At 60.6% G+C, this 49,019-nt stretch carries 49 protein-coding genes; 16 read left to right on the top strand and 33 right to left on the bottom strand.

Translation table 11 applies throughout. From position 1 onward, the window contains the following. Nucleotides 1-232: 232 nt before the first annotated feature. On the bottom strand, nucleotides 233-592 hold the full coding sequence (locus MLC59_RS14675) for a rhodanese-like domain-containing protein (RefSeq protein WP_248235653.1): 360 nt from the start codon (nucleotides 590-592) through the stop codon (nucleotides 233-235). Between the two features lie 159 nt (nucleotides 593-751). On the opposite strand from MLC59_RS14675, the gene MLC59_RS14670 reads away from it, so the two are divergent. Further along, nucleotides 752-1,420, top strand: a complete 669-nt coding sequence (locus tag MLC59_RS14670) for a glutathione S-transferase (protein WP_248235645.1) — start codon at nucleotides 752-754, stop codon at nucleotides 1,418-1,420. A gap of 26 nt (nucleotides 1,421-1,446) precedes the next feature. On the opposite strand, the gene MLC59_RS14665 is transcribed toward MLC59_RS14670, so the two are convergent. Further along, nucleotides 1,447-1,902 (bottom strand): metallophosphoesterase family protein, encoded by a 456-nt coding sequence (locus tag MLC59_RS14665; protein WP_248235635.1) that lies wholly within the window; start codon nucleotides 1,900-1,902, stop codon nucleotides 1,447-1,449. 42 nt (nucleotides 1,903-1,944) lie between these two features. Further along, on the bottom strand, nucleotides 1,945-2,313 hold the full coding sequence (locus MLC59_RS14660) for an ankyrin repeat domain-containing protein (RefSeq protein WP_248235633.1): 369 nt from the start codon (nucleotides 2,311-2,313) through the stop codon (nucleotides 1,945-1,947). Here MLC59_RS14660 and MLC59_RS14655 point away from each other — a divergent pair. Continuing rightward, nucleotides 2,312-2,494, top strand: coding sequence for a hypothetical protein (locus MLC59_RS14655; RefSeq protein WP_248235631.1), 183 nt, complete (start codon nucleotides 2,312-2,314; stop codon nucleotides 2,492-2,494). The two genes, MLC59_RS14660 and MLC59_RS14655, sit on opposite strands and share 2 nt — an antisense overlap. Before the next feature lie 34 nt (nucleotides 2,495-2,528). Here MLC59_RS14655 and MLC59_RS14650 read toward each other — a convergent pair whose 3' ends face one another. Together MLC59_RS14650 and ssp4 are read right to left on the bottom strand one after the other, a co-directional pair. Then, entirely contained in the window at nucleotides 2,529-2,978 is a 450-nt protein-coding gene (locus MLC59_RS14650) for a hypothetical protein (protein WP_248235623.1), read from the bottom strand. A gap of 35 nt (nucleotides 2,979-3,013) precedes the next feature. Further along, nucleotides 3,014-3,922: an Ssp4 family T6SS effector gene (ssp4, locus tag MLC59_RS14645; protein ID WP_248235618.1), complete on the bottom strand. Its 909-nt coding sequence runs from the start codon at nucleotides 3,920-3,922 to the stop codon at nucleotides 3,014-3,016. Between the two features lie 662 nt (nucleotides 3,923-4,584). Between ssp4 and MLC59_RS14640 the strand changes: the two genes are divergently transcribed. Beyond that, nucleotides 4,585-5,784: a Fic family protein gene (locus MLC59_RS14640; RefSeq protein ID WP_248235616.1), complete on the top strand. Its 1,200-nt coding sequence runs from the start codon at nucleotides 4,585-4,587 to the stop codon at nucleotides 5,782-5,784. A 225-nt stretch (nucleotides 5,785-6,009) separates the two neighbouring features. On the opposite strand, the gene MLC59_RS14635 is transcribed toward MLC59_RS14640, so the two are convergent. The 13 genes from MLC59_RS14635 to urtA all read right to left on the bottom strand — a co-directional run bounded on the left by MLC59_RS14635 (nucleotide 6,010) and on the right by urtA (nucleotide 17,835). After that, nucleotides 6,010-6,591: a HupE/UreJ family protein gene (locus MLC59_RS14635; RefSeq protein WP_248235605.1), complete on the bottom strand. Its 582-nt coding sequence runs from the start codon at nucleotides 6,589-6,591 to the stop codon at nucleotides 6,010-6,012. Nucleotides 6,592-6,631: 40 nt separating this feature from the next. Next, nucleotides 6,632-7,270, bottom strand: a complete 639-nt coding sequence (gene ureG, locus MLC59_RS14630) for an urease accessory protein UreG (protein ID WP_248235603.1) — start codon at nucleotides 7,268-7,270, stop codon at nucleotides 6,632-6,634. Between the two features lie 181 nt (nucleotides 7,271-7,451). Then, complete coding sequence (locus MLC59_RS14625; protein WP_248235673.1) at nucleotides 7,452-8,141, bottom strand: urease accessory protein UreF; 690 nt, start codon at nucleotides 8,139-8,141, stop codon at nucleotides 7,452-7,454. Beyond that, complete coding sequence (ureE, locus tag MLC59_RS14620) at nucleotides 8,131-8,679, bottom strand: urease accessory protein UreE (protein WP_248235601.1); 549 nt, start codon at nucleotides 8,677-8,679, stop codon at nucleotides 8,131-8,133. The genes MLC59_RS14625 and ureE overlap by 11 nt, the downstream gene beginning before the upstream one ends. An 11-nt stretch (nucleotides 8,680-8,690) precedes the next feature. Beyond that, nucleotides 8,691-10,394 (bottom strand): urease subunit alpha, encoded by a 1,704-nt coding sequence (gene ureC, locus MLC59_RS14615; protein ID WP_248235589.1) that lies wholly within the window; start codon nucleotides 10,392-10,394, stop codon nucleotides 8,691-8,693. 246 nt (nucleotides 10,395-10,640) lie between these two features. Continuing rightward, complete coding sequence (locus MLC59_RS14610; RefSeq protein WP_248235587.1) at nucleotides 10,641-10,946, bottom strand: urease subunit beta; 306 nt, start codon at nucleotides 10,944-10,946, stop codon at nucleotides 10,641-10,643. Nucleotides 10,947-10,956: 10 nt separating this feature from the next. After that, nucleotides 10,957-11,259 carry an urease subunit gamma gene (gene ureA / locus MLC59_RS14605; RefSeq protein ID WP_248235580.1) on the bottom strand — a complete coding sequence of 101 codons (303 nt, stop codon included), beginning with the start codon at nucleotides 11,257-11,259 and terminating at the stop codon, nucleotides 10,957-10,959. A 27-nt stretch (nucleotides 11,260-11,286) separates the two neighbouring features. Beyond that, nucleotides 11,287-12,183 (bottom strand): urease accessory protein UreD, encoded by an 897-nt coding sequence (locus tag MLC59_RS14600; RefSeq protein WP_248235572.1) that lies wholly within the window; start codon nucleotides 12,181-12,183, stop codon nucleotides 11,287-11,289. Continuing rightward, nucleotides 12,180-12,878 carry an urea ABC transporter ATP-binding subunit UrtE gene (urtE, locus tag MLC59_RS14595; protein WP_248235563.1) on the bottom strand — a complete coding sequence of 233 codons (699 nt, stop codon included), beginning with the start codon at nucleotides 12,876-12,878 and terminating at the stop codon, nucleotides 12,180-12,182. The genes MLC59_RS14600 and urtE overlap by 4 nt, the downstream gene beginning before the upstream one ends. Further along, nucleotides 12,879-13,703 carry an urea ABC transporter ATP-binding protein UrtD gene (gene urtD, locus MLC59_RS14590; protein WP_248235556.1) on the bottom strand — a complete coding sequence of 275 codons (825 nt, stop codon included), beginning with the start codon at nucleotides 13,701-13,703 and terminating at the stop codon, nucleotides 12,879-12,881. Further along, nucleotides 13,700-14,827 carry an urea ABC transporter permease subunit UrtC gene (gene urtC / locus MLC59_RS14585; protein WP_427901735.1) on the bottom strand — a complete coding sequence of 376 codons (1,128 nt, stop codon included), beginning with the start codon at nucleotides 14,825-14,827 and terminating at the stop codon, nucleotides 13,700-13,702. The genes urtD and urtC overlap by 4 nt, the downstream gene beginning before the upstream one ends. A gap of 4 nt (nucleotides 14,828-14,831) precedes the next feature. Further along, entirely contained in the window at nucleotides 14,832-16,430 is a 1,599-nt protein-coding gene (urtB, locus tag MLC59_RS14580) for an urea ABC transporter permease subunit UrtB (protein ID WP_248235538.1), read from the bottom strand. A gap of 151 nt (nucleotides 16,431-16,581) precedes the next feature. Further along, nucleotides 16,582-17,835: an urea ABC transporter substrate-binding protein gene (gene urtA, locus MLC59_RS14575; RefSeq protein WP_248235667.1), complete on the bottom strand. Its 1,254-nt coding sequence runs from the start codon at nucleotides 17,833-17,835 to the stop codon at nucleotides 16,582-16,584. A 723-nt stretch (nucleotides 17,836-18,558) separates the two neighbouring features. Here urtA and MLC59_RS14570 point away from each other — a divergent pair. From MLC59_RS14570 to MLC59_RS14540, 7 genes are all read left to right on the top strand, one after another. Then, nucleotides 18,559-21,366, top strand: a complete 2,808-nt coding sequence (locus tag MLC59_RS14570) for a monovalent cation/H+ antiporter subunit A (RefSeq protein ID WP_248235531.1) — start codon at nucleotides 18,559-18,561, stop codon at nucleotides 21,364-21,366. Nucleotides 21,367-21,368: 2 nt separating this feature from the next. Then, nucleotides 21,369-21,749, top strand: a complete 381-nt coding sequence (locus tag MLC59_RS14565) for a Na+/H+ antiporter subunit C (RefSeq protein WP_248235529.1) — start codon at nucleotides 21,369-21,371, stop codon at nucleotides 21,747-21,749. Then, the gene (locus MLC59_RS14560) at nucleotides 21,746-23,263 is read left to right on the top strand and encodes a monovalent cation/H+ antiporter subunit D (RefSeq protein ID WP_248235527.1); all 1,518 of its coding nucleotides are present in this window, start codon (nucleotides 21,746-21,748) and stop codon (nucleotides 23,261-23,263) included. The genes MLC59_RS14565 and MLC59_RS14560 overlap by 4 nt, the downstream gene beginning before the upstream one ends. Further along, the gene (locus MLC59_RS14555; protein ID WP_248235524.1) at nucleotides 23,263-23,754 is read left to right on the top strand and encodes a Na+/H+ antiporter subunit E; all 492 of its coding nucleotides are present in this window, start codon (nucleotides 23,263-23,265) and stop codon (nucleotides 23,752-23,754) included. Before MLC59_RS14560 ends, MLC59_RS14555 begins: the two co-directional genes overlap by 1 nt. Beyond that, nucleotides 23,751-24,020: a K+/H+ antiporter subunit F gene (locus tag MLC59_RS14550; RefSeq protein WP_248235515.1), complete on the top strand. Its 270-nt coding sequence runs from the start codon at nucleotides 23,751-23,753 to the stop codon at nucleotides 24,018-24,020. Before MLC59_RS14555 ends, MLC59_RS14550 begins: the two co-directional genes overlap by 4 nt. Before the next feature lie 21 nt (nucleotides 24,021-24,041). Further along, on the top strand, nucleotides 24,042-24,374 hold the full coding sequence (locus tag MLC59_RS14545; RefSeq protein ID WP_248235655.1) for a Na+/H+ antiporter subunit G: 333 nt from the start codon (nucleotides 24,042-24,044) through the stop codon (nucleotides 24,372-24,374). Between the two features lie 138 nt (nucleotides 24,375-24,512). After that, nucleotides 24,513-26,159, top strand: coding sequence for a fatty acid--CoA ligase (locus tag MLC59_RS14540; protein ID WP_248235511.1), 1,647 nt, complete (start codon nucleotides 24,513-24,515; stop codon nucleotides 26,157-26,159). Between the two features lie 78 nt (nucleotides 26,160-26,237). Here MLC59_RS14540 and MLC59_RS14535 read toward each other — a convergent pair whose 3' ends face one another. After that, the gene (locus MLC59_RS14535; protein ID WP_248235508.1) at nucleotides 26,238-27,224 is read right to left on the bottom strand and encodes a glutathione S-transferase family protein; all 987 of its coding nucleotides are present in this window, start codon (nucleotides 27,222-27,224) and stop codon (nucleotides 26,238-26,240) included. Nucleotides 27,225-27,560: 336 nt separating this feature from the next. Here MLC59_RS14535 and MLC59_RS14530 point away from each other — a divergent pair, with 336 nt between their 5' ends. Further along, nucleotides 27,561-28,490 (top strand): LysR family transcriptional regulator, encoded by a 930-nt coding sequence (locus tag MLC59_RS14530; RefSeq protein ID WP_248235505.1) that lies wholly within the window; start codon nucleotides 27,561-27,563, stop codon nucleotides 28,488-28,490. On the opposite strand, the gene MLC59_RS14525 is transcribed toward MLC59_RS14530, so the two are convergent. Next, a complete protein-coding gene (locus MLC59_RS14525; RefSeq protein WP_248235502.1) occupies nucleotides 28,487-29,203 on the bottom strand; it encodes a DUF2057 family protein in 717 nt (238 codons plus the stop codon). The two genes, MLC59_RS14530 and MLC59_RS14525, sit on opposite strands and share 4 nt — an antisense overlap. A gap of 4 nt (nucleotides 29,204-29,207) precedes the next feature. Beyond that, entirely contained in the window at nucleotides 29,208-29,435 is a 228-nt protein-coding gene (locus MLC59_RS14520; RefSeq protein ID WP_143066595.1) for a hypothetical protein, read from the bottom strand. Between the two features lie 63 nt (nucleotides 29,436-29,498). Between MLC59_RS14520 and MLC59_RS14515 the strand changes: the two genes are divergently transcribed. After that, nucleotides 29,499-29,711: a DUF6316 family protein gene (locus MLC59_RS14515; protein ID WP_091851363.1), complete on the top strand. Its 213-nt coding sequence runs from the start codon at nucleotides 29,499-29,501 to the stop codon at nucleotides 29,709-29,711. A 55-nt stretch (nucleotides 29,712-29,766) separates the two neighbouring features. Here MLC59_RS14515 and MLC59_RS14510 read toward each other — a convergent pair whose 3' ends face one another. The 8 genes from MLC59_RS14510 to glyA form a co-directional block, all read right to left on the bottom strand. Next, nucleotides 29,767-30,291, bottom strand: coding sequence for a phosphatidylglycerophosphatase A family protein (locus MLC59_RS14510; RefSeq protein WP_091851360.1), 525 nt, complete (start codon nucleotides 30,289-30,291; stop codon nucleotides 29,767-29,769). A 12-nt stretch (nucleotides 30,292-30,303) separates the two neighbouring features. Then, the gene (gene thiL, locus MLC59_RS14505; protein ID WP_091851357.1) at nucleotides 30,304-31,251 is read right to left on the bottom strand and encodes a thiamine-phosphate kinase; all 948 of its coding nucleotides are present in this window, start codon (nucleotides 31,249-31,251) and stop codon (nucleotides 30,304-30,306) included. Between the two features lie 9 nt (nucleotides 31,252-31,260). Next, nucleotides 31,261-31,746 carry a transcription antitermination factor NusB gene (gene nusB / locus MLC59_RS14500; RefSeq protein WP_091851355.1) on the bottom strand — a complete coding sequence of 162 codons (486 nt, stop codon included), beginning with the start codon at nucleotides 31,744-31,746 and terminating at the stop codon, nucleotides 31,261-31,263. Further along, a complete protein-coding gene (ribH, locus tag MLC59_RS14495) occupies nucleotides 31,746-32,222 on the bottom strand; it encodes a 6,7-dimethyl-8-ribityllumazine synthase (protein ID WP_091851352.1) in 477 nt (158 codons plus the stop codon). The genes nusB and ribH overlap by 1 nt, the downstream gene beginning before the upstream one ends. Before the next feature lie 60 nt (nucleotides 32,223-32,282). After that, a complete protein-coding gene (ribBA, locus tag MLC59_RS14490; RefSeq protein ID WP_091851349.1) occupies nucleotides 32,283-33,401 on the bottom strand; it encodes a bifunctional 3,4-dihydroxy-2-butanone-4-phosphate synthase/GTP cyclohydrolase II in 1,119 nt (372 codons plus the stop codon). Between the two features lie 68 nt (nucleotides 33,402-33,469). Next, nucleotides 33,470-34,615, bottom strand: a complete 1,146-nt coding sequence (gene ribD / locus MLC59_RS14485; protein WP_248235500.1) for a bifunctional diaminohydroxyphosphoribosylaminopyrimidine deaminase/5-amino-6-(5-phosphoribosylamino)uracil reductase RibD — start codon at nucleotides 34,613-34,615, stop codon at nucleotides 33,470-33,472. Next, nucleotides 34,612-35,124, bottom strand: a complete 513-nt coding sequence (gene nrdR / locus MLC59_RS14480; RefSeq protein ID WP_091851343.1) for a transcriptional regulator NrdR — start codon at nucleotides 35,122-35,124, stop codon at nucleotides 34,612-34,614. The genes ribD and nrdR overlap by 4 nt, the downstream gene beginning before the upstream one ends. Before the next feature lie 66 nt (nucleotides 35,125-35,190). Beyond that, nucleotides 35,191-36,447, bottom strand: coding sequence for a serine hydroxymethyltransferase (glyA, locus tag MLC59_RS14475; protein WP_248235497.1), 1,257 nt, complete (start codon nucleotides 36,445-36,447; stop codon nucleotides 35,191-35,193). Here glyA and MLC59_RS14470 point away from each other — a divergent pair. The 4 genes from MLC59_RS14470 to MLC59_RS14455 all read left to right on the top strand — a co-directional run bounded on the left by MLC59_RS14470 (nucleotide 36,446) and on the right by MLC59_RS14455 (nucleotide 41,003). Beyond that, a complete protein-coding gene (locus tag MLC59_RS14470) occupies nucleotides 36,446-37,036 on the top strand; it encodes a hypothetical protein (protein WP_248235494.1) in 591 nt (196 codons plus the stop codon). The two genes, glyA and MLC59_RS14470, sit on opposite strands and share 2 nt — an antisense overlap. After that, nucleotides 37,012-38,673, top strand: a complete 1,662-nt coding sequence (gene ettA / locus MLC59_RS14465; protein WP_091851336.1) for an energy-dependent translational throttle protein EttA — start codon at nucleotides 37,012-37,014, stop codon at nucleotides 38,671-38,673. The genes MLC59_RS14470 and ettA overlap by 25 nt, the downstream gene beginning before the upstream one ends. 145 nt (nucleotides 38,674-38,818) lie before the next feature. After that, nucleotides 38,819-40,198 carry a DNA repair protein RadA gene (gene radA / locus MLC59_RS14460; protein WP_248235492.1) on the top strand — a complete coding sequence of 460 codons (1,380 nt, stop codon included), beginning with the start codon at nucleotides 38,819-38,821 and terminating at the stop codon, nucleotides 40,196-40,198. 436 nt (nucleotides 40,199-40,634) lie between these two features. Beyond that, nucleotides 40,635-41,003: a PilZ domain-containing protein gene (locus MLC59_RS14455; protein WP_091851330.1), complete on the top strand. Its 369-nt coding sequence runs from the start codon at nucleotides 40,635-40,637 to the stop codon at nucleotides 41,001-41,003. A gap of 288 nt (nucleotides 41,004-41,291) precedes the next feature. Here MLC59_RS14455 and hemE read toward each other — a convergent pair whose 3' ends face one another. From hemE to MLC59_RS14435, 4 genes are all read right to left on the bottom strand, one after another. After that, nucleotides 41,292-42,356 (bottom strand): uroporphyrinogen decarboxylase, encoded by a 1,065-nt coding sequence (hemE, locus tag MLC59_RS14450; protein WP_091851327.1) that lies wholly within the window; start codon nucleotides 42,354-42,356, stop codon nucleotides 41,292-41,294. Between the two features lie 165 nt (nucleotides 42,357-42,521). Further along, a complete protein-coding gene (locus MLC59_RS14445; protein ID WP_248235456.1) occupies nucleotides 42,522-43,940 on the bottom strand; it encodes an FAD-dependent oxidoreductase in 1,419 nt (472 codons plus the stop codon). 76 nt (nucleotides 43,941-44,016) lie between these two features. Beyond that, on the bottom strand, nucleotides 44,017-48,468 hold the full coding sequence (gltB, locus tag MLC59_RS14440) for a glutamate synthase large subunit (protein WP_248235451.1): 4,452 nt from the start codon (nucleotides 48,466-48,468) through the stop codon (nucleotides 44,017-44,019). A gap of 176 nt (nucleotides 48,469-48,644) precedes the next feature. After that, the coding region (locus MLC59_RS14435; protein WP_248235449.1) for an SPOR domain-containing protein at nucleotides 48,645-49,019 on the bottom strand (375 nt) is incomplete at its 5' end.

Raw genomic sequence — 49,019 nt, 5'->3', positions numbered from 1 at the left:
CACCTTCGGACTGGCGCCTTGGCCAGAGGCCCCAGCGTCACGCAGTAGGTCAGCGAATTAACCAAACGGGACACTAGTAGTGGTTGTTGCCATCCGGAGTAGGCTTTGCAGCTTCGGATGGCAGTTTCCAGGTGATACCCGCGCCGAGTAGAGCATCCAGGAGGCCGGGCCGTGGAAGAAGTCGACTGGGCGTCAACTCACTGCCCCCAAACAGGCGGCAAACCAATCCCCGCTATGCAGCGCCCAGTTGTGCGATCAGGTCGTCGCAGGAGCAGTCAATAATACTGACGTTGCGGAACCCCATGTTTTCCAGGGCCGCGGCAGCCAGGGCAGCGCGCCCGCCGGTCGCACAGTGCACCAGGATAGGCTGGTCAGGGTCCGTCGTATGCTCGGTGATCTTCATCTCCAGCACGCCCCGGGGAATATTGATGGTACCCGACGGGCGCTTCTCGCTAACCTCGTCGGGCTCACGCACATCGATCACCAGGGCATCACTGTTGTCGGCCATCAGCTCCCTCGCCGCCTGGGGTGTCAGGCAATGCACCGAGGCCTTGGTGGCCGCGACAATCTCCTGCAGGGTTTTCAGGCTCATGATCCTGTCCTCTGTATTGATGGATTGGTCCTCCAGAGTAACAGCACCAACACTGACCTCCTATAGTGCCGCAACACGCACCTTTCCCTGATGGCAGCCAGCCTTTGGCCAACCAGTCTGCTAACCTGTCCACTCCATTGACGCGAACGGAGCACCTGTATGATCACAGTCCACCACCTGAACAATTCCCGCTCACAACGGGTTCTCTGGATGCTGGAGGAACTGGGCGTGCCTTACGAGATCCGGTTCTACGAACGCGATCCCGAGACCATGCAGGCTCCGGAAAGCCTCAAGAAGGTACACCCGCTGGGTAAATCGCCGGTCATCACCGACGGCGACCTGGTGGTGGCGGAGTCCGGCCTGATCATCGACTACCTGGCCCGGACCTACGGCAAGGACACCATGCCCCCACCCGACAATGGCCAGGCGTGGCTGGACTACAACTACTGGCTGCACTACGCCGAAGGCTCACTGATGCCACCGCTACTGATGCGCCTGGTGTTCGAAAAGGTCAAAACCAGCCCGATGCCGTTCTTTATCAAGCCCGTGGCCAAGGGCATTGCCAACAAGACCAACCAGTCTTTCATCGGCCCGATGATCAACACTCACATGGACTTTGTGGAAGCGCACCTGGCAAAGAACACCTGGTTCCTGGGTGACAGCCTCAGTGCGGCGGATTTCCAGATGAGCTTCCCCCTGGAAGCCTCCATTGCCCGGGGCATCGTCGGCAACAACCGGCCCAACATCACCGCCTGGGTGGAACGGGTACATTCCCGGCCGGCTTATCAGCGGGGCCTTGAGAAGGGTGGGGAGTATGATTTTGCCTGAGGGTAAGGGGCCCAGGCCGAAACGCTTCAAACCGGGAGTTCAATGATTTCGCCCGATACGCCGTCTTCATTCACGTCCAGCCGACCTACGGTAATCGGCAACGTGAAACGCCGCGGCCCTGAACCACCCGGATTGAAGAAAAGCACGTCCCCGACCCACTCATTGCGGGGTTTGTGGGAATGGCCGGCAATAACCACCCGGTAGCGGCCTTGGGGTTCAATGTCGAGGGTCTTGACGTCGTGGAGCATGTAAAACCCGTGGCCGAGAAATTCCAGATCCCGCACATCAGGAAGATCCGCCGCGCGGCCTGTGTTGTCGATATTGCCGCGAATCGCCACCACTGGCGCAATGGCCTCCAGCGCGTCCAGCACCTCATCCCGACCGACGTCACCGGCGTGCAGGATCAGGTCTGAGCCTTGCAATGCGTCCAGGGCTTCGGGACGCATTTTGCTGTGGGTGTCTGCGATGACGCCGATTTGCATGCCTTAACCTTTTATCAATGCCTGCTGGTGAACAGGTGTCGACTACGTATTCTCGAGGGTCGCAATGATATCCGCAATTTCTGGCCCAGACTCCTTCTCCTGGAGAAGCCTGGCGAAATCCAGCGGAGTCCGACCCTGCTCACCCTCTATGGAAACACTCGCGCCGTGCTCCAACAGCAACTCGACGGCGAAGGGATTTCTCTCCAGTACTGCCGAATGTAACGCTGAAACACCGGACCCGGTAGCCGTATCGATAGCGTTCACATCAACGCCCTTCTCCAGAAAATCCTCCTGGACAATAGATCTGTCCCGGTTTTCCGTCCCGGTTTTCGACTCATTCGCTGGTGTTGACGAGTCTTTCGAGCATTGCCTGAACACAAGAGACACCATCGTTCGGGGGGAAACGAACATGAAGTGGCTCATTGTGCTTATCGTCATCGCAGGGGTGGCCTACTGGCTCTATCGCGGCCAACGCAGGAACCGTATTGAAGACCCTGAAGCCGTCACTATCGAGAAGAAGGACTACTACCTTACCCCGGATGGCAATGCATCCGAGGAGGCGGCTCCGGACAAGGACCATCCGCGGGACTAGGCAACTTCGGCTTCCCGTGGTTGTTACTGGAAACTCACTGGTGGTTGTGACCCCGCGATCGATAGTGCTCCCAGATCAGTCGATAATGCTCAACGGCGGTCGCATGACGTTCAGACCGATAGAAGTAATGAGCGGCAAAGCCAAGGGCCAACCCGACGCCACCAGTTATAGCCATTTCGTAACGGCCATCCACCAGCACCGTGAACAAGCATGCCGACAGCACCAGCAGGTACGCCCTGTTATGCCAGACAAGGAAGCCATGGAAGATCGACCAGCCTCTGGACAAAAGGAAGGTAGGGGTTGCAAGCACCAACACCAGGACCACCAGTAACCCAAGCTCGAGATACATCAAGCGGCGCTCAGCCAGCCACCTGGAAAAGATCTCAGAAACCAGCATAAGAGTGATCGATAGACAGAACACCATCAGCATGACCGCTGCAAGCATATGACACATGCCCACAGGGAACACCTGGTAGTCAGGCATGGGCTTTTCCGGCGGCGCTTTTCGCTTACGGTCTGTCATTCGTCGTCTGCCACCACAACAACTGCCAGCTTGCCCAGTGCGCCTCCAGTGGCGCTGCCGGTGAAGCTGAGACCTGCGCCGATGGAGTCCTTGATCTGACGCAGTGTCGTTGTCTTTATTGCATCGTTCGAGTAGCGCCGTTCGATCTTGCCCGCACGTTCCATCATTTTGAGGGTTTTGTTCGAAACACCCGGAGCGTTGGAGCGGGCAATTTCCCGCGAGAGCCGCCTGCGCTGTTGCCTGTTCAAGCCTTCCAGCGCCTGCCGTGTTGTGATCCCCTCTGCCCGGAGAAGCTTGATACCTCGAATGGTCATCAGACCTGCCGCAGACGCGCCACCGATCGAGATAACGTCCAAGGCCAAAGTGGCGTGTTGGTACCATTCTTCGCTGTCGAGCTCATCGTTAAGATCGGGAGCCTTCACCTCGTTTCGCGTTCTCATCAAACTGTTCCCACACTGCACGGAACTGGCGGTCGCAGCACCATAAGCCATGACCGAGAACACTGTAGATCCACCGCCGCTGAACGGAATCGCAGCCCCTGACGTGAAAACAACAAACCAGCCAAGCACTGCAGCGCCGCATGAGAGAGCTGCCCCGGCCGCTTCAGCCACAAGACGGCTCTCTCTGGGACTGTCTTTAACCTCCGCAACATACTCGGCAGGCGAAAGACGGGAAGGTGGCTCCCGCAAAATGACACGTGTGGGCTTAAACAGGCAAATTCGTTCAAAGTCGCGCAGGGTGACTGACGTACCCCATTCATCGATAAAGACAACACCTGCGCCGGTCAAAGCGGGATCATCATCTATCGCTTTAAATAGTTTTTGCTGATCAAGCGTGTGCGTAAGCCGGGCTTTTAGTTGCGTCTGGGCGAAGGTATCACGAGAAGGGAGAAGAGTAGCTTCCATGGCTATATCCTTTTAGGTGTGATCTTCCGTAGAAAACGCTGTTCCAAGCGTTTCCAAAAGATCTTAACCTCAGCGTCCTGTGCAGACAAGTTCCGAAAACAGGGACAGATTGAACTGGCCCAGGTTATCCTGGATGGCCGTCCCATTTTCTGGCCCCAGTGCTCAATATCTGAAACCGGAATAGGCCAATTTCTCACCTTATCGTTATCGTCCACTCTCTCATATTCGACAAGTAGTACTCGTAGTTGCACGCGTCAACAAATACGGCTTGGCGGTTGTGACCGCGCTGTACAATATGGTGAGGAAGTCCGGGCACGATCACCCGAGCCTGACGGGGCATTGGCATCTCCTTGCCTTGTAGAATCAGGGCACAGGATCCGTCCTGTGCCTGAGGCTTTATATTCTAGCCCACATAGAAGGGCTTGGGTGCAAGCAGAGCCGAACCTTCAAGAAATCGCGCATGGAAAATAGGTTCGTCCCGGTTTTCGATCAGGCCCTGACTTCTGGCCTTTGCCGGCCATAGGTCCGGCCAAATGGTCGGCCACAACACAAAATAGCTAACAATAAAACCATAAATTACAATGAACTGAAAATAACTCACGACGGCCATACGGCCGGCCAAAAAGCCGGCCATTCAGTCGGGCAAAGCCAATGGAAAAACTATGTCATCAGTAATGGACTTCACGCCCTTTATACCTTCAGAGCAAGCGCTGGAGAAAACGGATCTTCCCGACCGGGTAATGCGCCTGACCCGGAAATCCGCTTCTCTGGGTGGGGGCCTGTCGCCTCAGACCTTTGAGACGATTCGACGCCATATGTCGGTCATCAACTCCTACTATTCCAACCTGATTGAGGGGAACAAGACACATCCCCACGATATACGCCAGGCCCAGGCCGGAAACTACAGCTCGGATCCAGTCAAGCGTGATCTCCAGACCGAGTCGGTGGCCCATATTGGTGTTCAGGAATGGATTTTCGATCAGAAACTGAGTGTCGGGGAAGTCTTTTCGGCTGACTTCATCCAGGAGCTCCATCGCAAATTCTACGAGCAGCTGCCTGAAAGCCTGAGGATCGTTCGGGATGAACAGAGCGGAACGGAGGAGATGGTCGAGCCCGGCCTGTGGCGCCAGCGGCCAGTGTCCGTGGGTCAGCACCTGCCACCGGCCACCGACGATATGGGCGACCTGGTTAACCGGTTCTGCCAGACATACTCAGCCGACCGGTACCGGGGGACCCAGAAAACCATCGCCGTACTGTGTGCGCATCATCGGCTGTTGTGGATCCATCCCTTTCTCGATGGTAATGGCCGGGTGGCAAGGCTCTGGCTGGATGCCTCGCTTAAGGCCATTGATTACGACAGCTATGGACTGTGGTGTATTGCCCGGGGTCTGGCCAGAACCTCTGACCAGTACAAAGCCGCGCTGGCCTCTGCCGATATCAGGCGCAAGGGTGACCGGGATGACCGCGGCCAGTTGTCCGAGGAAGGGCTTATCCGTTTTTGCGGCTATATGCTGGAGCAGGCCCTGGACCAGGTCGAATACATGACCGACCTACTCGATCTGAACTCGATCAGGCAGCGCATCAATGCGTACATCAAGGCTCGAAACGAAGGGCTGGTTGCCGGTGGCAAAGGGACCCTGAAGCCAACGGCCTCCACGGTGCTGTTTAACACCTTCATCACCGGTGAGATGGAGCGTGGCGAGGCCCTGGAGGCCATGGCCATGCCAGAGCGCTCGGCGCGTCGACAGATCAGTCTGATGAGAGAAGAGGGCCTACTGGTCTCCGATAACAAATCATCGCCGCTTCGCTGGGCGATCCCTGAGCACGCTGAGCCCTGGCTGTTCCCGGATCTGGTCAAATGAGTCTGAACGACCGCGCCCGCCTGACGCTTCAGACCTATTGAATCGCCCCGTTATCAGACTCAGAGCCCAACACCTGGAATGCGTCCCCGAATCAACCATTTAGGTAGGCGATACTAAGGGCGGTGTTTTTGCCCAAATCTAAAAAGCCCACACCCCTATATTCGTGGTGTAGGCTTCGGGCTCCCTTCAAGAAAGCGCTTTCTCGTAATACGGGTTCTGCGATGATCAACCCACCATCAGGTAACCACCCACACCCGCCAGTGCACCACCCACACCGCGGGCTACGCGATTGTCCGTCTTCTGCAGCAGTGCCCCAAGCCCACGACCAGCAAAGGTAATCGCCAGCGTAGCAATAGAGAACCCAACCAGATAAGCCGCCAGCGCAGCACCAGCCGGCATCTCGGTACCATGGGCATGGCCATGGAACACCATGAAGGCAACGACCAGCGAACCACCCACGGCAGTAGGCAGCTTGGCCATGGCCGCAATCAGGATGCCGGCGACGATGACGGACAGGACGATGGCGGTCTCAACGCCCGGCAGGGCGACGCCTGCGAACGCCAGGCCCGCGCCCAGGATCATGCCGCCGACTACGAACAGCGGAGTGGCCTTTTTCATGAAGTCGCCCTGGCGGACGCTCCAGAAGCCGATGGCGGCCATGGCCAACAGGTGGTCCAGGCCCAGCATGGGGTGCAGCAGGCCGCTGGTGAAGCCACTGGTGCTGTGGTCGTGGCCGGGGTGGGCAACGGCGGCGGTGGCCGTCAGTAGCAGGGCGGCTGTGGTGAGCAGTTTGCTTGTCAGTTTCATGGTTTACTCCTGGTTATCTGAATTCGTGTCCCGGTTTGGCTTAAGCGCTTTCGGCCTGCTTGCTGGGTCTGCGCTCAGGCAGCATGCCCTTCTCGAGAATGAAGCTGATGATCTCTTCCAGCCCTACTCCGTCGTACAGGTTGGTGAAGACGAAGGGGCGTTCGCCGCGCATTCTCTTGCTATCGCGGTCCATGACCTCCAGGGAGGCATGCACCTGTTCGGCGATGTCGATTTTGTTGATGATGAGCATGTCGGATTTGGTGATGCCGGGGCCGCCTTTGCGGGGGATTTTGTCTCCGGCGGAGACGTCGATGACGTAGAGGGTGAGGTCGCTCAGTTCCGGGCTGAAGGTGGCGCTTAGGTTGTCGCCGCCGGATTCGACCAGGACGAGCTCGAGATCCGGGTGGCGGCTTTGGAGGTCGTCGATGGCCGCGAGGTTCATGGAGGCGTCTTCGCGGATGGCGGTGTGGGGGCAGCCGCCGGTTTCCACGCCCAGGATGCGGTCGGCTGACAGGGCCTCGTGGCGGAGGAGGAAATCGGCGTCTTCCCGGGTGTAGATGTCATTGGTTACTACGGCGATGTTGTAGTGATCTCGCAAGGCGAGGCACAGTTGGCGCAGCAGTGCGGTTTTGCCGGAGCCTACCGGCCCCCCTACTCCTACTCTCAGGCAGTGTTTCATTTCAGGATCCTCTTGTCTGTCAGCTTCGGGGGGTGGCGCATGTTCGGTGACCTTTTCGGGGACACGCCGGCAAGTACATCCATGTAGGCTCGGGCTCCGCCATCCATGGCTCCGCACGGTCCCGGAAAAGGTCCCCGAGCACGCTCCTCGATCCCCGGAGTGGCCTTCACTTAGTTGATGTCTAACTCCGGAATAACCGGGAGTACTGTGTTTCATGTAAGGCACTGACCAATGCCAGGCCCGGTAAGATCGGTCCCAGTTCTTCGTCGGTTCGCGTCAATGCGTCGTCCACGGCCACCACCAACTGGGGCCGCAACCGTTCTGTCAGTCGTTGCGCAGCCGTGTGGCCCAGGGGTAGTGCTTTGCAGGCCACCGCCAGTTGGTTTTCCAGCCAGGCCCAGGCGAAGCCCAACAGGGTCTGGCGGACAGGGACGTTGCGCTTGTGGGCGGCCCAGGCGAACAGGGTGACGTAGCCCGGGGTGGCCGGTAGCAGGTCGCTGGTCGGGGCCAGGTCCAGGCTTTTGAGCAGTGTCAGCAGTGCCGCACCCAGGCGGGTGTCTTCGTCCACCAGTTCAGCGGTTTCCCGGGTGGCGTGGAGCCACTGGTTCCAGTGGGCTACCGCGTAAGCATCACCTTCTGCCCAGGCGGTCTGCAGGCGGTTTAGCAGCGGTAGTTCGCAGCGGCTGAGGCCGTCTTCCAGTACGCCTTCAATCCATTCGCCCAGTTCCTGTTCGTTGTTGACCCAGCCCAGTTCGAAGGCGCTTTCCAGGCCCTGGGACCAGGCGAAGGCGCCGATGGGCAGGGCCGGGCTGACCAGTTGCATCAGGCCCAGCAGGGCCAGGTCGGACTGGGGGCTGGTGTCAGTGGGCATGTTCTTCACCCGGCTCTTTTTCCAGCTCATGGCTGTGTTTGTGGCCATGACTGTGCCCGTGGGAATGGCCGTGGTTGTGGCCGCTTTCCCTGCCCGCCTTGTCGTAGGCGCCGGGTTCGGGGTCGAAGGGGGCCTGGTGGTGCTCCAGTTTTGCGCCCAGGCGTTCGGCCAGTTCTTCCAGCACATGGTCCGGCGGGAAGCGAACCCAGCCTTTGCCCGGCCCTTCCATGCCAATGCTCAGTTGCACGTGGCGGTTGCCCAGGTGGTAGCAGAGCTTGGCCAGGGGCAGGCCTTCGTCGATGTGAGCGGTGACTACCGGCTCATCCGCCGCTTTTATACGGATGATCTCGCCGGTGTTGGCCTGCAGGCAGTCGCCGCTGCGCAGCACCGGGCCGCGGTCGAGGAACAGGCCGACGTCGTGGCCGGTGTCGGTGGTGGCCCTCAGGCGGCCGCGGATGCGCAGTTCCAGCGGCAGGGTCAGGGTGTCGTGGATTTCCGCCTGCTCCATGGGTTCGATCCGTTGTGTCAGTTCCAGCATTTGGTCATTCCTCAGAACAGGTGGTAGCGCTGGGCCAGGGGCAATTCCGTGGCCGGCTCGCAGGTGAGCAGTTCGCCGTCGGCGTGCACTTCGTAGGTTTGCGGGTCTACGGTCAGGTGCGGGCAGGCGTCGTTGAGTTTGAGGTCGCCCTTGCGCACGGTGCGCACGTTTTTGCAGGCAGACAGCGTGCTGCGCAGGCCCAGTTCCTTGCCGATGCCGGCATCGAAAGCGGCCTGGCTGACGAAGCTGAGCCGAGTCTGGCTGGCGGCGCGGCCGAAGGCGCCGAACATGGGCCGGTAGTGGACGGGCTGCGGTGTGGGTATGGAGGCGTTGGGGTCGCCCATTGGTGCAGCCGCAATCATGCCGCCCTTGATGATGGTGGAGGGCTTGGTGCCGAAGAACGCCGGTTTCCACAGCACCAGGTCCGCCAGCTTGCCCACTTCGATGGAGCCGACATCGTGGGCGATGCCGTGGGTGATGGCGGGGTTGATGGTGTATTTGGCGATGTAGCGCTTGGCGCGGAAGTTATCAGCGCCGCGCTCTTGGTCTTCTGGTAGCAGGCCCCGCTGGACTTTCATTTTGTGGGCGGTCTGCCAGGTGCGGCACACCACTTCGCCCACCCGGCCCATGGCCTGGGAGTCGGAGGCGATCATGGAGATGACGCCCATGTCCTGGAGGATGTCTTCGGCGGCGATGGTTTCGCGGCGGATTCGGCTGTCGGCGAAGGCCACGTCTTCCGGGATGTTGGGGTCCAGGTGGTGGCAGACCATGAGCATGTCCAGGTGCTCGTCGATGGTGTTCACGGTGTAAGGCCGTGTGGGGTTGGTGGACGAAGGCAGCACGTAGTCTTTGGAGCACGCGGTGATGATGTCCGGGGCGTGGCCGCCGCCGGCACCTTCGGTGTGGTAGGTGTGGATGCAGCGTTCCTTGAACGCCGCCAGGGTGTCCTCCACAAAGCCGGACTCGTTGAGGGTGTCGGTGTGGATGGCGATCTGGACGTCGTATTTGTCGGCCACGGTCAGGCAATTGTCGATGGACGCGGGAGTGGTGCCCCAGTCTTCGTGGAGTTTGAGTCCCATGGCGCCGTACTTGAGCTGCAGTTCCAGGGACCCGGGCAGGCTGGCGTTGCCCTTGCCGAGGAAGCCGATGTTCATGGGCATATCGTCGACGGCCTGGAGCATTTTACCGATGTGCCATGGCCCCGGGGTGCAGGTGGTGGCGTTGGTGCCGGTGGCCGGGCCGGTGCCGCCACCGAGCATGGTGGTGATGCCGCTCATGAGGGCTTCGTCGATCTGCTGGGGACAGATAAAGTGGATGTGGGCGTCGATGCCGCCGGCGGTGAGTATTTTGCCTTCACCGGCGATGATTTCGGTGCCCGGGCCGATGACGATCTGGACATCGGGTTGGGTGTCGGGGTTGCCGGCTTTGCCGATGGCGGCGATTCTGCCACCCTGGATTCCGACGTCGGCTTTGACGATGCCCCACCAGTCGAGGATCAGCGCGTTGGTGATGACGGTGTCCATGACGGTGTGGTCGGCCCTCTGGCTCTGGCCCATGCCGTCACGGATGACTTTGCCGCCACCGAATTTTACTTCGTCGCCGTAGTGGGTAGCGTCGCTTTCCACTTCGATCCACAGTACGGTGTCGCCCAGGCGGACGCGGTCCCCGGTGGTGGGGCCGTACATGTCGGCGTAGGCCTGTCTGCTTATTTTCATGCTAATGCCTCGCTTTCTGAGTTCTGTGCTTGGGAGCCGCTCGGGTGGGTCCTGCCGGGACACGCCGTGAATCCATCCCTGGAGGCTCTTCGAAAACCTTTTTTGCTAATTGCTCCTGCGTCGCAAAAAAGGTCCAGTGCTGGCCGTCCCTGGCCAGCCCGTGGAACGCTGTTCGCGTCCCACCCCTGTTTTTGAAGGTCCCGGAAGGACCCACCCGACCGTCTCCTGCCAACCTGGTTGCAGGCCTCAAAGCTTTCCCATCACCTCAGCGCGGAAACCATAAATCTCTCTTCCGCCAGTGAACGGTATTAAGGTCACTTCTCTCGTTTGCCCTGGCTCAAAACGGATGGCCGTACCAGCCGCCACGTCGAGGCGGTAGCCGCGAGCCTTTTTCCGGTCAAACCGGAGCGCCGGGTTAGTTTCGGCAAAGTGGTAGTGGGAACCGACCTGGATGGGGCGGTCGCCGGTGTTGGCCACTTCGACGGTGATGCGTTCGCGGCCGGCGCAGAGTTCGATGTCGCCGTCCTGGATGTGGTATTCGCCGGGAATCATCGTTCTCTCCTTACACAATCGGGTTGTGGACGGTGACTAGCTTGGTGCCGTCTGGAAAAGTCGCTTCCACCTGCACCTCGTCCACCATTTCCGCCACGCCTTCCATGACGTCCTCACGGGTAAGCACTTCGCGGCCGGCGCTCATCATGTCGGCGACGCTGCGGCCTTCACGGGCGCCTTCCATGATTTCGGCACTGATCAGGGCGACGGCTTCGGGGTAGTTGAGTTTCAGGCCCTTGGCTTTGCGTCGTTCCGCCAGTAAGGCGGCGGTGAAGAGCATCAGCTTGTCTTTGTCTCTGGGTGTCAGCTCCATGGTGTTCTCCGCTCGTTTGTTAGGCGGTCAGGTCAGCCAGATTCTTGGTACATGGGCCGGCTGGCCGGTCAGTCTTGGTCTCAGTATTTCCCAGGCCTGTTGGCAAATGGCCCAGGCTTCGTTGCGTTGGTTGCCCAGGTAGCGCAGCAGGAGGACGCCGCCCCGCCGGGTGACGGCCCAGCGGGGGTTGTCCGGGAGTTCTGCGCGCAGGTGTTCGATGGCGTCTGCCTCGCTGTCCAGCCCCACGGTCCACAGGGTGGCCTGTACGGTGTGGCCGCCCTGCCCCCATTTGCCTTTGAAGCGGCGGTGCTTGGGGTCCAGGGTCTGGCGTTCCTGCCATACGGGTACGCCGCCCCGGGTCAGGTGGAAGCGTTGCTCCAGCTGGCCGGTGGCGAAGGGCAGTTCGCTGGCCGGGCGGCCGAGGGCGAGCACTTCCCAACCGATGCACTGGCTGCGGCTGCCCGTTTCAATGGTGGTGGTCTGGGTGCCCCGGGAGCCGTCGAAGGCGATGGTTTCCTGGGGCAGGTATTCCAGGGTGCCGCCGTCTTCCACCGTCAGCTTTGTGTGCTGGGTCCAGGCGACGCCGTGGCTGTCGGCCTTGTAGAGCTTGGCGGCGGCCGGGGTGGTCAGTAAGGCGTGGGCCCCGGTTCCGACCGTGGCACTGATTTGTAACGCATCGCCGCTGACCAGTCCCCCCGGTGGGTGCAGCAGGTAGACGTGGCAGCAGCCGTGGCGACCTTCCGGATAGAAGGGCCGCTGCACTCGCAGTGGGCCGTGATGGCGCGCGGTGGTCATGCGGGTGACCGGGCGGCCATCCTGTTGTCGGCCTTCAAAGCCCAGGGTCAGGCTGGCGGCCCAGCGGCGGCCCTGGTCGAAGCGGTGGCCGGAGTCGGACACTTCCGGTAGCGGCTGATAGATGGTCATACCGTCAGGTACTGCTTGATGAGCTCATCGGACAGCTCGCCGATTTCGCCCTCGGCCATGCGGCGGCCCCGGTCGAGGATGGCGAAGCGGTCGGCGTATTTGCGGGCGAACGGCAGTTTCTGCTCTACCAACAGCACGGTCAGGCCGTCTTCCGCGATGAGCTTGCGGATGACCTCGCCGATCTGGGCAACGATGTTGGGCTGGATGCCCTCCCCCGGTTCGTCCAGGATCAGCAGCCTTGGCTCGATGACCAGGGCGCGACCGATGGCCAGTTGTTGTTGCTGGCCGCCGGAGAGGTCGCCGCCACGGCGGTGTTTCATTTCCCTGAGTACCGGGAACAGTTCGTAGATCCGCTCCGGGATGGTTTTCTGGCCATCGCCCCGGGCGGCGAGGCCGGTGCGCAGGTTTTCTTCCACGGTGAGCAGCGGGAAGATCTGCCGGCCCTGGGGAACGTAGCCGATACCCAGGCGCGCACGCTGTTCCAGGGGTTGTTTGATAAGGTCCAGTTCGTCGGCAAAGCGGATGCTGCCGTTTTCCACCTTCTCCTCGCCCATGATGCATTTCATCAGGGTAGTCTTACCCACGCCGTTGCGGCCCATGACGCAGGTGCACTGGCCCTGGGGTACGTCCAGGTCGAGGTCCCAGAGGGTGTGGCTCTCGCCGTAGTACTGGTTGAGTTTCTCGATCTGCAACATTCAGGCGTCCTCCCCCAGGTAGACCTTGATCACTTCCGGGTCGTTGGAGACCTGGTCCATGGTGCCTTCCGCCAGCACACTGCCCTGGTGCAGAACGGTGACCTTGCGGGCGATGGAGCGGACAAAGCCCATGTCGTGCTCGACCACCACCACGGACTGCTTGCCCGTCAGGCTGGTGAGCAGTTCAGCGGTGCGCTCCATTTCCTGTTCGGTCATGCCGGCCACCGGTTCGTCCACCAGCAGCAGCCGCGGGCGCTGCATCAGCAGCATGCCAATCTCCAGCCACTGCTTCTGGCCATGGGAGAGGATGCCGGCGGGATGGTCCCGCAGGTCTTTCAGGTGGATGGTTTCCAGCACGGCATCGATGCGCTCCCGGTGCTCGGGTTTCATGGTGGCGGTCAGTGTGGGGAATACCCGCTTGTCCGCAGCCATCGCCAGTTCCAGGTTCTCGAAGACGCTCAGGGCCTCAAACACCGTGGGCTTCTGGAACTTTCGACCGATGCCCAGGCTGGCAATATCCGGCTCGTTCATCTGCAGCAGGTTGTGGCGGCTGCCAAACCAGACGGAACCGGTGTCGGGCCGGGTCTTGCCGGTGATGATGTCCATCATGGTGGTCTTGCCCGCTCCATTGGGGCCGATAATGCAGCGCAACTCGCCGTCATCGATGGTCAGGTTAAGGTTGTTGATGGCCTTGAAGCCGTCAAAGCTGACGTTGACGTCCTCCATATACAGGATCGGGCCGTGGCGCACGTCCACCGGGGAGTCCGTGGGCGTAAGGAAGCTGAAGACCTGATCCCGGTTGGCCAGTTCGGTCATGATGCTCATGCGGTGGCCTCCGCTGTTGAACTGGTTTCTGGCGTGTCATCGTTACGTTTGCGGCGGCGCTTGAGCAGGCCGGCGATGCCCTGGGGCAGGAACACCGTGACCAGCACAAACAGCGCCCCCAGGGCGAACAGCCAGGCATCCGGCATCACACCGGTGAACACGGTCTTGGCGTAGTTCACCAGGATGGCGCCGATGACCGCACCGTAGAGAGTGGCGCGACCGCCGAGGGCCACCCACACCACAATCTCGATGGAGAACAGCGGCGAAAACTCGCTGGGGTTGATGATCCCCACCTGGGGCACGTAAAGCGCCCCGGCCACACCCGCCAGCATGGCGGAGACCACGAACACGAACAGCTGGACCCGCTCTACCCGGTAACCCAGAAAGCGGGTGCGGGCTTCGGCATCCCGGCAGGCGACGCTGACGCGGCCCAGCTTGCTGGTGACGATAGCCCGGCACACCAGGTAGCCGAGAGCCAGTGCGATACCCGTGGCGATGAACAGTCCCAGCCGAACCTCATCCGTGCGCAGATTGAAGCCCAGGATGTCGCGGAAGTCGGTCAGGCCGTTGTTGCCACCGAAACCCATTTCGTTGCGGAAGAAGGCCAGCATCAGGGCGAAGGTCAGCGCCTGAGTGATGATGGACAGGTAAACGCCGGTTACCCGGGAGCGAAACGCCAGCCAGCCGAACACCAGCGCCAGCGCTCCGGGCACCAGCAACACCATGGCGAAGGCGAACCAGGCCATGTCAAAGCCGTACCAGTACCAGGGCAGCTCCTGCCAGTTCAGGAACACCATGAAGTCCGGCAGAACGGGATCACCATAGGTGCCCCGGTCGCCGATCTGTCGCATCAGGTACATGCCCATGGCGTACCCGCCCAGGGCGAAGAAGGCGCCATGGCCCAGACTGAGAATGCCCAGGTAACCCCATACCAGGTCCACAGCAACCGCCAACAGGGCGTAGCACAGGTATTTACCCAGCAGGGTGACGGTGTAGGCGCTGACATGCAGTGCATGCCCTTCCGGCAGCGCCACGTGCAGCACGCTGACCACCAGCAGTGCCATGAAGAGGATTCCCAGGAACAACTGAGTCGATCGTTCCTGCAGAGGTCTGGTTAGCCACATAGTATTACGCCTCTGCCGCGCGGCCTTTCTGAGGGAACAATCCCTTCGGCCGTTTCTGGATAAACAGGATGATGAACACCAGCACGATGATCTTGGCCAGGACCGCACCGGCCCAGGGCTCGAGCAACTGGTTGATGGTGCCCAGGGTCAGGCCCGCCACCAGGGTGCCCCAGAGATTGCCGACACCGCCGAACACCACCACCATGAACGAGTCGATGATGTAGTTCTGGCCCAGGTTGGGACCCACGTTGGTGAGCTGGGACAGGGCCACGCCCGCCAGCCCGGCGACGCCGGAACCCAGGGCGAAGGTCATGATGTCGACGCGGGTAGCCCGGATACCCATGGAACGGGCCATGGCGCGGTTCTGGGTGACGGCGCGTACTTCCAGCCCCAGGCGGGTGCGGCGCATGATGAGCATGAGCGTCGCAAACACCACCAGAGCGAAACCCAGCACATACATGCGGTTAAGGGTCAGCGACAGGGCATCGTTGATGACCAGTGAGCCACTCATCCATTCCGGGCTGACCACGGTGCGGTTTTGGGGCGAAATCACGGTGCGCACCAGCTGCTGCAGGATCAGGCTGATGCCGAAGGTGGCCAGCAGGGTTTCCAGCGGGCGCCCCTTGAGGAACTGGATCACGCTGCGCTCGATGGCGATACCCGCCAGCGCAGCCACCAGGAAACCGGCCGGGATGGAGAGGATCAGCGCCAGGCCCGGCTGGCCCGGCAGCAGCTGCTGCATGCCCCAGGTAGTGTAGGCACCCAGCATGATGAGTTCGCCGTGGGCCATGTTGATGACACCCATCACGCCGAAGGTGATGGCCAGGCCAATGGCGGCAAGTACGAGTACCGAGCCGAGCGAGAGACCAAAATAGAGGGTCTCGGCGGCCTTGTTCATCTTCAGTTTCTGTTCTATGGAGCCCAGGGCTTTTTCCGCCGGGGCCCTGAGTGCAGGGTCTTCCGAGGCGACGGCGTTGTTAAGCGCAGCCCGGGCGCGAGGGTGCAGGCTGCCCGCAAGTACGTTGATTACCTCCGCACTGCCCTGCTCCTCCACCTGGTAGATAGCCACGGCCTGTTCCAAACGGCTGCGGATGTCGGCATCCGGCTCCTCTTCGATACGGGCGGTGACGTCTTCCACAACGGCGTCGTCCACCTTGCCCATCAGGTCGAGGGCGGCCGCCTCTCGTACCTCGAGGTCATTCGCGTACAGGTTCATCATCGCCATGACGCCTTCCAGCTGACGGCGAATCGCGTTATTGACCGCAATTCTGTCCAGGTCGCGCCGGGACGTTTCCCCCAGGTTTTCACCAGTAATTGCGTCGGCCACTTCCCAGTCGCGGCCACGGTTGTTGAGTACGATGACGATCTGGCCGGTGTCCTTTACCTGGCTCAGGCGGTTGTTGCCGTAGGCGTCCAGCCAGTTGCGGGCCCGTTCATGGCCGCTGGTGGCGATGGCCTTGATGACCGTTTCAGTGTCCCGGGGCGAGGCTTCTGCCAGCTGTTCCAATAGCGCCTCGGGAGCGCGCTCCTCCTGCGCTGAAGTCATGCCTGGCACCGTCAGCAAGGCAATAAGGAGGAATGTGAGCCATCTGGAGATGCTCATGGTGTCGTCCTGTCAGCTTTCTGGTGAATAATTTTCCACTGAATCCACGGCCCTTCGACAGGCTCCCTTCGACAAGCTCAGGGTGAACGGGACACAGAAAAAAGTGGCAAGAGAGACCGGGGCGGGGGCGCCACCCCGGTCCGTGGGCCGGTTACTCCGCTGCGGCCGCTTGCTCACCGGCAGACGCACCACACTTGCCTACCGTCACGTTGTAGTTGCCGCAACGCATGGGGGCGCGCCAGTCAGCAATCAGGTCCCGGGAACCCGGCAGGTAGTCCGACCAGGCATCACCTGCCACGGTGGACGGGGTCTGCCACACAGTGGTGAACTGACCGTTGTCCTGGATCTCGCCGATCAGCACCGGCTTGGTGATGTGATGGTTGGGCATCATGGTGGCGTAGCCGCCGGTCAGGTTGGGTACGGTGACACCGATGATGGCGTCCTTGACCGCACCCACTTCGGTAGTTTCGGCTTTCTGCACCGCTTCAACCCACATGTTGAAGCCGATGTAGTGGGCTTCCATGGGGTCATTGGTGACCGCTTCCTCGTCGCCGGTGTACTCGATCCACTGGTCGATGAAGTCGTAGTTGACGTCGGAATCCACGCTCATGAAGTAGTTCCAGGCCGCCAGGTGACCTACCAGCGGGCCGGTGTCGATACCGGAGAGTTCCTGCTCACCCACCGAGAAGGCAACCACCGGGATGTCGGTGGCCGAAATACCCTGGTTGCCCAGCTCACGGTAGAAAGGCACGTTGGCATCACCGTTGATGGTGGACACCACGGCGGTCTTCTTGCCGGCAGAACCGAAGCTTTTGATATCCGAGACAATGTTCTGCCAGTCCGAATGACCAAACGGGGTGTAGTTGATCATGAGGTCTTCGGCAGCCACGCCCTGGTCCTTGAGATAGGTTTCCAGGATCTTGTTGGTGGTGCGCGGGTAGACATAGTCGGTGCCGGCCAGCACCCAGCGCTCAACGCCGAGTTCGTTCTTCAGGTAGTCCACAGCCGGGATGGCCTGCTGGTTGGGAGCCGCGCCAGTGTAGAAGACGTTCTCGGAAGACTCTTCGCCCTCGTACTGGACCGGGTAGAACAGCAGGCCGTTGAGCTCCTCCACCACCGGTAGCACCGACTTGCGGGAGACAGAGGTCCAGTTACCGAAAATCACGTCAACCTCTTCCTGGGCCAGCAGCTCGCGGGCTTTCTCGGCGAACAGCGGCCAGTTGGACGCCGGGTCCACCACCACGGCTTCCAGCTCACGGCCCAGCAGACCGCCTTCGGCGTTCTGTTGCTCGATGAGCATTTCCACTGTGTCTTTCAGCACCGTCTCACTGATGGCCATGGTGCCGGAGAGGGAATGCAGAATGCCCACCTTGATGGGATCTTCCTGGGCATGGGCGAGATTCATTCCGGTACCCAGTGCAGTAGTCAGTGCAACGCTGGCCAGACGCTTCTTGAATGTTGTCACGTGCCTATCCTCGTTCTCAGGTTATGGATGCGCCGGTGTGGCGCGGAGCGACATTTCTCCGATCGCTTCATGCACTGGGTTTTGCAACAGGTGTGCCACAGCAGAGCGGCATTTTTTTATCCTTTAATATCATCAAGATATGGAGAATAACGGCGAGGACATCGGGATCGGAGATCCGTTGTTGGTGCGTTGCAGGGCGAGCGGCGCACCGGAATAAGGCAGCCAACCGGGACAGGACACAACAATGGTGCGTGCCAGCGATCACGCACCTGAATATGGCAACCTCCTTTATAGACAGATCGGCAAACTGGCCAATCAAACACGGCTATAAGGTCGATAACCCACCACGAAACTTGACCTGCGTCAGTCGCCACGTATGATCAGGACCGTGCACCTGAAAGGGAGTCGTATGATTCTTAAGCCCCGTTCTGCCCACAGTCGGCCCATGCCAGGCATGAACCCGGCCCTGTCGCACGTGCCCGCCATTCATTGCAGCGGTCGCCTGCCCTATTTCCCGGATCCACCTGCTACCCGCCGGTAGGCGCGTTGGTGCGGCCACCCCTTGGCTGCAATACTGTCCGTTACGGGCAATAACAGGATTTCAGGGCGAGGCTCGACTTACGGTCCCTCCGCCGATCAGAAGAACTGAATAACGAGGTTGCGATGACACTGTCGCTGGTGGTGCTACTACCATTCCTGGGGGCCATTGCCGCTCCCCTGTTCGCCCAGGGTGGGCGAACCGCCATTGCCATTGCCTCATCGGTGCCGGCATTGCTGGCACTGGCCACGCTGTTCCCCATGTGGGGCACGCTGGCGGAAGGCGGCACCATCGTCCAGAGCCTGGAATGGCTGCCCCAGTTGGGCATTAACCTGAGTTTCCGGCTGGACGGACTTTCCCTGATGTTTGCACTGTTGATTCTGATCATCGGTGTGCTGATCATCCTCTATGCCCGCTATTACCTGAAACCCCAGGAGAATGTGGGCAAGTTCTACGCGCTGCTGTTGTGCTTCAAGGGCTCTATGCTGGGCATCGTGCTGTCCAGTAACCTGCTGCTGATGATGGTGTTCTGGGAGCTGACCAGCCTGACTTCCTTCCTGCTGATCAGCTTCTGGAATCACAAGCAGGATGCCCGTCGGGGCGCCCGCATGGCCCTGGCCATCACCGGTGGCGGCGGGCTCGCGCTGCTGGCCGGCATCCTGCTGATCGGCCGGATTGTCGGTTCGTTCGAGCTGGACGACGTGCTGGCGGCCGGCGACCAGATCAAGGCCCACTCCCTTTACCCATACGCGCTGACCCTGGTGCTGCTGGGGGCATTCACCAAGTCTGCCCAGTTCCCGTTCCACTTCTGGCTGCCCCACGCCATGCAGGCGCCCACCCCGGTGTCCGCCTACCTGCACTCCGCCACCATGGTAAAGGCGGGCATCTTTCTGATGGCACGCCTGTACCCGGCCCTGGCCGGTACCGAGCAGTGGTTCTTCATGGTCAGCTTTACCGGCATGATCACTCTGTTGATCGGCGCCTACGTGGCGCTGTTCAAGCACGACCTGAAGGGGCTGCTTGCCCATTCCACGGTGAGCCACCTGGGCCTGATTACCCTGCTGCTGGGCATGGGCACCGAACTGGCCGCCGTGGCGGCGCTGTTCCACATCATTAACCACGCCACCTTCAAGGCGTCCCTGTTCATGGCTGCCGGCATTATCGACCATGAGACCGGCACCCGGGATATGCGGCAGATCAACGGCCTTTGGAGGTATATGCCCCATACCGCCACCCTGGCCATGGTGGCAGCCGCTTCCATGGCCGGGGTACCGCTACTGAACGGCTTCCTGTCGAAGGAGATGTTCTTCGCCGAGGCACTGAGCCTGAACCTGCCGGGTATCTGGGCATGGATTCCGCCCATTGTGGCCACCCTGGCCGGTATCTTCGCGGTGGCCTATTCAGCCCGGTTTATTCATGACGTATTCTTTAACGGAAAACCCCGTAACCTGCCCATCTACCCGCCCCATGAGCCGCCCCGGTACATGAAGATCCCGGTGGAGATCCTGGTAGTGGCCTGTATCCTGGTGGGTGTATTCCCCGCCTTTTCGGTAGGCCCCCTGCTGGAATCGGCGGCGTCGGCCACCCTGGCGGGTAATGTGCCGGACTACGGCCTGGCGGTGTTCCACGGCTTCAACCTTCCGCTGATGATGAGTGTCGCCGCGTTCGTGGGCGGTCTGATCATGTACTCCCAGCGCCAGAAGTTCTTCGATTTCCACGCCCGCTTCCGGGAAATTGATGAGAAGGCCGTTTTCGAGGGTGTGGTGTCCTGGCTGGTGGAGCGTGCCCGCTGGTTTACGGGGCTGCTGGAGAACGGCTCGCTCCAGCGCTATGCCATGTTGCTGGTGGTCAGCGCCATCGTGGTTGCCGTGGTTCCCCTGAGCGGCATGAGCCTTATTGGCAGTAACGGCCTCACCGCTATTGACCCGCCCACGGCCCTGGGCGCCGCGATCCTGGTCTTCTGCACCCTGGGCACTGTGTACATTCACCGGGAACGGCTGACCTCGCTGATCATGCTGAGTGTGGTGGGCCTGCTGGTGTCACTGACCTTTGCCCGGTTGTCCGCCCCGGACCTGGCCATGACGCAGATTTCTGTGGAAGTAGTAACCATCATCCTGCTGATGCTGGCCCTTTACTACCTGCCGTCCTGGACACCGACGGAAGCATCCACCGGACGCCGAAACCGCGACCTGGTCATCGCCGGCGTCGCCGGCGTGGGCATGACCCTGGTTACCCTGGCCATGCTGACCAGTCCGTTCAGCTCCATCTCTGACTACTTCCTGGAGAACAGCAAACCCGGCGGGGGTGGTACCAACGTGGTGAACGTGATCCTGGTGGACTTCCGGGGCTTCGATACCCTGGGCGAGATCACCGTGCTGGCCATTGCGGCGCTGGGCATCTTCGCCATGCTCCGCAACCGGTCGCTGTCGGCGCCGCCCACGGATGGCCAGGGTCATCCATGGGCCTTTGATGCCCACCCCACCATGCTCAAGCAGATGTCCCGGCCATTGCTGCCGCTGGCGCTGATGGTATCGGTGTACATCTTCCTGCGGGGCCATAACCTGCCCGGCGGTGGCTTTATCGCCGGCCTGGTAACCGCGGTCGCCCTACTGATCCAGTATATCGCCAGTGGCGTCAACTGGACCCAGGCCCGGATCAGCACCCGTTACCACAACGTGCTGGCGCTGGGGCTGTTCTTTGCCACCGTGGCTGGTGCCGGTAGCCTGGCCTATGGCTACCCATTCCTTACTACCACCTTCACCTACCTGAAATGGCCAGTAGTGGGCAAGTTCGAAGTAGCCTCTGCGCTGGTGTTTGACCTGGGCGTCTACCTCACCGTGGTCGGTGCCACACTGCTGGCCCTGGTCAGCCTCGGCAAGCTCACACCGTCCGGTCGCCCGCTGACCCGTACTGAAGCACGGAAGGAGTCGTAACCATGGAACTCGCCTTTGCTCTCGTTATCGGGTCGCTCACCTTTGCCGGCGTCTACCTGGTGCTGCGTGCCCGGACTTTTCCGGTGGTAGTGGGTCTGACCCTGCTGTCCTATGGTGTCAATCTGTTCCTGTTTTCCACCGGTCGCCTGATGTCCGGCGGGCAGCCCATCATCGGCAGCACCGACACCTACTCGGACCCCCTGCCACAGGCCCTGGTACTGACCGCCATCGTTATCGGCTTTGCCATGACCGCCTTCGTGGTAGTGCTCGCCCTGCGCTCCCGGGCCGATACCGGGGACGACCATGTGGACGGCACCCTGCGTAGCGACCTGCCTGAAGCCACCCAAGACCACGAGCAATCCCGGGAGGAGACCGGCCAATGAACCACTGGCTTACCGCGCCTGTCCTGATCCCACTGATTGGTGGCTTCCTGCAGATCTTCATGGGCTATGCCCCCCTGAACCTGCGCCGCACCCTGGGCCTGGCCACCACCGGCCTGCTGCTGGTCAGCACCGTCTTCCTGCTGATGATGGCGGATGACGGCAGCTATCGGGCCTATGCCTTTGGCAACTGGGCGCCGCCCTTTGGCATTGTGCTGGTCCTGGACCGCCTGGCCGCGCTGATGCTGTTTGTCACTGCCCTGCTGGCCCTGTTCTGCCACCTGTTCTCGCTGGGGCGGACCGACGTCAGCAGTCGACAGTTCCACGCCCTTTTCCTGTTCCAGCTCATGGGCCTGAACATCGCCTTCCTCACCGGCGACCTGTTCAACCTGTTCGTGGCCTTCGAGGTGCTGCTGATCGCCTCCTACGGCCTGTTACTTCACGGCGAGGGCACGGCCCGTACCGTGCCCGGACTGCACTACGTGGTTCTGAACCTGGTGGGCTCTGCACTGTTCCTGATCAGTGTGGGCATGATCTACAGCGTGACCGGCACTCTCAACATGGCAGACCTTGCCCGGATTATCCCGACGCTTGAGGCCGGCGAACTACCCCTGGTGGAAGCCGGCGGCATGATCCTGCTGGTGGTGTTCGCGCTCAAGGCCGCGTTGCTGCCGCTGACATTCTGGCTGCCGCGGGCCTATGCCAGTGCCACTGCCCCGGTAGCGGCCCTGTTTGCGGTGATGACCAAGGTGGGGGTCTACGCGATTATCCGGGTGTATACCCTGATTTTCGGCGAAAATGCCGGTGCGCTGGCCAACCTGGGCATGGACTGGGTATTCCCCCTGGCGCTGCTTACCATGGTCATTGGCGTCATCGGCATGATGGGATCCGCGGGGCTGCGCACCATGGTGGCCTGGCAGGTGGTGGTCTCGGTGGGGACCATCCTGGCAGCCTTTTCGCTGGTGAGTGAAGCCGGACTGTCCTCTGCCCTGTTCTATATGGTTCATACCACCTGGATTGCGGGTGGGCTGTTCCTGGTGGTGGACATGATCGCTGGTCAGCGAGGCTCTGCCGGCGACAAGATTGTTACCGCTCCCCGGATGCGCAACCGTACCTTTATCAGTGTGATGTTCATGCTGGGGGCGGTTGCCGCCGCCGGACTGCCGCCGCTCAGCGGCTTCTTCGCCAAGCTGCTGATCATGAATGCGGCGGTGCCGGGCGTGGAAATGGCCGCGCTGTGGGCGGTTATCCTGCTGGCCGGCTTCCTGTCGCTGGTTGCCTACAGCCGGGCCGGCAGTATCGTGTTCTGGCGTAACGTGGACGGTCATATCGAACAGCCGGAGCGCCTGAACTTCCCACATACTGTGGGCGCCGGCGCCCTGATCGCCATGAGCATTGCCATCGTGTTCGGGGCCGGTCCGCTCAGTGAGTACACCGACGCCGCCGCCGAGCAGTTGCGGGATACTTCCGCCTACATTGGCATCCTGGATACACCAATGGTCGGGGAGGATGAGTGATGACTGCTGAGCGTTTGGGCTTTCCGCAACCCTGGCTGAGCGTTGCGCTGTTCATTGTCTGGCAGTTCCTGGCCGACGGCGTAACAGGCGCCAGCGTGGTCATGGGGCTGATACTGGCCATTGTGATCCCCCTTATCACGCGCCAGTTCTGGCCAGACAGCCCCCACATGAAAAAACCCTGGGTGCTGGCCCGCTACCTGGTGGTGGTGTTGTATGACATCGTGGTCGCCAGCGTTACCGTTACTATCCTGATACTCAGTCCCCGGCAGCCCCGGTCAGCCTTCGTTTCCTATCCGCTGAAACTGGAACATCCGCTGGGTATCACCATTCTCGCCAGCACCATCTCCCTGACACCCGGGACGGTGAGCGCGGATGTGAGCGACGATGGCACCTTGCTGCTGATCCATGCCCTGGACGTGGATGACGATGCCGAACTGATCCGCTCCATCCACCAGCGGTATGAGAAGCCATTGCTGGAGATGTTCCAATGATCACCATCGCCCTCTATATCACGCTGACGCTGACCGGCCTGGCAGCGCTGCTGAACGTCTACCGCCTGGTCCAGGGCCCGGATGCCCCGGACCGGATACTCGCGCTGGATACGCTTTACATCAACGGTATCGCCCTGGTGATCCTGCTGGACCTGGTGCTGGGCACCCGCCTCTACTTGGAAGTCGCGCTGCTGATGGCGGTGATGGGATTCGTCGGCACCGTGGCCATGGCCAAGTACCTCAAGCGCGGCAGCGTCATTGAATAAGGAGTCCTGATCATGGAAAACCTGCCTTTCGTCGCCGAACTGGTGATCAGCTTTCTGCTGGTCTCCGGCGGTTTCTTCAGCCTGGTCGGGGCCCTGGGCCTGACCAGGCTTCCGGATTTCTATGCCCGGCTCCATGGCCCCACCAAGGCCACCACCCTTGGCGTGGGCAGCGTGGTGATTGCTTCGATGGTGTACTTCACCCTGAAAACCGGCGAAGTAGCCATCGCCGAGGTACTGATTACCCTTTTCCTGTTCCTGACCGCACCCGTCAGCGCGAATATCCTGGCAAAGGCCGCCATGCATCAGCAGGTTGACTGCATGAAGGGTACGCGTGGACAGCCCTGGAGCCAGTAAGGTCACACAGGCTCCCAACTTTGAAACAATAACGAGGGCAGCACCCTAAATTGACGTAACCGGTTCCCGTAAAGGACCGGTTATGGCAGATTATTGCCCCCTGAATTCCACAATAATGCCAAACAAGAGGTCGCAACGATGGCAAATACAAAGATAATTCCCTCCGCTCCAAACGCCTACGAGTACCCGCTGCTGATCAAGAACCTGCTGGCATCCGGTCCGCGTTATAACCCGGACCAGGAAATCGTCTATGCCAATCGCAGCAAGTACACCTATACCGACCTGGTGGACCGGATCCACCGCCTGGCCAACGCCCTGACCGACGCCGGTGTCGGACCCGGTGACGTGGTCGCCGTGATGGACTGGGACACCCCCAGGTACCTGGAGTGTTTCTTCGCCATTCCCATGATCGGTGCGGTGCTGCATACCGTGAACGTGCGCCTGTCGCCGGAGCAGATCGTCTACACCATGAACCATGCGGAAGATCACACCGTGCTGGTACATGACGATTTCGTGCCGCTGCTGGAGCAGGTCAGTGACCAGCTCACCACCGTCAAGGGCTATATCCAGCTGACGGACGAGAGCGAAGCCCGCTCCACCTCACTGAGCACCGTTGGCGAGTACGAAGCCCTGCTGGCGAAGGCCGACAACCACTTCGACTTCCCGGACTTTGACGAGAACAGCGTCGCCACCACGTTCTACACCACCGGTACCACCGGCAACCCCAAGGGCGTGTTCTTCAGCCATCGCCAGCTGGTACTGCACACCATGGCCCAGCTTGGTAGCCTCGCAGCCAGCGATGAAATGCCCTTCATGCGGTCCAATACCGTGTATATGCCGGTTACCCCCATGTTCCATGTCCATGCCTGGGGTGTGCCCTACGCCGCCACCATGCTGGGCATCAAGCAGGTCTACCCGGGCCGCTACGAGCCGGAACTGCTTGTCGACCTGATCAAGGAACACAAGGTCACCTTCTCCCACTGCGTGCCCACCATCATGCAGATGATGCTGGCCACCGAGTCCATCAAGACCGCTGACCTGAGCAATTGGCACGTGCTGATCGGTGGCAGCGCCATGACCGAAGGCCTGTGCCGCACCGGCGCCAAGTTGGGCATTCGCATGTACACCGGCTACGGCATGTCCGAGACCTGCCCGCTGCTGGCCTCCACCCGTCTGAAACCGGAAGACCTGGAGCTGCCCCTGGAAGAGCAGGCACCCCGGCGCATCCGCACCGGCGTGGCGGTACCCATGGTGCACATCGAGATCGTGGACCCGGAAGGCAACCCCCTGCCCCACGATGGCGAAACCAAGGGTGAGCTGGTATGCCGTGCGCCCTGGCTGACCCAGGGCTACTTCAAGGAGCCGGAAAAGGGCGAGGCCCTGTGGGAAGGCGGCTGGCTGCACACCGGCGATGTAGCCAGTATCGACCCGGACTCCACCATCCAGATCAGGGACCGCATCAAGGATGTGATCAAGACCGGTGGTGAGTGGCTGTCGTCCCTGGACCTGGAGAACATGATCAGCCAGCATCCGGCGGTGAACGCCACTGCCGTGGTCGGGGTACCGGACGAGAAATGGGGTGAGCGCCCCCACGCCCTGGTACAACTGATTCCCGGGCAGGAAGCCACCCTTGAGGATCTGCAGAATCACCTCAAGCAGTTCGTGGACTCCGGCGAAATCAACAAGTGGGCGATTCCGGAGCAGATTGACTTTGTCGACGACATTCCGAAAACCAGTGTCGGCAAGATCAACAAGAAGCTGATCCGGGATCAGCTGGAATCCTGATCATTCAGGATAGCCAGTAAGAACAAAGCCCGCCTCCGGATTCGAGGGCGGGCTTTTTTGTCCTGATCCGATGGCGTTTTAGTCCAGAAGATCTCGCCCGTGCGGGCCATCAAGGGACAGTTCCGGCCCCACCGGGACGATCTGGGTGGGGTTGATGGTGCGCTGGCTCACGTAGTAATGGCGTTTGATCTGGTCGATATCCACCGTCTCTGCCACACCCGGTACCTGGTAAAGGTCCTTCAGGTAGTCTGAAAGCACCGGGAAGTCCGCAATGCGTTGCCGGTTGCACTTGAAGTGGCTGAAGTACACTGCGTCAAACCGGATCAGTGTAGTGAACAGTCGCCAGTCCGCCTCGGTCAGCTGGCTTCCTGTCAGGTAACGCTGGCCAGTCAACCGCTCCTCCAGCCAGTCAAGCGAATCAAACAGCTCGCCATAGGCCTGCTCGTACTTGTCCTGTGCCGTGGCAAACCCGGCCTTGTACACCCCGTTGTTTACCGTGTGATAGACCCGCTCGTTGACCCCATTGATTTCCTCTCTAAGCCCTTCCGGGTAGAAATCCAGGTCTGCTCGCACGCCATCGAGATGATCAAACGCGCTGTTGAACATGCGGATGATGTCTGCCGACTCGTTGCTGACAATGGTTTCCCGCTGGCGATCCCACAGGGTGGGAACCGTTACCCGGCCACTGTAATCGGGAGCCGCACGGGTGTAGACCTCATGGAGAAAGCGGGCACCGTGAACATGATCCCTGTGTTGTTCACTTTCGGGGCGGAACTCCCAGCCGTTTTCCACCATGTCCGGATGTACTACGGAGACCGAAATATGCTTCTCCAGCCCCTTCAGTTTACGGAAGATCAGGGTCCTGTGCGCCCACGGACAGGCCATGGACACATACAGATGATAGCGACCGGATTCCGCCGGGAACCCGCCTTCGCCGTCAGCCCCGGCCGAACCGTCGGGAGTGACCCAATTACGGAACCGCGCTGCTTCCCGCTCGAACTTGCCACCAGTCTTGTCGGTGTCGTACCACTGGTCGTGCCATTTGCCGTCTACCAGTAATCCCATCGTTGCTACCCCTATTTCGGTTTTAGCCACGGAACCCACGGAAGAACACGGAAAAACACGGAAAAACAAAAAGATAAGGAAAATATCGGCCACGAAATCCACTAAACCCACGAAATAAAACCAGCAACTCAAAGTCTTACGGGAAGCTCCGGGCCTGTCGTTTCGTGGATTTAGTGGATTTCGTGGCTAAAATCCTTTCATTCTTTCTTTTTCTTTCCGTGTCCTTCCGTGGATTCCGTGGCTGAAAAAGTCATTAACCAATAGCAGACAGCTTAGCCACCACCCTGCTACGCTCCAAGCAAGCAATTCTGGCCATCACCTTCAGATAATTCGATCATGCATACAGCCATTACCATCGACGCCCTGAAAGTCCTCGACGCCATTGACCGCAAAGGCAGCTTTGCCGGCGCTGCCGGTGAACTGTTCCGGGTGCCTTCCGCCATCAGCTATACCGTCCAGAAGCTGGAAGAGGACCTGGACGTGGAAATCTTTGACCGCAGCGGTCATCGTGCCACCCTGACACCAGCGGGGCGCTATCTGCTCAATGAGGGACGGGCGTTACTGGAAGCTACCGAGACCCTGGCTCACACCACGCGCCAGGTCGCCCAGGGCTGGGAAACCCGGCTACGAATAGGATTCAACTCGTTGTTGCCCGCGGAAGCCCAGTTTCCCACAATCCGTGAGTTCTACGAGTTGGGTTTGCCGGTGGAAGTGCAGCTGGTCGAAGAGGTGTTTGCTGGCACCTGGGACGCCCTGCAAAGCCGCAGGATAGACCTGGCCATTGGCGCCGACCAGGTGAGCCGGCCAGCCGGGGCCTTTACCACCCGAAGCCTGGGGCGGGTCCCCTTCGTGTTCGCCGTTTCAGCACACCACCCGCTGGTCAGCCAGCAGGGAACGCTCAGCGAACGGGACATCGCCCGCTATCCAGCCGCCGTGGCAGCGGACAGCTCACGGAACCTGCCGCCAGGCAGTGCCGGTATCTTCCGGCGCCAGCAGACCCTGACGGTGTCAAATATCGATCAGAAGATCGCACTGCAGGAAGCAGGTCTAGGAGTGGGCTGGCTGCCACGACACCGGATCCGTAGACAGCTGGAAGAAGGCTCGCTGGTGATCTGTGAGGTGGAGCTGCCCAGGGATCCGATACCGGTGCATATTGCACGGCGAAACGACGAACAGGGCAAGGCACTGGAATGGTTCTGGGAGAGGCTCAGCCAGCCCGGGGTGTACCGGGACTGGCTGGATACCGGGGAAACGCCAGAGGGTTAGTCAAACGCCCAACGCAGGAACTCACGCTTTTCATCACCGCTGGCGCGCTCCCAGAGCATCTTGAGGGCTTCCAGGGTTTCAACACGGGAACCCGGACCACTCTGGCCACCCTGATAGACCGGCGCCGGCTGACCGGCCTGGGGAGAATATGGCTGCGACGGAGTCACCACCTGGGCAGGCCTGGCCATTTGCGGCTGTTGTGGATAACCTTCGAATGGCTGTGACCGGGCCACGGTGCCGCCACCGGCGGCAAGGACTGCAACACTGAAGTCAGCAGCCAAACGCTCGGCTTCCCGGCGATTATTCACCTCAGGGATATCGAAGCGGTACTCCTGGCCAGCACGGGCATCAATCACTACCTGCTGCGGCCCGGTCTCCACCACATGGACAGCCGATTCACCGTCCTGGACCACGCCGCTCTTGGCCCATATGGTCTTGTGGGTAAACACGACGATGTTTTGCCCCGGTTGCAACTCATAGTCCAGCGCCAGGTCTTCCAGCAGGAAATTACCCACTTCACGACCGTTCACCTCCTGGACCTTGATGGTGGATGGCGCTTTCAGTACCGCGACACCGCCAATCGACGAACCGCCGTCGTAGGTTTTGACCCGTGACACCCCGGTAGAGCTACAGCCAGCGATAGCGAAGATTGCCAGCACGACGGTGAGCTGTCTCAGCCCGACAGGGGAAAGCTTTTTCAGCCTTGCAAACATTCGGTCATTCTCCATGGGTGGCTTTCAGGCAAGGGTCACCGGTGGCCTTTCCGGTGCCCACAATGTCAATGCAGGCATTCTGACCACTGCTCCGGCCTTGCGCAAGTGTGTGATCCAAAACGCTGGACTGGTCGAATTGTAAAAAAGTGTTGAATTCGGCAGAAAATGGGTTAGCTTTATGCAATGCGCCTTCAAAAAGCTGTTTGCCAAGGCTATTGGTGGCTCGGGTCACGAACAGGGTAATTTCTCCGGCGCATGGCTAAACCTGTCCACAGGCAAGTAGTAGGAGGCAACGATGGATACCAACATTCGCACAGGCGAATCCGGCCCAACGCCGTTCCGCAGCAGCCGTTTCTTCTGTGTGGGCGGCAAATGGTACTTTACCACCCGGGAAGGGTTCGACAGTGGCCCCTTTGCAACACGGGAAAGGGCGGAAATCGGCCTCAAGCGGTTCCTTCATGTCATCAACATGCTACCGGCAGAGTCGCGCGAAATGCGGATTCACTGAGATAGCTCAGGACATAAACCTTGGCCAGGGACGAGCCAGGTCCTCCCCTCTTTCACTATAACAGCCCGGGCATCAGCCAGAGTTCGGCTGCCCAGACAACAGCCAGCGCCATCACTGCCGCCAGCACATCGTCGACCATGATTCCGAACCCGCCGGGGGCCCGCTCGTCCACCCAGCTGATGGGCCATGGCTTCCAGACATCAAACAGGCGGAACGCGACAAAGCACAGTAAAACCCCGTACCAGGTCTCCGGGAAGAACCCCAGCACGACCCACATACCCACAAACTCGTCCCAGACGATACCGCCATGGTCGTGCACTTTCAGCGACCGTGACGTGTAACCGCACAGCCAGACACCCGCCAGGAACGCCGCCAGTACGACACTCCAGTAAACCGGTTCAGGCAGCTGGGCGATGGGATACCACATGGGTATGGCTGCCAGGCTTCCCCATGTGCCCGGCGCCCGGGGTACGGCACCACTACCGAAGCCAAAGGCAGCAAGGTGCGCCGGATTGCGCAAAAAGCCCGGCGGCAGGATAAGAACCGGTTCCTCGGTCGACTCCTGGTAATTCTCGCTCATGGAAGCGTCCGTTTATTCTGTCTTGAAGTGATCGTAACCGGTGCCGGTGGTTAACAATTCCCTGGCGCCATCGGGGTGTTGCAGGTAAAGGCCCTCAGCACTGCGGATCTCCCCGATAACGTGGAGACTCTTTGAAACGTCGCCCGGTAGCATGGGCAGGGCCGGGGATGGCAGGGTGACGCAAAGCTGATAGTCATCCCCACCATACAACGCCTGTTCGAGGCTGGCTTCGGCAATCCCATAGCGCCGGGGTATTGCTGCGGCCTCCAGCCAGGCGCCCACCCCGGAAGCTTCCAGGATATGCCCCAGGTCTGCCGCCAGGCCATCCGAAATATCAATGGCTGCAGAGGCAACGCCGCGAAGGCGACGGCCTGTATCGATCTTCGGTACGGGACGATGGTAACAATCCAGGAGAGGGCTTACCGAACTGGGCGGTTGCGGATCATCCAGCCATTCCAGCGCTGCTGCTGCGCCACCAAGGGGGCCGGTTACAGCCACCAGGTCGCCCGGGCGCGCACCACTACGCAGAATACCCTGCCCTTCCGGCACAACACCATGGACCTGCAACGTAAGGGTCAATGGTCCGCGGGTGATGTCGCCCCCCGCCAGGGCAACTCCAAATGCCAGGGAGGCCTCCCGCAGCCCGGATACCAGGGCAGCAACCCAGGCTTCGTCCGCGTCAGGCAGCGTCAGGGCCAGGGTGTAACATACCGGGTCAGCCCCCATGGCCGCCAGGTCACTGACTGCAACAGCCAGCGCCCGCCAGCCAAGGCGGGCGGGATCGTATTGACCGGGAAAATGCACCCCCTCGACAAGGGTATCTACCGAGAACACCAGGTCATGCCCGGCGGGCACCCGTTGGATGGCGCAATCATCACCGGGGCCGAGCAGCACGCCTTCTTGTCGGGTGATCTCAGCCAGCGGCCGGAACAGACGGCCGATCAGCTCGAACTCACCCATCGCAGACGATCAACCCTGCCGCGAACGGGTTTCCGCCAGGCGCAGACGCTGGCTGAGCTTGTCCAGCAGGCTGTTGACGAACTTGTGTCCCTCAGTACCGCCGAAACGCTTGGCCAGTTCAATGCCCTCGTTGATGACCACCCGGTAGGGCACATCAATACGGCTCTTGAGCTCATAGGCACCCAGGCGAACGATCGCCAGTTCGATCGGGTCCACCTCCGCCAGTGAGCGATCCAGGAACGGCTCAATCAGGCGGTCCAGCTCGGCCTGTTCCCGGTGCACACCGCGAATGAGGTCCCGGAAGTAGGCTGAATCCACCTTGCTCATGTCATTGTCGACCATGAACTCGGCTTCAATATCGCTGATCGGGCTCTTGCTGAAATGCCTGTGGTACAGGGCCTGCAGTGCAAGGGCCCGGGCCCGCCGGCGATCGCCGGCCCTGGGCTGACCGGAGGGGGCCGGCTCAGACGGGTTGGCAGTATCCTGTTCGCTCATCACTCACCCAGCTTGTTGAACAGGCTGACCATCTCCAGCGCGGTGATGGCGGCTTCTGCGCCCTTGTTGCCGGCCTTGGTGCCGGAGCGCTCAATAGCCTGCTCGATGGAGTCCACCGTCAGTACACCGAAGGTCACCGGTACATCGGTTTCCAGGCTGACGGCGCCCAGGCCACTGGAGGCCTCACCGGCCACATAGTCAAAGTGCGGTGTTCCACCACGGATGACCGCGCCCAGGGCGATGATCGCGCTGTAATCACCGGTTTCGGCTACCCGCTTCACCGCCAGTGGCATTTCATAGGCACCCGGCACACGGACGATGGTAATGTCATCGTCGGCGATGCCGTGACGCCGCAGTGTATCCACCGCGCCTTCTACCAGGCTTTCCACTACAAAACCGTTGAACCGGCCCACTACCAGCGCATAGCGCCCGCTGCACTGCCGGAAATCACCTTCAATTACCTTGATATCTGCCATTCTCTATCCCGTACCGGGGCCTGTGCCCCGCTGTCTGTGGATTCGTGATTCCGACGACACTCAGTCGCCGGTATAGGGTACGTATTCCACCACTTCCAGGTCGAACCCGGAAATGGCGGAGAACTTGATCGGTGCGCTCAACAGGCGCATCTGGCCAACGCCGCAATCCCGCAGGATCTGCGAGCCCGTGCCAACGGTGAAGTAGACGCCGGAGCTGCCACCCTTGCCCGCCTTGGCGGGGCCTTCCCCGAAGAACTCGTGAATGCGGTCTTCAAGGTTGTAGCTGTCTTCGGCGCTGTTAAGCAGCACCACCACACCCTTGCCCTCTTCTGCCACCTTTTCCATGGCGTGGTGCAGGGGCCAGCTGTGGGAGCCCTTACGCCGGGCACCCAGAAGGTCGCGAAGGGTGTCAGTGACGTGGACCCGCACCAGGGTGGGCTCGTCGGCCTTCACATCACCCATTACCAGGGCCAGGTGCGTGGCACCCTGGATGCTGTCCTTGTAGGTACGCAGGCTGAACACGCCGTATTCGGTGTCCAGGTCGTACTCTTCCACGCACTCGATGGTACGCTCGTTCATGGTGCGGTAGTGGATCAGGTCGGCGATGGTACCGATCTTGAGGCCATGCTGCTGCGCGAACTTTTCCAGGTCCTGGCGGCGGGCCATGGAACCATCATCGTTCATGATCTCACAGATCACACCGGCCGGCTCGCAACCTGCCAGGGCTGCCAGGTCGCAGGAAGCCTCGGTATGGCCAGCCCGGCTCAATACACCACCCGGATCCGACATCAACGGGAAGATATGGCCAGGTTGCACCAGGTCGGAGGCCTTCGCGTTACGGGCTACAGCCGCCTGAACGGTGCGGGCACGGTCCGCAGCGGAGATACCGGTGGTCACACCGACGGCCGCCTCGATAGACAGGGTGAACTTGGTGCCGAAACCGGAATGATTGCTCTGGACCATGAGCGGCAGCCCCAGCTGCTCGCAACGCTGCCGGGTCATAGGCATACAGATCAGGCCACGGCCGAAACGGGCCATGAAGTTGATGGCTTCCGGCGTGCAGTGCTCTGCCGCCATCACCAGGTCGCCCTCGTTTTCCCGGTCTTCATCATCCATCAGGATCACCATCTTGCCCTGACGAATATCCTCGATGATCTCTTCAACGCTGTTCAGTGCCATAGTTTCCACAACCTCCCGGCAAATCGGTCAGATCGCCGCGGTGTTAATGCATGGGTCTGCCGAAGAGTTCAGTCAACGGCAGAGAGATTCGGCGCGAGCACCTTGGGCGTCAGTATTAGCCGGGTATCCACCCCCAACTGGCGACGATCGGTGACCAGCCATTCAATTTTTTCACACATGTCGTTAAAGGGCAGCCTTGCGGTAGGCCGGCCTTCACTGCCCAGGAAAATGGGCGCCTGGTAGAGCCAGAGTTCGTCCACCAGTCCTTCCACGATAAAGCCCCCCGCCAGGGTCGGCCCCGCTTCCACCAGCAATTCATTAACGCCAAGCTCGCCCAGCCGGTCCAGCAACTGCCCGAGGTTGACCCCGCTGTCCTGCCAGCCTACGCCATTCAGTGTTACACCAAGGGCCGACAGATCCTGTGCCGGACCCGTGGACAAGGCCTCCTCAGAACAGAACAGATGTACATCACCACCCTGGAGGATTTTCGCCGTCGGGGGCGTGCGGGCGTCCCGGTCGGCAATCAATCGCAGGGGCTGCCGCGATGGCTCGGTGGCCTGACCAATATTCCCCAGCTCATTGCGTCGCACGGTCAGGGAGGGGTCATCCACCAACACCGTGTTGACCCCGGTAAGGATCGCATCACTCATGGCCCGCAGCCGTTGTACATCGCTGCGGGACTCCGCCCCGGTGATCCACTTGCTCTCGCCCGAGGCCATGGCGGTGCGGCCATCCAGGCTTGAGGCAATCTTGAGTCGAACCCAGGGCCGCCCGGAGCGCATGCGCTTGAGAAAACCCGGGTTCAGCTTTGCCGCCTCTTCCCGCAGCACCCCGTCCTTGACCCGGATACCGGCGTCCCGCAACTGCTGCAGGCCCCGCCCGGAGACGGTGGGATTGGGGTCTTCACTGGCCACCACTACCCGGGCCACGCCGGCATCAATCAGCGCCCGGGAACAGGGCGGCGTTCGACCGAAGTGGCTGCAGGGTTCCAGGGTCACATAGGCGGTCGCGCCCCGGGCATCCGGGCCCGCCTGGCTCAGGGCCCGCACTTCAGCATGGGCCTCTCCGGCGCGTTCGTGCCAACCCTCTCCCAGCACCAGGTCGCCACGGGCGATCACGCAGCCTACGCGGGGATTGGGATGGGTCGAATAACGACCGCGCCAGGCCAGTTGTATGGCCCGGGCCATCAGAGCGGTGTCCTGAGCGGGTGTCATGAAGAACCTTTCGATGTATCCCGGTCAGCCAGGGCCCTGGCCACATCCGCCGGGTCGGCGCCATCCGACAGCCGCTCGATTTCCTCCTTGAATTCGTTGACGTCCTGGAAGCTGCGATAAACCGATGCAAAGCGTACGTAGGCCACCTTGTCCAACTGACGCAACTCGGTCATCACCTCTTCCCCGAGGGTCATGGACTTCACTTCCCGCTCGCCGGTCGCCCTCAGCCGATATTTGATACGGTTAAGGGCGGCGTCAATCTGCTCGATACCGACCGGACGCTTTTCCAGTGCCTTCATCAAACCGGCCCGCAGCTTTTCCTCGTCGAAGGGCTGGCGGGTGCCGTCCTGTTTGACCACCCGGGGCATTACCAGCTCGGCACTCTCGAAGGTAGTGAACCGCTCACGACAGGACAGGCACTCCCTGCGGCGACGTACCTGATCACCCTCGGCCACCAGCCGGGAGTCGATCACCTTGGTATCGGCTTCACCACAGAAAGGACAATGCATAATCGGACGCTCCGAAAGAAACAGGCCGCCGGATCAACCAGCGGCCGGGCAGGTTTCCTGCCGTTGTTAGCCGGCGTAGACCGGGAACCGGGCACACACCGCTTCAACCTGTCCACGAACCCGCTCAATGGTGGCCTCGTCTTCCAGGTTGTCGAGGATATCGCACATCCAGCCTGCCAGGTCCCGGCATTCACTCTCACCGAAGCCGCGGGTGGTTACCGCCGGGGTACCGATCCGCAGACCGGACGTCACGAATGGTGAACGCGGGTCGTTGGGAACCGCGTTCTTGTTGACGGTGATATGGGCGCGACCCAGGGCGGCGTCTGCGTCCTTACCGGTAATGTCCTGCTTGATCAGGCTGACCAGGAACAGGTGATTTTTGGTGCCACCGGAAACCACGTCATAGCCGCGCTCGATGAACACCTCAGCCATGGCGGCGGCGTTCTTGACCACCTGCTGCTGGTAAGTCTTGAAGTCATCACTCATGGCTTCCTTGAAGCACACAGCCTTGGCCGCAATGACGTGCATCAGCGGACCGCCCTGACCACCCGGGAACACGGCCGAGTTCAGCTTTTTCTGCAGGCCTTCATCATCGCAGGCCAGGATCAGGCCACCACGGGGACCGCGCAGTGTCTTGTGGGTAGTGGTCGCCACCACATGTGCATAGGGAACCGGGTCCGGATAGACGCCGGCGGCTACCAGGCCAGCCACATGGGCCATGTCCACAAACAGGTAGGCACCCACCTTGTCGGCGATCTCACGGAAGCGGGCAAAGTCCAGCTCCTGCGAGTAGGCGGAGAAGCCGGCAATGATCATCTTCGGCTTGTGCTCGACCGCCATCGCTTCAACCTCATCGTAATCGATCAGGCCGGTCTCGTTATTGATGCCATACTGCACGGCGTTATAGATCTTGCCGGAGAAGTTGACGGTAGCACCGTGGGTCAGGTGACCGCCGTGGGCCAGGCTCATACCCAGTACCGTGTCACCCGGCTTGAGCAGTGCCATGAATACGGCAGAGTTGGCCTGGGATCCGGAATGGGGCTGCACGTTGGCGTAAGCCGCGCCGAACAGCTCTTTGGCACGGGAGATGGCCAGTTCCTCGGCGATATCGACAAACTCGCAGCCACCGTAGTAGCGCTTGCCGGGGTAACCTTCGGCGTATTTGTTGGTCAGCACACTACCCTGGGCTTCCATCACCCGCGGGCTGGTGTAGTTTTCAGACGCGATCAGCTCGATGTGCGCTTCCTGGCGCTGCTCTTCTGCCTGCATGGCGTTCCACAGTTCGTCATCGAAACCGGCGATTTTCATATCACGATTAAACATGGATGTGCTGCCCCTGTCTGTATGGCTGGCCCTGAAGCGCATCCGCGCCACCGGAACCCCTGAAAAATTGGGCCGCTATTCTATCCCGAAAGCGGGTGGAAAATCATCCTTTATACCGTCCGCAGATACCGGCACGCGGGGCTATTCCGCTCTGCGTCAATTGCTATCCCCAATAGGTTTAGATACCTTACGGGGTTCTGATTTCCAGCAGGCGACGTTCTGGCCTGCATTAAAGCTTTTTGCCACCGAAGAACACGCCCTTCGACAGGCTCAGGGCGAACGCAAAGATCGACAGGCTCAGGGCGAACACAAAAACCTGGATGTGGTTTTCCCACGAAATCCACGAAATCCACGAAATCCACGAAATCCACGAAATCCACGAAATCCACGAAAGGATGCGAAAGGGAAAGACGAAACAGTCGCGTCTTTCAGTCAATCAACGGACTATTTCGTGTTCTTTCGTGGATTTCGTGGCAAAAGAGTCTTTGAGTTGCCCGCTCGCCCTGAGCCTGTCGAAGGGCCGTGGATTCCGTGGCAAACCAGTATAAAGAGGACACAGCCAACATGGCCCAATACGTTTATACCATGAACCGCGTGGGCAAGGTGGTTCCGCCCAAGCGCGAGATTCTCAAAGACATTTCCCTGAGCTTCTTCCCCGGCGCCAAGATCGGTGTACTGGGCCTGAACGGCGCCGGTAAGTCTACCCTGCTGCGTATTATGGCCGGCGTAGACCAGGATTACATCGGCGAAGCCCGCCCCCAGCCCGGTATCAAGGTGGGTTACCTGCCCCAGGAGCCTGAGCTGGACGAAGAGAAAACCGTCAAGGAAATCGTGGACGAGTCCGTTTCCCATGTTCATGAAGCCCTGGCGGAACTGGACAAGGTATACGCCGCGTACGCGGAGCCGGATGCGGATTTCGACGAGCTGGCCAAGAAGCAGGGTGAGCTTGAAGCCATTGTGCAGGCCACCGACGGCCACGACATCGAGCGCAAGATGGAAGTGGCGGCCGACGCCCTGCGTCTTCCGCCGTGGGACCAGAAGGTCAAGGTGCTCTCCGGTGGTGAGCGTCGCCGGGTAGCCCTGTGCCGCCTGCTGCTCTCTGGCCCGGATATGCTGCTGCTGGACGAGCCCACCAACCACCTGGACGCGGAATCCGTGGCCTGGCTGGAGCGCTTCCTGCACGACTACGATGGCACTGTCGTGGCTATTACCCACGACCGCTACTTCCTCGACAACGTGGCCGGCTGGATCCTGGAACTGGACCGCGGCCACGGTATTCCGTTCGAAGGCAACTACAGCCAGTGGCTGGAGAACAAGGAAAAGCGCCTGGAGATGGAATCCAAGCAGGAGGCCTCCCACCAGAAGGCCATCAAGCAGGAACTGGAGTGGGTTCGCAGCAATGCCAAGGGCCGTCAGTCCAAGAGCAAGGCCCGCCTGGCCCGCTTCGAGGAGATGAGTTCCCAGGAATTCCAGAAACGCAACGAAACCAACGAACTGTACATTCCACCGGGTCCCCGCCTGGGCAACAAGGTCATTGAGGTGAATGGCATCAGCAAGTCCTTCGGTGATCGCCTTCTTTACGAGGACGTGTCCTTCAGCGTTCCACCGGGTGCCATTGTCGGCATCATCGGTGGTAACGGTGCCGGCAAATCCACCCTGTTCAAGATGATTGGCGGTTACGACAAGCCAGATTCCGGTGAGATCGAGATTGGCGAAACCGTGGAACTGGCCTACGTGGACCAGATGCGTGACCTGGACGGCAGCAACACTGTGTGGGAAGAGCTGTCCGACGGCCAGGACATCATCAAGGTGGGCAACTACGAGACTCCGTCCCGGGCCTATGTTGGCCGCTTTAACTTCAAGGGTACCGACCAGCAGAAGCGGGTTGGCGACCTTTCCGGTGGTGAACGTAACCGCCTGCACCTTGCCAAGCTGCTGAAACAGGGCGGTAACGTACTGCTGCTGGACGAACCCACCAACGACCTGGACGTGGAAACCCTGCGCGCCCTGGAAGAAGCGCTGCTGAACTTCCCCGGCTCCGCGCTGGTCATCTCCCACGACCGCTGGTTCCTGGACCGGGTAGCCACCCACATCCTGGCGTTCGAAGATGACGGCGATGTGGTGTACTTCGAAGGCAACTTCACCGAATACGATGAAGACTTCAAGAAGCGCAAGGGGGACTCTGCCATGCAGCCCAAGCGCATGAAGTACAAGAAGCTGGCGTAAGCTCAAACTTCATAGCTGCCTGCCCCACCCTCATCCCCTCTCCCCTCAAGGGAGAGCGGAGTCTGAAAGACACTCCGGAGTGAGCCCCTCTCCCCCTGGCGGGAGAGGGGTTGGGGTGAGGGGGCGATCCAGTAAGGATTCACCCATGGCAAAATCCAAGACAGCCTTCGTATGCACCGAGTGCGGTGCTGACTATTCCAAGTGGCAGGGCCAGTGCGGCGCCTGCCATGGCTGGAACACCATCAGCGAAGTTCGCGGTGTCGGCGGCAGCAGCACCAGGGGTGCCCGCGGCGCCCGCTTCGAAGGCTTCGCCGGCAGCCTGTCGGCGGTGCAAAGCCTTGATAAAGTGAGCCTTGCGGAACAGCCCCGCATCAGCACCGGCATGCAGGAGTTCGACCGGGTGCTGGGCGGCGGCCTGGTGGAAGGCTCTGCCGTGCTGATGGGTGGCCATCCGGGCGCCGGTAAAAGTACGTTGCTGCTGCAGGCGGTATGCCACTTGGCCGAGAAGACTCCGGCACTGTATGTCACCGGCGAGGAATCCCTGCAACAGGTGGCCATGCGTGCCAAGCGCCTTGGGGTTCCCACCGGGGACCTGAAAATGCTGTCGGAAACCAGCGTGGAGCGACTCCTGCAGGTAGCGGAAGCCGAGAAGCCGAAGATCCTGGTAGTGGACAGTATCCAGGTGATGCACGTAGCCGATATCGAGTCGGCACCGGGCTCTGTCTCCCAGGTGCGGGAAAGCGCCGCTTACCTGACCCGCTTCGCCAAGCAGACCGGCACCATCCTCTTCCTGGTGGGCCATGTCACCAAGGATGGCAGCCTGGCCGGCCCCAAGGTGCTGGAGCATATGATCGACTGTTCCATCCTTCTGGAAGGCTCCAGCGACAGCCGCTACCGCACCCTGCGGGGCATCAAGAACCGCTTCGGCGCAGTCAATGAGCTGGGTGTGTTCGCCATGCTGGAACAGGGCCTGAAAGAGGTGAAGAACCCCAGCGCCATTTTCCTGAACCGTGGCGAGGAGGCGGCACCGGGCAGCGTGGTGATGGTAGTCTGGGAAGGCACCCGACCCATGCTGGTGGAGATCCAGGCACTGGTGGATATGGCCCAGGGCAGTTATCCGCGCCGGGTAGCAGTGGGCCTGGACCAGAACCGGCTGGCCATGCTGCTGGCGGTGCTGCACCGTCATGGCGGCATGCATGTGGCGGATCAGGATGTGTTTGTGAATGTGGTGGGCGGCGTCAAGGTCGCCGAGACCAGCGCTGACCTGGCCCTGCTGGCGGCAATAGTTTCGTCCTTCCGCGACCGCGCCCTGCCCCAGGATCTGGTAATTTTTGGTGAGGTGGGCCTGTCCGGCGAGATTCGCCCGGTGCCTTCCGGGCAGGAGCGCATCTACGAAGCCGCCAAGCACGGGTTTACCCGGGCACTGGTTCCCAAGGCCAATGCACCCCGCAAGGCCATTGAGGGGATGAAGGTGATTCCGGTTACCAAACTCAGTGAGGCGTTGTCGGCTCTTGAGGAGCTTTGATTGGTCCTGGCACCCCAGCCTTGGATGTGGGGTGTACTGGATCGGTCAGGCGTCCCCAGACGCGCTGTGAACACTTCCGCTTGGAACTCGACTGCGTAAGTAGCCTGAATGGCTTGGTGCCTGGGTGCCAGGCCGATAATCTCTGCCCGGACGACCTCTTTGCAGGTCTCGGCAGGATCAGTAGCCTAAAAGGCGCGGTGCCGGGGCCACCGGGCAGAGAACACTTTTCCGGACACGCCGTGAATCCATCCATGGAGGCTCTTCAAAAACGTCCCTGTTTTTGAAGGTCCGGAAAAGTTTTCTCAACCCGATGTCCCTCTAACCTCTGGCGTTATCGCCAACCATGGCTACTCATTGCTGGTAAGGACCTCAGTGGATTCAGTAGCTCCGGAGGTCTATAGTCGAGAAGACAACAACGATGGCCCGGAGTGATGGCATGGCCGAGAAAGAACCAGAGAAACGCCGTTTTCAACGAATTTCGTTCGATGCACCATGCGAGCTTTACTGGCAGGACGATGTTCAAACTGCAGAGGTTTTGGATATTTCGCTGAAGGGTGCCCTGGTGAGTCGGCCGCCGGGCTGGGCAGCATCTGAAGGTGAACCCTGCGAATTGACGGTCCACCTGAACGACCATGAAAGCGCCATTGTGATGGCGGTTACCCTGCGCCATATCGAGCCAGATCGGCTAGGCTTCAAGATCGAATATATAGACCTGGAGAGCGCTGCCCACCTCAAACGCTTGGTCGAATTGAATCTGGGAGACCAAGCCTTGTTGGATCGCGAACTAAACCACCTCATGGAATAATTTCGCGATATCTCCGACGTTAGAGGGACATCGGGTTGAGAACACTTTTCCGGACCTTCAAAAACAGGGACGTTTTTGAAGAGCCTCCATGGATGGATCCACGGCGTGTCCGGAAAAGTGTTATCGGCCCGGTGGCCCAAGCACCCCACCTTCAGGCTACTAACACTGGTGAAATCTGCAAAGAGGTACATGCAGACCTGTCCAGCAAAAGGGTTACCGCCCAGACACCAAGCCATTCAGGCTACTAACCACACCCAGGCTAGGGTACAAAGAGTCGAACACAAACCCCTAGCGATGATACTCCCCACTCAACTCGACAACCGCCTCAATAAACGCCCCGGCATGCTCCGGATCCACATCCGGTGTAATACCGTGGCCGAGATTGAAGATGTGACCAGGCCCTGAGCCGTAGCGCTTCAGGATATCGGCCACCTCCTGGCGAATCCGCTCCTTCGGCGCATACAACATTGCCGGGTCCATGTTGCCCTGCAGGGCTACCCGGTCGCCGACACGGGCGCGGGCGTTGCCGATATCCGTGGTCCAGTCCAGCCCCAGGGCATCGGCCCCGGACTCCGCCATGGACTCCAGCCACTGACCGCCGTTCTTGGTAAAGATAATCAGCGGCACCCGGCGACCGTCGTTCTCGCGGATCAGGCCATCGGCGATCTTCTTCATATAGGCCAGAGAGAACTCCTGGTAGGCCCAACTGCTGAGCACCCCACCCCAGGTATCGAAAATCTGCACCGCCTGGGCGCCCGCCCGGATCTGGCCGTTCAGATAATCGATCACCGAGTCCGCCAGGTGGTCCAGCAACCGGTGCATGACGTCAGGCTGGCCGTACATCAGCTTCTTCGCTTCCGAGAAGGTCTTGGAAGAGCCACCCTCGATCATGTACGTCGCCAGGGTCCACGGACTGCCGGAGAAGCCAATCAGGGGCACGCGGCCGTTCAGTGCGCCACGAATGGTGGAAACCGCGTTCATGACGTAGTCCAGGTCTACTTCGGCCTTCAAATTCGGCAAAGCGGCAACGTCGGCTTCGGAGCGGATCACATTACGGAACTTGGGGCCTTCGCCGGTTTCGAAGTACAGCCCAAGACCCAGGGCGTCAGGGATCGTCAGGATGTCCGAGAACAGGATCGCCGCATCCAGCGGAAAACGCTCAAGGGGCTGCAGGGTGACTTCGCAGGCCAGCGGTGTGTTCTTGCACAGGCTGAGGAAGTCCCCGGCCTTGGCCCGGGTCGCGCGGTATTCCGGAAGGTAACGACCGGCCTGGCGCATCATCCAGACGGGGGTGCGGTCTACGGGCTGGCGCATGAGGGCGCGGAGGAAGCGGTCGTTCTGCAGTTCGCTCATATCGGGTCCTGATCTTCGGAGTCTGACTGGCCAGGCAAAACCGGGTCAGCCGGTTTTCCACTGGTCATGATGCGCGCAATGATAACGCGTTTGCGACAATAAAAAAGGGCAGCCACCGGAATGGTGCTGCCCTTTTGATACGGATCAGCCGTTAATTGGACTGTCTTACAGGTCCAGGTAATCCAGGATACCCTCGGCAGCCTGGCGGCCTTCCCAGATCGCGGTGACCACGAGGTCAGAACCTCTCACCATATCGCCGCCGGCGAAGATCTTGGGATTGGAGGTCTGGAAAGCAAACTCCGACTCCTCCGGTGCGTTGACCCGGCCGGAATCGTCGGTGTCCACTTTCAGCTCGCTGAACCAGTCCGCCGGGCTCGGGCGGAAACCGAATGCCACCAGCACCGCGTCAGCGGGAATAACTTCCTCACTACCAGGCACCACTTCCGGGCGACGACGGCCATTTTCGTCTGGCTCGCCCAGCTGGGTCTGGACCACCTTCACGCCTTCCACCCGGTCTTCACCGATGATGGCAATAGGCTGACGGTTGAACAGGAACTTCACACCCTCTTCCTTGGCATTGGCCACCTCCCGGCGGGAACCAGGCATGTTAGCCTCGTCCCGACGATAGGCGCAGGTAACGCTGGCGGCTTGCTGTCGAATGGAAGTTCGGTTGCAGTCCATAGCGGTGTCACCACCACCGAGGACAACCACCCGCTTGCCTTTCACATCGATGAACTCGCCGGCGTCCTTTTCGAAGCCCAGGCGACGGTTCACGTTGGAAACCAGGAACGGCAGGGCGTCGTAAACCCCTGGCAGGTCTTCACCAGGGAAGCCACCCTTCATATAGGTGTAGGTGCCCATGCCCATGAATACGGCGTCATATTCATCAATGATGTCCTGCAACTGGATGTCCTTGCCCACCTCGGTTTCAAGCCGGAACTCCACGCCCATTTCCTCGAACACCTTGCGACGACGGGTCATGACCGTCTTTTCAAGCTTGAACTCGGGGATGCCGAAGGTCAGCAGGCCGCCGATTTCCGGGTAACGGTCAAAAACCACGGGCTTGACGCCATTGCGCACGAGGATATCAGCACAGCCCAGGCCTGCCGGACCTGCACCAATAACAGCCACCTTTTTGTCCGTCCACTTGACGTCAGACAGGTCTGGCTTCCAGCCAAGGGCAAAGGCCGTGTCGGTGATGTACTTTTCCACCGAGCCGATGGTCACGGCGCCATAACCGTCATTCAGGGTACAGGCACCCTCACACAGGCGATCCTGGGGGCAGACGCGACCACAGACTTCCGGCAGGGAGTTGGTCTGATGACACAGTTCCACCGCCCGCATGATGTTGCCTTCCGACACCAGCTTGAGCCAGTTCGGGATGTAGTTGTGGACCGGACACTTCCACTCGCAGTATGGATTGCCGCACTCCAGGCAACGGTGAGCCTGGCTGCTGGCGTCCGCCGGCTTGAACTGATAGTAGATCTCGCCGAAGTTCTTGCGGCGCTTGCTGGCGGGCACCTTCTTCGGGTCAACCCGCCCAACCTGGACAAACTGGAAATCGTTGTTCAGTCGTTCATTCATGGTGATGCTCTCATCATCTTAATTTCGACGCGCCGACCCGACTTGGACGGGTCGGCGAAAAACCTTGTCCCGGCGCTTACTCCGGGCGGGCCCTGGTGCTGGCCAGCAGGGTCTTCAGGCTGGCAGCCTTTGGCTTGACCAGCCAGAAACGGCCTACGTAGTCGTCGAAATTCTCCAGAAGGTGGCTTGCCCACTCGCTTGCCGTTTCCGTCACGTGCTCGCGGATCACACTCCGCAGGTAGTTACGGTAGGGCTCCATGTCTTCCCGGGAGATACGCTGGATCTCTACTAGCTCATGGTTATATTTATCCACGAAGGTGTTGGACTGGTCCAGCACATAGGCAAAGCCACCGGTCATACCGGCACCGAAGTTATACCCGGTATTGCCAAGTACCGCGACCATGCCGCCGGTCATATACTCACAACCGTGATCACCAACGCCTTCCACTACCGCATGGGCACCGGAGTTACGAACACCAAACCGTTCACCTGCGGTACCGGCAGCAAACAGCTTGCCGCCGGTAGCACCGTACAGGCAGGTGTTACCGATGATGGCGGTTTCCTGGGACTGGAAGGTGCTCACCCGCGGCGGGCGCACCACCAGCTTGCCGCCGGTCATGCCCTTGCCCACATAGTCGTTGGCATCGCCTTCCAGCACCAGGTTCAGGCCTGCGACGTTCCACACACCGAAGCTCTGGCCAGCGGTGCCTTTCAGGTCCAGGGTGATGGGTGCATCGGCCATGCCCTGGTTGCCATGAAGAGCGGCGATCTCACCAGACAAGCGGGCACCAATGGAACGGTCACAGTTGGTGACCTTGTAGCTCCATGCACCGCCGGATTTCTCCACAATGGCATTACGGATATCCTTGACCATCTGCTCTGCCAGCGCGCCCTCGTCAAACGGGGTGTTACGCTCCACCTGGCAGGTTTGCGGCTTGTCGGCCGGGATATGGTCATTACTGACCAGGCGACTCAGGTCCAGGCGCTTCTGGCGCTCGGTGTCGCCCGGCAGGCGCTCCAGCAGGTCAACGCGACCCACCAGTTCCTCCAGGCTGCGAACGCCCAGCTTCGCCATCCATTCGCGAGTTTCCTCCGCCACGAAGCGGAAGAAGTTCATGGCCATTTCCACGGTACCCTTGAAGTGCTCCTCCCGCAGGTAGTCGTCCTGGGTGGCCACACCGGTGGCGCAGTTGTTCAGATGACAGATACGTAGGTACTTGCAGCCCAGTGCGACCATGGGGGTGGTCCCGAAACCAAAGCTCTCGGCACCGAGAATGGCGCCTTTGACCACGTCCAGGCCAGTTTTGATGCCACCATCAGTCTGCAGGCGGATCTTGCCCCGCAAATCATTGGCCCGGAGGGCCTGCTGGGTTTCGCTCAGACCAAGCTCCCAGGGGGAGCCCGCGTAGCGGATAGACGTCAGCGGGCTGGCCGCAGTACCGCCGTCGTAGCCGGATACCGTGATCAGGTCCGCATAGGCCTTGGCAACACCCGCGGCGATCGTACCAACACCGGGCTCCGACACCAGCTTGACTGACACCAGCGCCTCCGGGTTCACCTGCTTGAGGTCAAAGATCAGCTGCGCCAGGTCCTCGATGGAGTAGATGTCGTGATGCGGCGGCGGTGAAATCAGGGTCACCCCGGGCACCGAGTAGCGCAACCGTGCGATCAGGGCGTTCACCTTGCCACCAGGCAACTGGCCACCTTCACCGGGCTTGGCACCCTGGGCCACCTTGATCTGCATAACGTCTGCGCTACGCAGGTATTCCGCCGTGACACCAAAGCGCCCAGAGGCTACCTGCTTGATCTTGGAGCGACGCTCGGTACCGTAGCGGGCCGGGTCTTCACCGCCCTCACCGGAGTTCGAGCGACCACCCAGGGTATTCATGGCCATGGCCAGGGCTTCGTGGGCCTCCGGCGACAGGGCCCCCAGGGACATGGCGGCGGAATCGAAACGGGGGAAGATCTTTTCCACCGGTTCTACTTCCGACAGGTCAATGGGCTGGATGCCGTCCCGGAATCCGAACAGGTCCCGCAGGGTTGCTACGGGTCGGTTATTCACCAGGCCAGCGTACTCCTGGTACTGGCCGTAATCACCGCTGGTCACCGCATCCTGCAGGGTACGCACCACATCCGGGTTGAAGGCATGGTACTCCTGGCCGTGCACATACTTGAGCAGGCCACCCTGGGTGATGGGCTTGCGACGCTTCCAGGCGGTGGCCGCCAGTTGTTCCTGGTCCTGCTGGAAGTCATAGAAGGCTGCACCCTGGATGCGACTGGGTACACCCCGGAAGCAAAGGTCCACGACCTCACCGGCAATACCAATGGCCTCGAACAGCTGTGCCCCCCGGTAAGAGGTAATGGTGGAGATCCCCATCTTGGACAGGATCTTCAGCAGGCCCTTGTTGATGCCCTTGCGGTAATTGTTCTTGGCGTCGATGGGGTCCATCAGCATCTCGCCGGTACGGATCAGGTCGTTGATTACCTGGTAGGCCAGATACGGGTAGACGGCGGTGGCGCCAAAGCCAAACAGCACGGCAAAGTGGTGCGGATCCCGCGCCCAGCCGGTCTCTACAATGATATTGGAGTCGCAGCGCAGCCCCTGACGTACCAGGTGGTGATGCACGGCACCGGTGGCCATCAGGCTGTTAACGGGCAGCTCACCCTGCTTGAGATCCTTGTCGGACAGGATCAGCAACACCTTGCCGTCATCGCGAACGGCTTTCTCCGCCGCATCGCAGATATCACGGATGCCATTCTCGAGACCACGCTCGGGGCTGTAGCTGAGGCGGATTTTCGCTACCTCAAAGCCGGGACGCTCATTCCCCTCGATACGCAGGAACTTCGCCGGGGAAAGCACCGGCGTGGTCAGGATCACCCGGTTGGCATGCTCGGGGCCTTCTTCGAATACGTTCCGCTCGGCGCCAAGACAGGTCTCCAGGGACATGACAACCGCTTCCCGCAGCGGGTCGATGGCCGGGTTGGTGACCTGGGCGAACTTCTGGCGGAAGTAGTCCGCCACATGGCGAACCTTGCTGGACAGAACTGCCATGGGCGTATCATCCCCCATGGAGCCCACCGCCTCCTGGCCGCTCTCAGCCAGCGGACGCAGCACCTGGTCACGCTCCTCGTAGGTGACCATGTACATCTTCTGGTGTACCTGCAGCTCGTCGTTGTCCATCAGGCGAAACTCCGGTGTATCAGAGTTCAGTGTGGACTCAACCCGCAGGGCATTTTCCCGCAGCCACTTCTTGTAGGGCTGGGCGCTCTTGAGGCGCTTGTCGATATCCTGGGTGTGCAGTACTTCGCCACTTTCGGTGTCCACGGCCAGCATCTGGCCAGGTCCGACACGACCCTTGGCGACGACGTCCTCCGGCTCGTAGTGGTAGGTACCAATCTCGGAAGCCAGGGTGATGAAGTCGTCCTTGGTGACCACCCACCGGGCCGGCCGCAGACCGTTACGGTCCAGCATACAGACGGCATAGCGGCCGTCGGACAGAACCAGCCCGGCCGGGCCATCCCAGGGCTCCATATGCATGGAGTTGTATTCGTAGAACGCCCGCAACTCGGAGTCCATGGTGTCCACGTTCTGCCAGGCAGGCGGAATCATCATCCGTGCCGCCCGGAACAGGTCCACACCACCGGCCAGCAACACTTCCAGCATGTTGTCCATAGAGGACGAGTCCGAGCCAGTCAGGTTGACCAGCGGCTGCAGGGTCTGCAGATCCGGCAACTCCGGCGAGCTGAACTTGGCCGCCCGGGCAATGGCCCAGTTGCGGTTACCATCGATGGTATTGATTTCACCATTATGGGCCAGCAGGCGGAACGGCTGGGCCAGGGGCCACCTCGGCATGGTATTGGTAGAGAACCGCTGGTGGAACACGCAGATAGCGGTTTCCAGGTCCGGGTCGCCCAGATCCTGGTAGAAGTTGGCCAGGTCAGCGGGCATCATCAGGCCCTTGTAGGCCAGGGTCCGGTGGGACAGGCTGCAGATGTAGAACTCATCGTCATCGGCCATGTCCCGCTCGGCATGGCGCCGGCCTACGAACAGGCTGATACCGAAGTCCCTCTCGTTCTTGCCACCCGGCTCCACAAAGACCTGCTCAATACGCGGCAGGCAGTCCAGGGCCATGGGCCCCAGGCAGCTGCTGTCGGTGGGCACTTCTCGCCAGCCCATGATTTCCAGGCCCTGCTCCACCAGGCGCTTCTCTACCGCCTGCCGTCCGGCCGCCGCGCGGGCTTCGTCCGGAGCTAAAAAAACCTGGCCAACTGCAAAGAGGTCGCCAGGTTTTTTTCCGAATGCTGCTTCTGCAGCTTTATTGAGGAAGGCCTTGGGGCTCTGGATCAGAAGCCCACAACCATCGCCTGTCTTGCCATCTGCCGCGATGCCCCCCCTGTGTGTCATACAAGTCAGGGACTCGATAGCGGTTTGCAACAGTTTATGGCTTGCCTCGCCCTTCATGTGGGCGATCAGGCCGAAACCACAGTTGTCCCGGAACTCGCCGGGATGATACAAGCCTGTTGTCATAAGCGTTCTCTCGCGTGTAAAAGCTTTCATATCAGCCCCTTGCGCACCACGATAGTGCAAAAATTGAGCCGACACCGAAAAAAAGGGGGAAGGGATTCTACACACGTAAAACTACGTAGACAACTTTTTCCTGGCTCCCTGGACTTTATCGCAACTTCCTGCACCAGTTCGGTGCGTCAGATGTCGCTGAAAGCCCTCACCCAGGAGTCACTGACCCCCAAGCTGTCCGGGAGACGGCCGGCCGCCGACCTGGCAGCATCCCGGGTAGGATACTGTCCATAAACCAGCATAAACCATGGCTGCCCATTACGCTCGCCCAGGGTATAGGAAAGCGCCTCATTATCCGGAGCGCGGGCAATGATATTGGCGATCGTCTGCTCCTGGTTGCCGGCCACCAACTGCAGCGTCCAGCCCTCACGTTTTCTGAGGGACTCCAGGGACACAAACCGCTCAGGTAACGCCGGAGAGAAGGTGGGCTCTGGCTCTGGCTCTGGCTCTGGCTCTGGCTCTGGCTCTGGCTCTGGCTCTGGCTCTGGCTCTGGCTCTGGCTC

It is taken from the genome of Marinobacter bryozoorum (assembly GCF_023156245.1).
GTDB classification, from domain to species: domain Bacteria; phylum Pseudomonadota; class Gammaproteobacteria; order Pseudomonadales; family Oleiphilaceae; genus Marinobacter; species Marinobacter bryozoorum.
The sequence above is the reverse complement of the archived record's forward strand: the minus strand, read 5'-3'. Positions and strand labels throughout refer to the sequence as shown.

What these genes read in the sequence shown, in the direction of transcription:
- MLC59_RS14515 (WP_091851363.1), top strand. Translation starts at nt 29,499, where the DNA reads ATGGATACCAACATTCGCACAGGCGAATCCGGCCCAACGCCGTTCCGC.
- MLC59_RS14510 (WP_091851360.1), bottom strand. Translation starts at nt 30,291, where the DNA reads ATGAGCGAGAATTACCAGGAGTCGACCGAGGAACCGGTTCTTATCCTG.
- MLC59_RS14600 (WP_248235572.1), bottom strand. Translation starts at nt 12,183, where the DNA reads ATGACCATCTATCAGCCGCTACCGGAAGTGTCCGACTCCGGCCACCGC.
- ssp4 (WP_248235618.1), bottom strand. Translation starts at nt 3,922, where the DNA reads ATGGAAGCTACTCTTCTCCCTTCTCGTGATACCTTCGCCCAGACGCAA.
- MLC59_RS14560 (WP_248235527.1), top strand. Translation starts at nt 21,746, where the DNA reads ATGAACCACTGGCTTACCGCGCCTGTCCTGATCCCACTGATTGGTGGC.
- MLC59_RS14565 (WP_248235529.1), top strand. Translation starts at nt 21,369, where the DNA reads ATGGAACTCGCCTTTGCTCTCGTTATCGGGTCGCTCACCTTTGCCGGC.
- MLC59_RS14470 (WP_248235494.1), top strand. Translation starts at nt 36,446, where the DNA reads ATGGATGTGCTGCCCCTGTCTGTATGGCTGGCCCTGAAGCGCATCCGC.
- MLC59_RS14550 (WP_248235515.1), top strand. Translation starts at nt 23,751, where the DNA reads ATGATCACCATCGCCCTCTATATCACGCTGACGCTGACCGGCCTGGCA.
- nrdR (WP_091851343.1), bottom strand. Translation starts at nt 35,124, where the DNA reads ATGCATTGTCCTTTCTGTGGTGAAGCCGATACCAAGGTGATCGACTCC.
- radA (WP_248235492.1), top strand. Translation starts at nt 38,819, where the DNA reads ATGGCAAAATCCAAGACAGCCTTCGTATGCACCGAGTGCGGTGCTGAC.
- MLC59_RS14540 (WP_248235511.1), top strand. Translation starts at nt 24,513, where the DNA reads ATGGCAAATACAAAGATAATTCCCTCCGCTCCAAACGCCTACGAGTAC.
- urtE (WP_248235563.1), bottom strand. Translation starts at nt 12,878, where the DNA reads ATGTTGCAGATCGAGAAACTCAACCAGTACTACGGCGAGAGCCACACC.
- urtA (WP_248235667.1), bottom strand. Translation starts at nt 17,835, where the DNA reads ATGAATCTCGCCCATGCCCAGGAAGATCCCATCAAGGTGGGCATTCTG.
- MLC59_RS14635 (WP_248235605.1), bottom strand. Translation starts at nt 6,591, where the DNA reads ATGAAACTGACAAGCAAACTGCTCACCACAGCCGCCCTGCTACTGACG.
- ribH (WP_091851352.1), bottom strand. Translation starts at nt 32,222, where the DNA reads ATGGCAGATATCAAGGTAATTGAAGGTGATTTCCGGCAGTGCAGCGGG.
- ribD (WP_248235500.1), bottom strand. Translation starts at nt 34,615, where the DNA reads ATGACACCCGCTCAGGACACCGCTCTGATGGCCCGGGCCATACAACTG.
- MLC59_RS14675 (WP_248235653.1), bottom strand. Translation starts at nt 592, where the DNA reads ATGAGCCTGAAAACCCTGCAGGAGATTGTCGCGGCCACCAAGGCCTCG.
- urtB (WP_248235538.1), bottom strand. Translation starts at nt 16,430, where the DNA reads ATGAGCATCTCCAGATGGCTCACATTCCTCCTTATTGCCTTGCTGACG.
- ureC (WP_248235589.1), bottom strand. Translation starts at nt 10,394, where the DNA reads ATGAAAATAAGCAGACAGGCCTACGCCGACATGTACGGCCCCACCACC.
- MLC59_RS14535 (WP_248235508.1), bottom strand. Translation starts at nt 27,224, where the DNA reads ATGGGATTACTGGTAGACGGCAAATGGCACGACCAGTGGTACGACACC.
- ribBA (WP_091851349.1), bottom strand. Translation starts at nt 33,401, where the DNA reads ATGGCACTGAACAGCGTTGAAGAGATCATCGAGGATATTCGTCAGGGC.
- MLC59_RS14530 (WP_248235505.1), top strand. Translation starts at nt 27,561, where the DNA reads ATGCATACAGCCATTACCATCGACGCCCTGAAAGTCCTCGACGCCATT.
- urtD (WP_248235556.1), bottom strand. Translation starts at nt 13,703, where the DNA reads ATGAGCATCATGACCGAACTGGCCAACCGGGATCAGGTCTTCAGCTTC.
- MLC59_RS14570 (WP_248235531.1), top strand. Translation starts at nt 18,559, where the DNA reads ATGACACTGTCGCTGGTGGTGCTACTACCATTCCTGGGGGCCATTGCC.
- MLC59_RS14610 (WP_248235587.1), bottom strand. Translation starts at nt 10,946, where the DNA reads ATGATTCCCGGCGAATACCACATCCAGGACGGCGACATCGAACTCTGC.
- MLC59_RS14555 (WP_248235524.1), top strand. Translation starts at nt 23,263, where the DNA reads ATGACTGCTGAGCGTTTGGGCTTTCCGCAACCCTGGCTGAGCGTTGCG.
- glyA (WP_248235497.1), bottom strand. Translation starts at nt 36,447, where the DNA reads ATGTTTAATCGTGATATGAAAATCGCCGGTTTCGATGACGAACTGTGG.
- MLC59_RS14655 (WP_248235631.1), top strand. Translation starts at nt 2,312, where the DNA reads ATGAAGTGGCTCATTGTGCTTATCGTCATCGCAGGGGTGGCCTACTGG.
- MLC59_RS14650 (WP_248235623.1), bottom strand. Translation starts at nt 2,978, where the DNA reads ATGCCTGACTACCAGGTGTTCCCTGTGGGCATGTGTCATATGCTTGCA.
- MLC59_RS14445 (WP_248235456.1), bottom strand. Translation starts at nt 43,940, where the DNA reads ATGAATGAACGACTGAACAACGATTTCCAGTTTGTCCAGGTTGGGCGG.
- thiL (WP_091851357.1), bottom strand. Translation starts at nt 31,251, where the DNA reads ATGGGTGAGTTCGAGCTGATCGGCCGTCTGTTCCGGCCGCTGGCTGAG.
- ureA (WP_248235580.1), bottom strand. Translation starts at nt 11,259, where the DNA reads ATGGAGCTGACACCCAGAGACAAAGACAAGCTGATGCTCTTCACCGCC.
- hemE (WP_091851327.1), bottom strand. Translation starts at nt 42,356, where the DNA reads ATGAGCGAACTGCAGAACGACCGCTTCCTCCGCGCCCTCATGCGCCAG.
- MLC59_RS14525 (WP_248235502.1), bottom strand. Translation starts at nt 29,203, where the DNA reads ATGTTTGCAAGGCTGAAAAAGCTTTCCCCTGTCGGGCTGAGACAGCTC.
- ureE (WP_248235601.1), bottom strand. Translation starts at nt 8,679, where the DNA reads ATGCTGGAACTGACACAACGGATCGAACCCATGGAGCAGGCGGAAATC.
- nusB (WP_091851355.1), bottom strand. Translation starts at nt 31,746, where the DNA reads ATGAGCGAACAGGATACTGCCAACCCGTCTGAGCCGGCCCCCTCCGGT.
- MLC59_RS14670 (WP_248235645.1), top strand. Translation starts at nt 752, where the DNA reads ATGATCACAGTCCACCACCTGAACAATTCCCGCTCACAACGGGTTCTC.
- ureG (WP_248235603.1), bottom strand. Translation starts at nt 7,270, where the DNA reads ATGAAACACTGCCTGAGAGTAGGAGTAGGGGGGCCGGTAGGCTCCGGC.
- MLC59_RS14660 (WP_248235633.1), bottom strand. Translation starts at nt 2,313, where the DNA reads ATGTTCGTTTCCCCCCGAACGATGGTGTCTCTTGTGTTCAGGCAATGC.
- MLC59_RS14625 (WP_248235673.1), bottom strand. Translation starts at nt 8,141, where the DNA reads ATGCCCACTGACACCAGCCCCCAGTCCGACCTGGCCCTGCTGGGCCTG.
- MLC59_RS14640 (WP_248235616.1), top strand. Translation starts at nt 4,585, where the DNA reads ATGTCATCAGTAATGGACTTCACGCCCTTTATACCTTCAGAGCAAGCG.
- MLC59_RS14455 (WP_091851330.1), top strand. Translation starts at nt 40,635, where the DNA reads ATGGCCGAGAAAGAACCAGAGAAACGCCGTTTTCAACGAATTTCGTTC.
- urtC (WP_427901735.1), bottom strand. Translation starts at nt 14,827, where the DNA reads ATGTGGCTAACCAGACCTCTGCAGGAACGATCGACTCAGTTGTTCCTG.
- ettA (WP_091851336.1), top strand. Translation starts at nt 37,012, where the DNA reads ATGGCCCAATACGTTTATACCATGAACCGCGTGGGCAAGGTGGTTCCG.
- gltB (WP_248235451.1), bottom strand. Translation starts at nt 48,468, where the DNA reads ATGACAACAGGCTTGTATCATCCCGGCGAGTTCCGGGACAACTGTGGT.
- MLC59_RS14665 (WP_248235635.1), bottom strand. Translation starts at nt 1,902, where the DNA reads ATGCAAATCGGCGTCATCGCAGACACCCACAGCAAAATGCGTCCCGAA.